Origin of the sequence: Crossiella sp. SN42, assembly GCF_023897065.1 — a bacterium.
Classification (GTDB): domain Bacteria; phylum Actinomycetota; class Actinomycetes; order Mycobacteriales; family Pseudonocardiaceae; genus Crossiella.
In genome coordinates, this window is record NZ_JAMHIV010000040.1 from 1 (window position 1) to 56,426 (window position 56,426).

A 56,426-nucleotide genomic window follows, 5' to 3' on the forward strand; every position below is an offset into this window, starting at 1 on the left:
GCCCCACTCCCAGCCCCGCTCCCGGCCCCGGCCCCGGCCCCGGCCCCGGCAAGGTTCCAGCCCCACCGCCAGTCCCAACTTGAGCCTGCGCTCATCCCAGCTCCGCCAGCGACATCGCTAGCACCGCCCACTGCCACCCGGCCGGCCTCAGGCGCACACGCCAGCCCATGCGCCAGCACCGCCTACGCGCCGCCCGCCCACTCCCACCGCCGGGCCGCCCACGTCGCCGAGCCGCCACGCCGCCGGGCCGTGCGTCTGTCCCAGCCGCAGCCCGGCCTGCGGCGCACCGGCTGGCGGCTGGCGGCTGGCGGCTGGCGGCTGGCGGCTGGCGGCTGGCGGCTGGCGGGGGAGTGTCGCCGCCCCACGCCGCGCGCGCCAGGGGGCGACGCGTCAGTGCGCACGCGCCAGGGGCTGGGTGCAAAGCGAAACGCCCGGCCGGGGGAGTCCCGGCCGGGCGTCTGTGGTTCTTGCTGGGGTCAGCTGGTGGGGAAGACCACCACGCGGCGGTGGGGTTCTTCGCCTTCGCTTTCGCTGTGCACGCCCGCGACGGCGGCGACCGCGTCGTGCACGACCTTGCGCTCAAACGGGGTCATGGTGCGCAGGCGCTTGGGCTTCTCCGTCGCCAGGACTTCCTCGGCGGTGGACTTGCCCAGCTCGCTCAGTTCGGCCCGGCGGTCGGCGCGCCACTGGGCGACGTCGAGCATCAGGCGGCTGCGGCTACCGGTGGACTGCTGGACCGCGAGGCGGGTCAGCTCCTGGAGGGATTCCAGGACCTCACCGCGGCGACCGACGAGCTTCTCCAGGTCTTCGCCACCATCGATGCTCACGATCGCGCGGCCCGCCTCGACGTCCAGGTCGATGTCGCCGTCGTAGTCGAGCAGGTCGAGCAGCTTTTCCAGGTAGTCGCCCGCGATGTCCCCTTCGCGCACCAACAGGCTCTCGTCGTTACCGGCGTCCGGAGTAGCGGCGTCCGTTCCTTGTTCGGTCGCCTGCAAGGTCTCCGACACGGTGTCTCCTTCCATGTAGCAGCCGACTCAGCGGCGCTTGCGGGTCTGCTTCTTGCCCGTCGACCGGCTCTGGATGATCCCGGGGACCTCACCGGGCTTCGCGGCGGCGGAGTCCGTGGACTTGGCCGCGTCCGAACCGTTGCGCGGGGCATTGCTCTTCTCCGACCCGGTCGAGGCGGAGGTGTCCTTGTTCTTGTCGGCCGAGGAGGTGGTGGGGGAGGCGGCCTGCGGAGCGGCGTTGGCCGGGCGCTTGCGCACCGGCTTCTGGCCGGGCGCGGGCTTCTGACCCGGCTGCGGCTTCTGACCGGGCTTGGGGCCGAGGTTCTGCCGCTTCTCGATGGCCGCGGCCTTCTTCTCCTCTTCCTCCCGGTCGATGCGGTGGTACACCACGTACTGCTGACCAAGGGTCCAGGTGTTGTTGCTCAGCCAGTACAGCAGCATCGCCACCGGGAAGAACGGACCACCGACGAGCACCGCGAGCGGGAACAAGTACAGCATCAGCTTGTTCATCATCGCCGACTGCGGGTTGGCCGCCGCGGTCGCGGACTGGCGGGCCACCGAGTGCCGCGCGGTCAGGTGGGTCAGCACCGAGGCCAGCACCATCAGCGGGATGGCCAGCAGCAGCAGGGCGGTGCGGTCGGTGCCGATGACGGCCAGGTCCGCGCCGCTCATCCGGATCGCCGCGGACAGGTTCACGCCGAACAGCTTCGAGGCGAGGAAGGAGCTCACCTCGGGCTGGCCGAAGATGTAGTTGCTCGTGGCGCCCGGCTTGAAGCCCTGCAGCACGTTGAGCAGACCGAGGAACACCGGCATCTGGACCAGCATCGGCAGGCAGCCGCCCAGCGGGTTGAACCCGCCCTCGGCCTGGAGCTTCTGCATCTCCTGGGCCATGCGCTGCTTGTCGTTGCCGTACTTCTCCCGCAGCTTGGCCAGCTGCGGCTGGAACTCCGCCATCTTGCGCATCGAGCGCACCTGCTTGACGAACGGCTTGAACAGCAGCGCGCGCAGGGTGAACACGAGGAGCATCACCGACAGGGCCCAGTTCACCCCGCTGGTCTCCGGGATGACGTAGCTGAGCACCTTGTGCCAGAACCACATGATGGCTGACACGGGGTAGTTGATGAAGTCGAGCACGAACTACTCCTCAGCGGATTTGCATGAAGCCCGCTCCGAAGCACGGTCGCGGGGCGGCGGAACGGGGTCCAGGCCTCCAGGGTGCCAGGGTCCGCAGCGCAACAGCCTGCGCACGGTGAGCCACGACCCGCGGAAGGCGCCATGAGTGGTCAGCGCCTCGACCGCGTAGTGACTGCAGCTCGGGTAGAAGCGGCACGTCGGGGGAAGAGCGGGAGAGATGAACCGGCGGTAGAACCGGATCGGCCACAGCAGCACGGTGGCCAGCGGCCCGGCCCGCCCGGCGCTCACCCCGCACCACCTGGTGCGGGCAGGCCGAGCTTGCGGAGGGCCGAGTCGAGATCGCCGCCCAGCTGGGCGCTGGTGGCCTCCGCCGAGGCGGGCAGGGCGCGCACCACCAGGGCGCTGCCCGGCGGCAACCGGTCGATCCGGTCGCGCACGAGGTGCCGGAGCCGGCGGGAGACCCGGTGCCGGACCACGGAGTTGCCCACTGCCTTACTCACGACGAAACCCACCCTCGGCGAGAAGGACTCGCCAGGGGTGGGCGGGTTCGACAGGTGCGCGTGCACCACCAGCCGGGGTCGCCCAACGCGGCGGCCCCGGCGTACCACCAGGCCGAAGTCCTGGCTACGGGTGAGCCGGGCAGCCGCGGGGAGCACGGCGGCGGGTGTCTCAGGCGGACAGCTCGGCGCGGCCCTTGCGGCGGCGAGCAGCCAGGATCGCGCGGCCGGCACGGGTACGCATCCGCAGCCGGAAGCCGTGGGTCTTCGCGCGACGACGGTTGTTGGGCTGGAAGGTGCGCTTGCTCACGGTCGGTTCTCCCGGTACATGGGTGAAGCAGGTCTAGGGTTGTCTCCGTCGCGATCACCATGATCAGACGACCATGACAGGCACGGCAAACGCACCCGTCGGTACGCGGGAGACCATCCGAGGGTACTTATCACCCGCCGTCATCTCAAATCCGCCCCCCGTTCCGCCACATCGGGCGGGGTGAGTGACCGGGCAGACCTTGTGGGTGCCGTCGACGGTTGCTAGTTTGCCCCTTCCGCGTTTACGGGGGGGTCCGTGTGCGGGCCATCCCGCCTTCGTGCACAGTTGTGGACAACTCTGTGGACATCTCACGTTTGGTGTTCGCGCGGCGCTGACACGAGGGGAGGGAGCGGAGCAAGTGTCCGACACCCACGCCGAGCTGGGACTCGTTTGGGAACGCGTAGTGCAGGAGCTGTCCTCCGGCACCCTTTCCCCCCAACAACGAGCCTGGATGCGGGTGACCCGCCCGATCGGCCTGCTCGACGGCACGGCCCTGCTGGCCGCGCCGAGTGACTTCGCCAAGGACGCCATCGAACGCGCGCTGCGCGAACCGATCACCGCCGCGCTCTCCCGTCACCTCGGCCGGGACGTCTCGCTCGCGGTGAAGGTGGACAGCGCCCCGCTGAGCCCCGCCCCGCCCAAACCGGTCGCGCCGCCCCCGGTGAGCGCGCCCTCGCACGCGGGCCCGTCGCTGGAACAGCCGACGATGCCCGCGATCCCGCTGCCGCTGGCCCCGCTGCCGAACGGGATGGCCACCACGCCGGTCCCGGCCACCGGGTTGCCGCAGGTCGGCCCGCTGCCCACGGTCGCGGTGCAGGCCGAGGGCGGGGACACCGAGGACGAGGTGGACGAGGAGCGCGAGGCGCTCGCCGCGGTGCACGAGATATGGCCCAAGTACTCCGGCAACTCCGCTGGTCAGCCGGCCCGCTCGCCGAGCAACCCGCAGACCAGGCTGAACGAGAAGTACACCTTCGACACCTTCGTCATCGGCGCGTCCAACCGGTTCGCGCACGCCGCGGCGGTGGCCGTGGCCGAGGCGCCGGCCAGGGCGTACAACCCACTGTTCATCTGGGGCGAGTCCGGTCTCGGCAAGACCCACCTGCTGCACGCGGTCGGGCACTACGCACAGCGGCTCTTCCAGGGCATGCGGGTGCGGTACGTCTCGACCGAGGAGTTCACCAACGACTTCATCAACTCACTGCGTGACGACCGCAAGGTCGCCTTCCAGCGCCGCTACCGGGACGTCGACGTGCTCCTGGTCGACGACATCCAGTTCCTGGAGGGCAAGGAAGGCACGCAGGAGGAGTTCTTCCACACCTTCAACACCCTGCACAACGCGAACAAGCAGATCGTGGTGTCCTCGGACCGGCCGCCCAAGCGGCTGGAGACCCTGGAGGACCGGCTGCGCACGCGGTTCGAGTGGGGCCTGATCACCGACATCCAGCCGCCCGAGCTGGAGACCCGGATCGCGATCCTGCGCAAGAAGGCGGCGCAGGACCGGCTGGCCGCGCCCGCCGAGGTGCTGGAGTTCATCGCCGCCCGGATCGAGCGCAACATCCGCGAGCTGGAGGGCGCGCTGATCAGGGTCACCGCGTTCGCCTCGCTGAACCGGCAGCCGGTGGACGTGCCGCTGGCCGAGATCGTGCTGCGCGACCTGATCCCGGACTCGCAGGCGCCGGAGATCACCGCGCCCACGATCATGGCGGTCACCGCGGAGTTCTTCGCGGTGAGCATCGACGACCTGTGCGGGCCCGGCAAGACCAAGGCGCTGGCCCAGGCCAGGCAGATCGCCATGTACCTGTGCCGCGAGCTGACCGACCTGTCCCTGCCGAAGATCGGGCAGACCTTCGGCGGCCGCGACCACACCACCGTCATGTACGCGGACAAGAAGATCCGCAAGGAGATGGCCGAGCGCCGCCGCATCTACGACCAGGTCCAGGAGCTGACCTCCCGGATCAAGCAGCGGGCCCGCGCCTGACCCCCAGCACGCCGTAGACGCCCGTCGGAGAGTCCCTCCGGCGGGCGTCTTCTCTTGGGTGCCCCGCTCCGGCCGCCGATGACTACGGGGATGCCAGGGCATGGCCGCCGCACGCCGAACTTTCTGGTTCGGCGGTGCCCCGCCGCGCACCCCACAAGCTGAGAAAAGTCGGGCCGCCCGTGGCAGGTCCCCGCCGAACCTGGCCACGCCCGCTGGAACTTTTCTGACGGTGTGGAGCGCCCGATCGGACCAACTCTGGAGAAAGTTTCGGCGAGTTGTCCCCCATCCAGGGAGACCCGGACCACCCTCAGCCTGTGGAGGGCCTGGGCATGAACGCACCAACAGCTGGGGACAACCTTGTGGACAGCTCGCAGATCATGTGGATGCTCTTTGCCAACTGCGGAGTTGTCCACCGGTCCTCCCGGTTTCTCACCAGTTGCACACACCCACAGTCCACAGCCCTAGAAACCACCTGAGCTGCGCAGACTCACGCTGTCCACACAACTCACAACCCTTACTACTGCTGCTGTCTTGATCTTTCGAAGAAGTAAAAATCAAAAGATGAACAGGCGGCGTGAAGTTGGGGATGGACGGCTCGCGGTCGGGGACGGGTCGAGGTGACGAGCAGGCCCGGAAGCCTCTACGGTGGAGCCCGCCTCGCTCGGACCTCGATGCGTCGCTGCGCCAACCCTGGGCCGTCGTGGCCCACGACCCGACGGCGAACGACCTGCCCAGCCCGAGCCCGTGACGGTCGCGTCGATTCTCCGAAAGGACCTGCCATGAAGATCCGCGTCGAGCGGGACGGCCTTGCCGACGCCGTCGCCTGGGTCGCCCGCAGCCTGCCCTCCCGGCCTCCGGTGCCGGTGCTCGGTGGAGTGCTGCTGGACGCGGGCGGAGCCGACGGCGACAACGGGGAGACGTTGACCGTCTCCGGTTTCGACTACGAGGTCTCCGCCCAGATCGGCGTGCCGGCCACCATCTCCGCGGCCGGTCGCACCCTGGTCTCCGGCAAGCTGCTGGCCGACATCACCAGGTCGCTGCCCAACCACCCGGTGGAGATCGCGGTCGACGGCGCCAGGGTGACCATCACCTGCGGCAGCGCCAAGTTCAGCCTGCCCACCATGCCGGTGGAGGACTACCCGCAGCTGCCCGCCATGCCGCAGCTGGCCGGTCACCTGCCCTCGGAAAGCTTCGGCCCCGCCGTCGCCCAGGTCGCCATCGCGGCGGGCAAGGACGACACGCTGCCGATGCTGACCGGTGTGCGGATGGAGATCGAGGACGAGAAGGTCACCCTGGTGGCCACCGACCGCTTCCGGCTCGCCCTGCGCGAGTTCACCTGGGAGCCCAGCGGCGAGGTCGGCTCGACCGCGCTGCTGGTCCCGGCCAAGACCCTGGCCGACGCGGCGAAGACCCTCGGCGGCTCCGGCTCCAAGATCGAGCTCTCCCTCGGTGACTCCGACGGCCTGCTCGGCCTCTCCGGCTCCGGCCGCCGCACCACCACCCGGCTGCTGGACGCCGAGTTCCCCAAGTACCGCCAGCTGCTGCCCAGCGAGCACGCCGCGGCCGCGGTGATCGAGGTGGCCCCGCTGGTCGAGGCGATCAAGCGCGTCTCCCTGGTCGCCGAGCGCGGCACCCAGGTCCGGCTGGAGTTCACCGAGGCCTCGCTGCGCCTGTCCGCGGGCGGCGACGACGAGGGCAGCGCGGAGGAGGAGCTCCCGGTCGAGCTCACCGGCGATCCGCTGACCATCGCGTTCAACCCGGGCTACCTGCTCGACGGCCTCGGCGCGATGCACACCGGCAAGGCGCAGCTGACCTTCACCACGCCCAGCCGTCCCGCGCTGATCAAGCCGGTGGACGCCGAGGGCGAGGTCGAGCCCGGCTACATCTACCTGCTGATGCCGGTCCGCCTGCCCGGCTGACCGGTCCGGAACCCGAACACTTCGTAGTCAGGAAAGGTCGTAACTGTGGTGCAGCTCGGACTCGTCGGCCTGGGCAAGATGGGCTTCAACATGCGCGAGCGGTTGCGCCGCGCGGGCCACGAGGTGATCGGGTACGACCGCAACCAGGAGGTCAGCGACAGCGAGTCGCTGGCCGACCTGGTCTCGCGGCTGGCCGCTCCCCGGATCGTCTGGATCATGGTGCCGGCCGGTGCCCCGACCCAGGCGACCGTGGAGGAGCTCAACGACCTGCTGTCCGAGGGTGACCTGATCATCGAGGGCGGCAACTCCCGGTTCACCGACGACCAGAAGCACGCCGCGCTGCTGGAGAAGAACGGCATCGGCTACCTGGACTGCGGTGTCTCCGGCGGGGTCTGGGGCCTGGAGAACGGCTACGGCCTGATGGTCGGCGGCGAGCCGGAGTTCGTCGAGCGGGCGCTGCCGATCTTCGACGCGCTGCGGCCGGAGGGCCCGCGCGAGGAGAGCTTCGCGCACGCGGGCAAGGTCGGCGCCGGGCACTTCGCCAAGATGGTGCACAACGGCATCGAGTACGGCCTGATGCAGGCCTACGCCGAGGGCTTCGAGCTGCTGGACGCCTCCGAGGTGGTCGCGGACACCCCCGCGGTGATCAAGGCATGGCAGCGCGGCACCGTCGTCCGGTCCTGGCTGCTCGACCTGCTGGTCAGGGCGCTGGACTCGGACCCGGAGCTGGACGACCTGCGCGGCTACGTCGAGGACTCCGGCGAGGGCCGGTGGACGGTGGAGGAGGCGATCAACCACGCGGTGCCCGCGCCGGTGATCTCCGCCGCGCTGTTCGCCCGGTTCGCCTCGCGGCAGGAGGACTCGCCCGCGATGCGCGCGGTGGCCGCGCTGCGCAACCAGTTCGGCGGGCACGCGGTGCACCAGGCCGGTCCCAGCTCCGGCGCTGGATCGACCAAGTAAGGCGTTGTACGTCCGAGCGTTGCAGGTCGCCGACTTCCGGTCCTGGGAGTCCGCCGACCTGGTCTTCGAGCCTGGGCCGAGTGTGCTGGTCGGCCAGAACGGCCAGGGCAAGACCAACCTGGTCGAGGCCATCGGCTACGTGGCCACCCTGTCCTCGCACCGGGTGGCCACGGACGCGCCGCTGGTCCGGCAGGGCGCGCCGCGGTCGGTGGTGCGCACCGCGGTGGTGCACCACGGCCGGGAGCTGCTGGTCGAGCTGGAGATCACCCCGGGCAAGGCGAACCGGGCCAGGGTCAACCGGGCTCCGGTGCCCAAGCCGAGGGAGGTGCTCGGCATCCTGCGCACCGTGCTGTTCGCGCCGGAGGACCTGGCGCTGGTCAGGGGCGATCCCGGCGAGCGGCGGCGGTTCCTGGACGACCTGCTGGTGCTGCGCGCGCCGCGCTTCGCCGGTGTGCGCGCGGATTATGAACGAGTGCTCAAGCAGCGCGGCGCCCTGTTGAAAACCGCAGGTTCGGCGCGCCGGGCGGGCAGCAGCGGTGATATTCGCACCCTGGACGTGTGGGACGGGCACCTGGCCAGGCACGGCGCGGTGCTGCTGGCCGCGCGGCTGGACCTGGTGGCCGCGCTGCAGCCGCTGGTCTCCGCCGCCTACGCCGGGGTGGCGCCGGAGTCGCGACCCGCCGAGGTGAAGTACCGCAGTTGCCTGGGTGCGGCCCTGCCGGAGGGTTACGGTGTGGCAGGCGGTCCGCCCGCGGACATCGCGACCTTGGAAGCGGTGCTGCTGGCCGAGGTCGCCAAGGTGCGGACCCAGGAGATCGACCGAGGGGTCAGTCTCATCGGCCCGCACCGGGACGAGCTGGAGCTGATCCTCGGCAGCACGCCCGCCAAGGGATATGCCAGCCACGGCGAGTCCTGGTCCTTCGCGCTCGCGCTGCGACTGGCGGCCTTCGAGCTGCTGCGCGCGGAGGACGTCGAGCCGGTGCTGATCCTCGACGACGTGTTCGCCGAGCTGGACCGGCGGCGACGGCAGCGGCTGGCCGAGGTGGCCACCGCCGCGGAGCAGGTCCTGGTCACCGCCGCGGTGGCCGAGGACGTCCCGGCCGAACTTGCGGGCGCCCGCTACGAGGTGGGTGAAGGGAAGGTCCAGCGTGTCCGGTGACCAGCCGTCAACCGGGTGTGACGCGTCGCACTCCTGGGGACAACCCTGTGGATAATGTGGATAACTCCGTCACGCGTGGGGATGTGCCGCCACCTGACCCGGGCACTGATCGACCCTCTGTCACCTCTCCAGGTGGTTTCGCTGCGGAGGGTGAACACGGTCTGCGAGGGGTCGACTTGGCCAAGATGGCCCTGGCCGAGGCCCGCGCCGCCAACAAGCTGAAGCGGGACGCGGCCAAGGCCGCCCAGGCGCCGCGCGCGGGCGGGGCCAACGCGCAGCGCCGCCGCCGGTGGTCGGGACCGGGGGTGGATCACCGGGACCCGCAGCCGCTGGGCGCGCTGGCCGCGCGGATCGCCAGCGAGCGTGGCTGGACCGACAAGCTCTCCGGTGGCACCGTGTTCGGCAGCTGGGCCAAGCTGGTCGGGGCCGAGGTGGCCGAGCACGCCACCCCGCTCGCGCTCAAGGATGGTGAGCTGACCGTGCAGGCCAGCTCCACCGCATGGGCGACCCAGCTCAAGCTGCTCCAGCGCCAGCTGCTCAGTCAGATCCGCGCCGGCGTGGGCAAAGACGTGGTCAAACGCCTGCGGGTGCAGGGGCCGGCGGCGCCGAGCTGGCGGTACGGACCACGCCACGTGCCCGGCCGCGGCCCGCGAGACACCTATGGGTGACGTGGCGCGGCTGATTTTCTCCCAGGCCTCTTGACACTGATTCTCCGCGCTCCGGACTCGGACAACTTGTTCTTCGGTCTTCTATGACCGTCTCAGGGGTGTCCTAGGGTCATTCCTGTCCGGGTGGACCGGTAGGATTGACAAGGTTGTGCTCCGCACCCAAGCGCACGCCGTCAAGCTGAGGAGACAGTGGCCTGTGGCTGCCAATACGAACAACGAGTACAGCGCGTCCTCCATCACCGTGCTCGAAGGCCTTGAGGCCGTCCGCAAGCGACCCGGCATGTACATCGGCTCCACCGGTGAGCGTGGCCTGCACCACCTCATCTGGGAGGTCGTGGACAACGCGGTCGACGAGGCGATGGCCGGTCACGCCACCAAGGTGGAGGTCACGCTGCTCGCCGACGGCGGCGTGCGGGTCATCGACGACGGCCGTGGCATCCCGGTCGACGAGCACCCGGTGGAGAAGCGCCCCGCGGTCGAGGTCGTGCTGACCACCCTGCACGCCGGCGGCAAGTTCGGCGGTGACTCCTACGCGGTCTCCGGCGGTCTGCACGGTGTCGGCGTGTCCGTGGTGAACGCGCTGGCCACCCGGCTGGACGTGGAGATCCGCCGGGACGGCTTCGTCTGGAACCAGCGGTATGAGAAGTCCGCGCCCGCGCACCCGCTGGTGAAGGGTGAGCCGACCGACGAGACCGGCACGATCATCACCTACTGGGCCGACCCGGACATCTTCGAGACCACCACCTACAGCGCGGAGACGGTCTCCCGCCGGCTCCAGGAGATGGCCTTCCTGAACAAGGGCCTGATCATCACGCTGCGGGACGAGCGGGTCAGCGAGGCCGACGAGGTCGAGGACGCCGAGGGGGTCAAGGCCGCGATCAAGGAGCGGACCTTCTGCTACCCGGGCGGCCTCGAGGACTTCGTCACGCACATCAACGCCACCCGCGAGTCGGTGCACAAGAAGATCATCTCCTTCGGCGCCAAGGCGGAGGGCCTTGAGGTCGAGGTCGCGATGCAGTGGAACACCGGCTACTCCGAGTCGGTCTTCACCTTCGCCAACACGATCAACACGCACGAGGGCGGCAGCCACGAGGAGGGTTTCCGCGCCGCGCTCACCCGCGTGATCAACGAGTACGCGCGGGAGAAGAAGCTGCTCAAGGAGAAGGACGCGAACCTCTCCGGCGAGGACGTGCGCGAGGGTCTGGCCGCGATCGTCTCGATCAAGCTGAAGGAGCCCCAGTTCGAGGGGCAGACCAAGACCAAGCTGGGCAACACCGAGGCCAAGTCGTTCGTGCAGAAGACCTGCAACGAGCACCTGCCCGACTGGTTCGACGCCAACCCGGCCGACGCCAAGACCATCATCAGCAAGGCCATCTCCTCCTCGCAGGCGCGCGCGGCCGCGCGCAAGGCGCGCGAGCTGGTCCGGCGCAAGAGCGCGCTGGAGATCGGCGGCCTGCCCGGCAAGCTCAAGGACTGCCGCTCCAACAACCCGGAGGAGTGCGAGCTCTACATCGTCGAGGGCGACTCCGCCGGTGGCTCGGCCAAGGAAGGCAGGGAGTCGCGCTTCCAGGCGATCCTGCCGATCCGAGGCAAGATCATCAACGTGGAGAAGGCACGCATCGACAAGGTGCTGAAGAACAACGAGGTGCAGAGCCTGATCACTGCGCTCGGCACCGGCATCCACGACGAGTTCGAGCTGGCCAAGCTGCGCTACCACAAGGTCGTGCTGATGGCCGACGCCGACGTGGACGGCCAGCACATCACCACGCTGCTGCTCACCCTGCTGTTCCGCTTCATGCGCCCGCTGATCGAGCACGGGCACGTCTACCTGGCCCAGCCGCCGCTCTACAAGATCAAGTGGCCGCGCCAGGAACCGGAGTTCGCCTACTCCGACCGCGAGCGCGACGGCCTGATCCAGGCCGGCGTGGCCAACGGCCGCAAGCTGCCCAAGGACGACGCGATCCAGCGGTACAAGGGTCTCGGCGAGATGAACGCCGACGAGCTGTGGGAGACCACGATGGACCCGGCCCACCGGGTGCTGCGCCAGGTCACCCTGGACGACGCGGCCACCGCTGACGAGCTGTTCAGCGTGCTGATGGGCGAGGACGTGGAGTCCCGGCGCGCCTTCATCACCCGCAATGCCAAGGACGTTCGCTTCCTCGATGTCTGACCTCGGCGTGCACCACACCACCTGCTCGCCGTTTAGAAGGGACTTCTCGTCGTGACCGACATCCTCCCGCCGACGGGCGACCGCGTCGAACCGGTCGATCTCCAGCAGGAGATGCAGCGCTCCTACGTCGACTACGCGATGAGCGTCATCGTCGGCCGGGCGCTGCCCGACGTGCGCGATGGCCTCAAGCCGGTGCACCGCCGGGTGCTCTACTCGATGTTCGACACCGGCCTGCGCCCCGACCGCAGCTACGTCAAGTGCTCGCGCGTGGTCGGCGACGTCATGGGCAACTACCACCCGCACGGTGACTCCTCGATCTACGACGCGCTGGTCCGCCTGGCGCAGCCGTGGTCGATGCGCAACCCGCTGGTGGACGGTCAGGGCAACTTCGGCTCCTCCGGCAACGACCCGGCCGCGGCCATGCGGTACACCGAGGCCCGGCTGACCCACCTGGCCATGCACATGCTGGCCGACATCGAAGAAGACACCGTCGACTTCGCCGACAACTACGACGGCAAGACCAAGGAACCTCGGGTCCTGCCCGCGCGCATCCCCAACCTGCTGGTCAACGGCAGCCAGGGGATCGCGGTCGGCATGGCCACCAACATCCCCACGCACAACCTGCGTGAGGTGGCCGAGGGCGTGGTCTGGGCGCTGGAGAACTACGAGGCCAGCGACGAAGAGACGCTGGCCGCGATGATGATGCGGATCAAGGGTCCCGACTTCCCGACCAAGGGCCTGATCCTGGGCACCCAGGGCATCGAGGACGCCTACCGCACCGGCCGCGGCTCGGTCCGGATGCGCTCGGTGGTCGAGGTGGAGGAGGACGCCAAGGGGCGCACCATCCTCGTGGTCACCGAGCTGCCGTTCCAGGTCAACCCGGACAACCTGGTGGAGAACATCGCCACCCTGGTCAGGGACGGCAAGCTCACCGGGATCGCGGACATCGCGGATGAGTCCAACAGCCGCAGCGGCATGCGGATCGTGGTCGCGCTCAAGCGGGACGCCGTGGCCAAGGTGGTGCTGAACAACCTCTACAAGCACACCCAGCTGCAGACCTCCTTCGGCGTGAACATGCTGGCCCTGGTCGACGGCGTGCCGCGCACGCTGCGGCTGGACCAGATGATCCGCTACTACGTGAAGCACCAGATCGAGGTCATCGTCCGCCGGACCAAGTACCGGCTGCGCAAGGCCGAGGAACGCGCCCACATCCTGCGCGGCCTGGTCAAGGCGCTGGACCTGCTCGACCAGGTGATCGCGCTGATCCGCTCCTCGGCCACGGTGGACATCGCCCGCACCGGGCTGATCGAGCTGCTCGAAGTGGACGAGATCCAGGCCAACGCGATCCTGGAGATGCAGCTGCGCCGGCTGGCCGCCCTGGAGCGGCAGAAGATCGTCGATGAGCTGGCCGAGATCGAGGTCACCATCGCCGACCTCGAGGACATCCTGGCCAAGCCCGAGCGGCAGCGGCAGATCATCCGCGACGAGCTGATGGCCATCGTGGAGAAGTACGGCGACGACCGGCGCACCCGGATCATCCCGTTCGACGGCGACATGTCCCTGGAGGACCTGATCGCGGTCGAGGACGTGGTGGTCACGATCACCCGCACCGGCTACGCCAAGCGCACCAAGACCGACCTGTACCGGGCGCAGAAGCGCGGTGGCAAGGGCGTGCAGGGCGCGGCGCTCAAGCAGGACGACATCGTGGCGCACTTCTTCGTGTGCTCCACCCACGACTGGATCCTGTTCTTCACCAACCAGGGCCGGGTCTACCGGGCCAAGGCCTTCGAGCTGCCCGAGGCCAACCGCAACGCGCGCGGGCAGCACGTGGCCAACCTGCTGGCCTTCCAGCCGGACGAGCACATCGCCCAGGCCATCCAGATCAAGGACTACCAGGTCGCGCCGTACCTGGTGCTGGCGACCAAGAACGGCCTGGTCAAGAAGAGCCGCCTGGCCGACTTCGACTCCAACCGCAGCGGTGGCCTGATCGGCATCAACCTGCGCGAGGACGACGAGCTGGTCGGCGCGGTGCTGTGCTCGGCCGAGCAGGACCTGCTGCTGGTCTCCGCCGGTGGTCAGTCCATCCGGTTCCACGCCACCGACGAGGCGCTGCGGCCGATGGGCCGGGCCACCTCCGGCGTGCTGGGCATGCGGTTCAACTCCGGTGACGAGCTGCTGGCCATGGCCGTGGTCGAGGAAGACCGGTTCGTGCTGATCGCCACCGACGGCGGCTACGCCAAGCGGACCCCGATCGAGGACTACCCGGTGCAGGGCCGCGGCGGCAAGGGCGTGCTCACCATCCAGCACGACTCCCGGCGCGGGCGACTTGTCGGCGCGTTGGTGGTAGAGCTGGAAGACGAGATCTTCGCCATCACCTCAACGGGTGGTGTGATCCGGACCACTGCGGCTGAGATCCGTAAAGCGGGTAGGCAGACCAAGGGTGTTCGGCTGATGAACCTCGGTGAGGGGACAACGCTGCTGGCGGTGGCCCGGAGTGCCGAGCAGGAGGCTGAGCCGGAGAATGATCTCGAGCCGGTGGATGGCTCGGTGCTGGAGGACGGCGCCGAGGCGGAAAACGGCTCGCCCGAGGAGAACGACACCGAGCAGAGCAACGAATAGTCGCCTGAACGCGTCTCTTCGACGGACACCACCGTCGGTTAGGACTGCTGATGACTTCACCGAACCAACCGGACAACCCCGCACAGCAGGCTGACAAGCCTGCTGACGAGGCCACCGTGATCACCGAGAAACCGGACGGTGCCGTGGCGGCGGGGCAATCCGGCGAGCCCGCGCCCGCGGCGCCGCCGGCCGAGGAGTTCGCGCAGGCATCGGCCGCCCCGCCGCCGTGGCAACGGGTGACCGTCGCCAACCAGCAGAGCGCACCGCCTGTTCCCGAACCGCAGCGGGAGAGCTCGATCGACCAGCCGACGGCCGCGTTCCGGCCTGCGGCTCCGGTCGAGCACTCCCCGCCGCCGCAGCCCGATCTCGACGCCCCCACGGTGTTCGGGACCGCGGCGGCCGCGCCCCAGCCGGACAACGGGCTGGGCGCGCTGGGCCGGGAGACGGTCAACTTCTCCGCAGCGGCGACCACGCCGCGACCCGCGGTGGCCGCACCCAGCGCCCGCCGCACCGGCAGGGGCCCGCGCCGGGCCGCCCTCCAGGTCAAGCGGGTGGATCCGTGGTCGGTGCTCAAGCTCGCGCTGGTGCTGTCGGTCGCGCTGTTCTTCGTGTGGCTGGTCGCGGTCGGTGTGCTGTACGGCGTGCTCCAGGGCATGGGTGTCTGGGACTCGCTGAACAACACCTACAAGGACCTGGTGACCAACGCGGACGGTGGCGCTGAGCCGCTGATCAGCGCGGGCAGGGTGTTCGGCGTCGCCGCTGTGGTGGGCGTGGTCAACATCGTGCTGTTCACCGCGCTGGCCACGGTCAGCGCGTTCGTCTACAACGTCTCGGCCGACCTGGCAGGCGGCGTTGAGGTCACTCTCTCCGAGCGCGAGTAGAACTGCCGGACGGGGTGCCCCCCGATTTGGGCGGAGGGCACCCCGTCCGGTAATGTTCACCTCGGTTCACGGGCCTGTAGCTCAGGTGGTTAGAGCGCTTCACTGATAATGAAGAGGTCGGAGGTTCAAGTCCTCCCAGGCCCACTGCCCGCTGCTCCTTGGGGGGGCACCCGTATCGGGCACCAACCGCGTGCCGCTTTGGGAGGCGAACGTACGTGAAGAAGCTTCTGGCACTTGCCGCAGTTGCCGGCGTCGTGCTCTTCTTTGTCAAGCGCAACCGTTCGGCGAAGGCCGAGGCGGACCTGTGGCGTGAGGCCACCGCTCCGACCGAGGGCTGAGTCGAACCGAAGGGCAAGGCGTGGCCGTCCAGGTACCGGCGGCCTCGCCAGTTGTCCTACGGGGACGTAGCTCAATTGGCAGAGCACTGCCTTTGCAAGGCAGGGGTTAGGGGTTCGATTCCCCTCGTCTCCACTCGACGATGGGGGCTCCCTGCTCGCGGAGAGCGCTCGCCGGGTCGTCTCGTCATCACACTGGGGGTGCAACCCCCAGACCCCGCCCGGGGGCGCTGCCCCCGGACCCCCGCTCGCGTTGTTAGGCGGCACCGAACTCTTGGTGTCGCCTTCTTTGCGTCTTAGGGCTTTGGGTTCGCCTGTGGGGAGTCGCTTGGGTGGTCGCTTGGGTGGTCGCTCCGGTAGTGGCGCTTATTCCTTCGTTGTTTGTGTTCCACCGTTTGCTTGGCAACCTGGTGGGTTGGTTTTGCGTCTGGGAGTCGTCAGGGATCGACGATCTTCGCAGGGGTGTGTTTAGCGATGTCTGTTTTCCGCCGGTTGGCGGTCGTTGTCGTTTCGTTGTTCGCGGTGGTGGGGGTGATGGCTCCGGCGGCTTCGGCCGCGGTGGCGGGGCCGCCGCAGGTGAAGTTCCGGGCGGGTAGCCACGACGGGTATGACCGGGTGGTCTTTGAGTTCGTGGGGGCCAAGGCTCCGGGGTCTGTGCTGTTCCAACAGTTGGATGGGGAGCGGCCTTACTGGGGGCAGAGCGATCTTCGGGTTACCCAGCTGTGGGGGAAGCGGTTTCTCAAGCTGGCCTTGCCTTCGCCTGCTGGGGCTGAGCCCTATGTTGAGGTGATCGGGGAGAGAGTGGTCAACCACTCACTGCCGTTGGTGCGTGGGGCTGTGGTGAACGATCCTGGGCACGGGGGCAGCATGGAGGTTTCGGTGGGGCTGGTTCGGGACGCGGCCTACACGGTTCGGCACCAGGGACACCTGGTGATCATCGACTTCAAGCGCTGACGCGGTGGCGCGGGGGGCTCTAGGGTGGGCCGCGTTATGAGACGACCACTGCTGCTCGTGCTGCCCGCGCTCTTGGCGCTCTCCGCTTGTGGGGGCGCTCCGCAGGATTCGGCTCCGCCCCAGACCTCGGCGCCGCCTGCTCAGGAGACCACCTCGGCCGGGCCCGCCCAGCCACCCGCGGTGCCGGTGCCCGCCACCGACGGTCCCTGTCCCTACCTGGACAAGGAGGAGGTGCGGGCGGCCAACGGGCAAGGGGTCGGCAAGGTCCGGATCTCCGAGGGGAAACCGAACCCGGCCTGCTTCTTCTATCGGGCCGACAACAAGACGGTGCAGGCCATGGTGTGGATCTACAGCGGATCCGCCGAAGGGGCCAAGGCGGTGGTGGACGCCCAGGCGCCGGTCGCCGGGTCCTCGCCTGCCGACCTGCCCGGTGGCTGGAAGGGCGGGTCGAAGAAGACCGACAGCGGCGCGGTGTTCGCGGTGGCCAAGGGCGAGTACGCGCTCGTGGTGACCACGAACCAGGACCGCACCATCGCGGCCAAGCGGATCGCCACCGTGGCGGCGGGCAACCTGAAGCTGTGAACGGCGAGAGGGGCCGGGCGAACCCGGCCCCTCCTCGCGTCCGGCTCACTTCTGGCGCGCGGTCTCCGGGCGGTGCCCGTTGTCCGAGGGGCTGCCCACCGGGCGCTCCTCGCGGTCGCGCTCCTCTTCCTCGACCACCGGCTTGACCTCCTGCGGTCGCCGGGCGAGCACCACCGCGGCCACCGCACCGGCAGCGCCGAGCAACAGCACCGCGAACGGCCACTTGCGGCGCTTCGGCTTCGGGTCCAGCCGGGCGGCCAGGCGCTTCTTGGCCTTGCGGCCACGACGGCCGAGGTCCTTCTGCGCCTGCTTGGTCGCCTTGGCCAGCTCCTTGCGAGCCTTGCGGCCACGCTTGCCGAGCTCCTGGCTGAACTCCTCGGCCGTGCCGGCGACGCTGTGCGCCAGCTGCTGCGGCGTGAGCCCGCGCTTGGCCAGCTTCTTCTCCGCGCGCCGGCTCGCCCGCTTGGTGGCCTTGAGCCCTTCCGCGCCTGCCTGTTCGGCTCGCTTGCGCACCACGTGGATGCCGGTGCCCAACGCGCGCCCGACTTGCTCTCCGGCTCTGGCCAGGGTCCTTACCTCGTCCATGCCTGCCTCCCGAGCGTGACGACGGCCTCGTCAACGCGTTACCCCATCCTGCCCCTTCTCACACGATCCCGCCGTGGATGGCACCATGGGTCGGTGGCTGACAGCACTGAATCGCTCGTTGGGGCGACCGTGACCGCGACCCTGCACACCTCCGAAGGCGAGGTCAGGATCAAGCTGTTCCCGGACTACGCGCCCAAGACGGTGAAGAACTTCGTCGGGCTTGCCGAGGGCAGCAAGCCTTACACCACCGAGAACGCCGCCGGGGAGCGCTCCGGCCCGTTCTACGACGGTTCGGTGTTCCACCGGGTCATCGCCGGGTTCATGATCCAGGGCGGCGACCCGACCGGCACCGGCCGCGGCGGCCCCGGCTACACCTTCGCCGACGAGTTCAACTCCGAGTTGCGCTTCGACCGGCCGTACCTGCTGGCCATGGCCAACGCGGGTCCCGGCACCAACGGCTCCCAGTTCTTCATCACCATGGGCCCGACCCCGCACCTGAACATGAAGCACACCATCTTCGGCGAGGTCGCCGACCAGGCCTCCCGCGCCGTGGTGGACACCATCGGGCAGGCCGAGACCGACCGGATGGACCGGCCGATCAAGGAGGTCGTCATCGAGCGCGTGACGGTCTCGGTCGAGCGCTGAGCCGGCGGCGATGACCCCTCCGCACACGCTGCCCAGATGCACGCGGCACCAGGACGAGGAGACCGGGCTCAGCTGCACCCGCTGCGGCAAGCCCTACTGCTACCGGTGCCTCAGCGACGCGCCGGTCGGCAAGCAGTGCGTGGACTGCGTGGCCGAGGGCAAGCGGACCCAGCGCCGGGGCACCAACCTGGTCGGCAACGAGGACGAGCAGATTCGCCCGATCGTGACCCCGGTGCTGATCGTGCTGAACGTCGCGCTCTTCGTGCTCACCGCGGTGCAGGCCGGCGGGGTGAACGACCTGCGGGAGTCCTGGGTCTACGACAACGGCTCGATGTGGCAGGTCGCGGTCGCCGGGGACCAGTGGTGGCGGCTGCTGACCAGCGAGTTCCTGCACGTGGCGCCGTGGCACCTCGCGGTCAACATGTTCTCGCTGTGGATGCTCGGCCAGGAGTTGGAGCCGCTGTTCGGGCGGATCCGGTTCGCGGTGCTCTACCTGCTGTCCGGGATCGGCGCCTCGGTGGCGATCTTCCTGTTCTCCGACAGCGCGGTCGGCGCCTCCGGCGCGATCTTCGGCCTGCTCGGCGCGGTGGTGATCGTGTTCATCCGGCGGCGGCAGAGCCTGCAGCCGCTGGCCATGGTGTTCGGGCTGAACGTGGTGTTCGGCCTGTTCATCGGCAACGTGTCCTGGGTCGGCCACGGCGGCGGCCTGGTCACCGGCGCGCTGATCGCGGCCGGGCTGATCTACGTGCCGGTGGCCACCAGGAAGCTGTGGCAGACCATCAACGTGGTGGCGATCACGCTGGCCCTGGCCGGGCTGGCGATCTTCCAGTACTACGAGCTGCCCAGGTTCGAGTGCAGCCCGCCCGGCGAGCGCACCACCTGCGTGCTGGCCGAGCGAAACTAGTCAGGCGAGGCCGCGCAGTTCCGTGAGCTGCGCGGCCACCTCCTCGGGGTCCGTGCCCAGGTCGAGCCTGCCGAGCACGAACAGGCGCTCCGCCTCGCCCTGGGTGATCTCGATCTCCAGTACCGCGACCCTGCGGCCCAGCCGCTGGGTGTGCACGAGCCTGGTGCCGACCTCGGCCCACGGCCACTGCTGGGTCCGGAACAGGCCACGCAGGGTCAACCCCATCGGGCCGGCGACCAGCCTCGGCCGGGCGACGGTGCCGAACAGCGCGGCGAAGCCCAGGACCAGGGCGGTGACCGCGGCGATCACCCGGCCTGCCGGATCGGTGGTGACGGTCAGCCAGACCGCGGCGAGCGCGGCGAAGGTCCAGCCGACGGCCACCAGGGCGGGGTTCGCTGACCAGGCAATTTGCCGACTCTGGCCCGTTGACCAGGGCATCTGCTCGTTCACCCGTCCAGCTTGCCCGGTTGAGGGCGTTCCGTCTGCCCCGTTGCGCCCAGCGGTACAACCACATCATGTTGTGTGCCCCCGGCACTGGGGACCGGCTATGGGGTGCCTGTGGAAAAAGTTATCCACAGGAGTTGTCCCCACTGGGGATGACTTACATCCGTGTGGTTCAGTGACCCTCCGCCAAACGGGGGGTGAACACGGCACGGCCCGGACGTGTGGTTCGTCCGGGCCGCGATACGTACCGTGTTTGCGCTGGTCAGCGCCAGCGCATGGTCATCAGCAGACCAGTGATCATCAGCGCGAAGCCGACCGCGAAGTTCCACGAGCCGAGGTCGGCCATGAACTGGATGTCCTGGCCCGCGAGGTAGTACACGACCAGCCAGGCCAGCCCGAGCAGCATCACCAGCAGCATCACCGTGATGTAGATCGGGTGTGAGGGCCCCTTGGCCTTCAGCTTGACCGGCGTGCGCCGATCCGGCGGCGGCGTGTAGACGTCCTTCTTGCGGACCTTGGACTTCGGCATTCTGTCCTCGCCTGACGTTGGATCCGATGGCTGTGTCTGTTCGCGGAGCGCGTTCGGCACAGCGAAAACGAAACTCCGGCCCGACGAACACGTTAACGTAGCCGAAGAGAGCAGAGGAGAGGCAACTTGCCCCTGCTTACCCCACCTTTGGCGTAGGAGAGGATTTCAGGCGTGCGGAGGCTCAACGGCTGGCGGGTGGCCGCGCCGGTGATGTGCCTGGTCGCGGGCCTGATCTTCGCGGTCAGCCACAACGTGGCCGACGGCCACGACCTGCGCGGCGGCCGCAACACCGAGCTGCACGGCCTGGTCCGCGACGCCGAGGGCCGGGTGCACGAGGCTGAAGCGGCTCTCGGCCGCCTGCGCACCGACCTGGAGGCGCTGGAACGCGGCGCGGCAGGCTCCGACCAGCGGGTGGAGAAGGTCCGCGGCACCGCGGCCAGCCTGGCCGGCCCGGCGGGCCTGAACCCGCTGCGCGGCCCCGGCCTGGTGGTGACCATCAGCGACGCGCCGAGGGGCCCGGACGGCCGGTACCCGGCGGATGTCCCGGTGGACGCGCTCGTGGTGCACCAGAAGGACCTGCAGAGCCTGCTGAACGCGTTGTGGGCCGGTGGCGCGGAGGCGGTGGCGGTGGCGGACCAGCGACTGGTCAGCACCTCGGCGGTCCGCTGCATCGGCAACACCCTGTTGCTGCACGGCCGCACCTACTCCCCGCCGTATGTGATCAGCGCCATCGGCGACCCAGACAAGCTGAACTCCGCTTTGGACGCCGCCGACGGCGTGCGAATCTTCCGGCAGTACGCCCAGAGCTACGGACTCGGTTACCGGGTCCAGCGGCCCGACGTGGTGCGCGTGCCGGGCTACGGCGGCGCGTTACGACTGGACAAGGCACAGGAGGTGCCCCGATGACCGACCCCCGCACTCCGCAGCCGGAGGACGGCACCGAGGCCACCCAGGAGATCCACCAGCGGCAGGCCAGGGCGCAGCAGCCCCCGCCGCCGCAGGAGCAGTGGTGGTCCGAGCCCGGCGCCGAGCAGCACCCCGCGCCGCCGAGGCCGGCGCCCCGCCGCCTGGACCCGTCTCAGGTGTGGACCCCGCCGGACGAGGCCCCGCCCCGGCCCGAGCCACGCCCGGAGGCACAGCGCCCGGACTTCCCGCACGACGCGCGCCCGCAGGGGCAGCCGCACCACGACATCCGCCCACCGCACGTGCCGGGCGAGCCGCCGTTCGACCCCCGTCCGCCCCGGGCCCATGGCGAGGCTCCGTACGAGCCAGAGCCGCTCCGCGACCCTCGCGCCCAGGGCGAGCCGCCGTTCGCTCCGCCGCCCGGCGATCCGCGTGCGCTGGCCGAGCCGCCGTTCGAGCCGCAGCCGCCGTTCGAGGCCAGGCCGCCGCGCGATCCGCGCGCGCAGGGCGACCTGCCCCCGCGTCCGCCGGTGGATCCGCGCGGCCCGGTCGAGCCGCCGCGCCGTCCTGAGCCGCCGCGGGAGCAGTGGGCCGCCGGTGACGCCCCGGTGGAGCCGCCCCGGCCGCCGATGCCGCCGCGCGGCCAGCGTCCGGCCGTGCCGCCGGGCCCGCCGCCTGCCGACACCGAGCAGACGCAGCTGATCCCGCCGGTCCGGTCCGACGCGCCGCCCACTCCGCCGAGGGCCGTGCCGCCGCTCGCGCCGGAGGAGCTCACCGTGCCGATTCCGCGCATTCCCGCGCGGCCGCGGCTGGACGAGCAGGAGACCGAGCTCATTCCGCGGATCGACGAGTACGACCAGTACCAGGACCTCGACGAGCCGGAGCCCGAGCCTGAACCGGAGACGCCGGCCGGGGCGGTCGAGGTGCCGGAGCCGCGGCGGGAGACCGGGCGGGTGGTGGTGCGGACCTTCGGTGAGTTGCTGATCACCGCGGGGCTGGTGGTGCTGCTGTTCGTGGTCTACGAGGTCTACGTGACCGACTGGCTCTCCGCGGGCAAGCAGGCCAACGCGACCTCCGCGATGGACGACCGGTGGAAGAACCCCAGCGTGGTCAACAACAACGAGCCGCAGCGGACCAACCAGTTCGAGGTCGGCGACGGCGAAGGCTTCGCCAAGGTCTACATCCCGGCGTTCGGGCCGGACTACGTCTACACCGTGCTGGAAGGCACCACCGACCAGATCCTCGAGGTCGGGCCCGGGCACTACAAGGGCACCGCTTACCCCGGGCAGCCGGGCAACTTCGCGGTCGCCGGGCACCGGGTGGGCAAGGGCGCGCCGTTCAACGACATCGACCTGCTGGAGTCCTGCGACGCGATCCTGGTGGAGACCCAGACCGACTGGTTCGTCTACCGGATGCTGCCCAAGGCCGACGAGGTCAAGGACTGGGCCAAGGGCAAGGGCGCGGACGGCAAGTGCAAGGGGGTCGCGCCGCAGGGCAAGGGCGGCAAGGACGACCCGTACGCCAAGACCGTCGGCCAGGAGATCGTGCGGCCGGAGCAGGGCGAGGTCATCGCGCCGGTGCCGTGGCGGGCGAACAACGCCGTGCCCAAGGACAAGCAGGCCAAGCTGATCACGCTCACCACCTGCCACCCCCGGTTCTCCGCGCGGCAGCGGCTCATCGTGCACGGCGTCCTGGTCCGCACCCAGCCGAAGGACCCGAAGGATCCCAAGGCCGTGCCAGCCGAGTTCCAGACCGGCTGAAAGGTACGGTTGGCTCGTGTACAGCTGGATCTGGCGGCACCTGCCAGGGCCGTTGCCGCTGCGGATGCTGCTGGCGGCGGTCCTGATCCTCGGCGTGGTCGCACTGCTGCTGTTCGTGGTGTTCCCGTGGATCGAGCCGATGCTGCCGTTCAACCAGGTCACCACCGGTCAGTGATTCGTCCTCGACACGCGTCGTAAGCTGGCCGGGTGCGGGTACTCGTGGTCGACAACTACGACAGCTTCGTCTACAACCTGGTCCAGTACCTGGCCCAGCTGGGGGCCGAGTGCGTCGTGCGACGCAACGACTCGGTCGAGCTGGCCGAGGTGGACTCGGTGGACGGCGTGCTGCTCAGTCCAGGACCGGGCACCCCTGAGCGGGCCGGTCGCACCATCGAGGTCATCCGGCGCTGCGCCGAGCTGGCCAAGCCCGCGCTCGGCGTGTGCCTCGGCCACCAGGCCATGGGCGTGGCCTGGGGCGCGACCGTGGACCGGGCGCCGGAGCTGCTGCACGGCAAGACCAGCCAGGTGCACCACAACGGCACCGGCGTGCTCGCCGGGCTGCCCGACCCGTTCACCGCGACCCGCTACCACTCGCTGACCGTGCTGGCCGAGACCGTGCCCGCCGAGTTCGAGGTCACCGGGCGCACCGAGTCCGGCGTGGTGATGGCCATGCGGCACCGCGAGCTGCCCATCCACGGCGTGCAGTTCCACCCCGAGTCGGTGCTCACCGACGGCGGCCACCGGATGCTGGCCAACTGGCTGGCCATCGCCGGGCACCCGGTGCCGGAGCCCACCGTCGCCGCCCTGGAGAAGGGCATGCGCGAGCTGGCCGCCGCGGCCCGCTGAACCCCGGCTGACGCAAAGAAGGCCCGGCTCCCGCGAAGGGGAGCCGGGCCTTCTCGCTGGTACCGCTCAGCCGCCGGTCTTGGGTGTGGTGCTGGTCGGCGGGGTGCCACCGCCGCCGATCCGGGTGACCACCTGGATCTGGATCGTCTGGGTCTTGGTCACCGGGTCGCCTGCCACCGGCTTGGAGTCGGTGATCTTGCCGAACTCGCTCAGGCTGCCGCTCACCTCGGCCTTGCTGAAGGTGCCGGTCCAGCCGAACTCCTGCAGCTTCGAGCGGGCCTCGGTCTCGGTCATGCCCTCGATGTTGGGCATGGTGAACTGGTCGTTCTTGGAGATGGTCAGCGTCACCGTGGTGCCGGGCCGCACCGAGGCGCCGCCGCTGGGGGTCTGCGCGACCACCTCGTCCTTCGGCTTGGCCGAGCTGATCTCCTTGGTCTCCACCTTCAGGCCGAGGCTCTCCAGGTTGTTGCGCGCGGCGTTCACCGACTGGCCGATCACGTTGAGCACGCTGACCTTGTCCTGCGCCCTGCCGACCGTGATGGTGACCAGCGAGTCCTTGGCCACCTTGGTGTTGGCCGAGGGGTTCTGCGACTGGACCTTGCCGACCTGCTTGTTGTCGTCGACCGGTTCCTCGTTCTTGTTCGCGCTGAGCTTGAGCCCGGCCTGGGTGAGCAGCCGTTCGGCCTCGTCGGCGGTCTTGCCCTTGAGGTCGGGGACGGTGACCTCCTCCGGGCCCGAGCCGATGGTCAGCGTGATCTCCGCGTCCTTCGCTGCCTGCTGGCCCTCGCCGGGCGACACCGAGATCACCTTGTCCAGCTGGTCCGGTGTGGAGGTGACCCGCTTGGCACTGGGCACCTTGCTGAACCCGGCGTTGGCGATGTCCTGCCTGGCCACCTCGGCGGTCTTGCCGACCACCCTCGGGATGCTCAGCGTGTCGCCGGTCCCGTTGGAGTTGGTGCCGAAGAGGTTGCCCAGCAGGAAGGCGAGCAGGATCAGCAGCGCCACGCCGAGCGCGACCGCGACCGCGATGAACGCGGTGCGCCGCCGCTTGGCCTTGCGCTCCTCCTCTTCCTCGTCATCGTCGTCGGTCAGCGCCTCGGGCCGGTGCTTGCCCTGCATCACCTGGGTGGCGCCGCCGGAACCGACGATCTGGGTGCGCTCGTCCTCCGACATCACCATCGGCGCCAGCGGCCGCTGCCCGGAGAGCACCCGCACCAGGTCGCCGCGCATCTCGCCGGCGGACTGGTAGCGGTTGGCCGGGTTCTTGCTCATCGCCTTGAGCACGATGGCGTCCAGCACCGCGGGCACCTGCGGGTTGACCTGCGACGGCGGCCTCGGGTCCTCGCGCACGTGCTGGTAGGCCACCGCGACCGGGGAGTCACCGGTGAACGGCGGCTCGCCGGTCATCAGCTCGAAGAGCACGCAGCCGGTGGCGTAGACGTCGCTGCGCGCGTCCACCGCCTCGCCGCGGGCCTGCTCCGGTGAGAGGTACTGGGCGGTTCCTATCACCGCGGCGGTCTGGGTGACCGCGGCCTGGCCGTCGTGCACGGCGCGGGCGATGCCGAAGTCCATCACCTTCACGGCGCCGGACTTGGTGATCATCACGTTGGCCGGCTTGACGTCCCGGTGCACGATGCCGTGCCGGTGGCTGAAGTCCAGCGCCGCGCAGACGTCGGCCATGACCTCCATGGCGCGCCGGGCGGGCAGCGGTCCCTCGGTCTTGACGATGTCGCGCAGGGTCTTGCCGTCGACGAACTCCATCACGATGTACGGCAGCGGGCCGTACTCGGTCTGCGTCTCGCCGGTGTCGTACACGGCGACGATCGCGGGATGGTTCAGGGAGGCGGCGTTCTGCGCTTCCCGGCGGAAGCGCAGCTGGAACTGCGGGTCGCGGGCGAGATCGGCGCGCAGCACCTTGACCGCCACGTCGCGACCCAGACGAACGTCCCGGCCCTTGTGGACCTCGGACATACCGCCATAGCCGAGCGTCTCGCCCAGCTCGTAGCGGTTGGAGAGCAGTCGCGGAGTGCTCATCGGTGCCTTGTCCCGCTCCTCGTCGACGGTGGTCTGTTCTTGTCTCTCAGGTGCCGTGTCCGCACGTCAACCGTCCTCGTGCGGCGCGCAGCGCAGGGTCACGCTCGACCCCGCGGACAGCTCCCCGGCCGGGGTCACCTCGGTGACCTCGCACCGCGCCAGGTCGGCTGGCCGGTGGCCGTCCTGCGTCTGCACATCGGTGTGCAGGCCGGATTTCGTGAGCCGGTCGGCCGCCTCCGAAGCCGCCCGCCCCACGTACTCCATCGGATCCACGCGCACCGTCGACGCCGGGGTGGTCTTCTGCGTGCCACCGGTCCGGTCACCGCCATCGGCGCGCATGAGCACGCTGAGTCCCCATGCTCCCAAAACAAGTGCCGTCACGACGAATATGACGACCACCACCCACAACGCGGTTCGACGCGGTCGCACATTCACCGGGTGGCGCCCCAGCATGGGCGGGGCGAACTGCCCGGTCCCGTGGCCCAGCGCGGGAATCCCCGGCGAGGACATCGGTGTGATGGGCCCGCCAGGACCCATTGGCGGCGGGCCCACCGGCGGCGGTGCCATGGCCAGGCCGGAGGGCATCGGCAGCGGTCGCCCTGACCGCACCGCGGCCACCGCGACCGCGAACTCGCCGCCGCTGCGGTACCGCTGCCTCGGGTCCTTGACCAGGGTCGCCTCGATCAGCGCGCGCGGGCCGGGTGGCACGTCCGGCGGCAGCGGCGGGGGCAGGTCCCTGATGTGCATCATGGCCACGGTGACCGAGTTGTCCGACAGGAACGGCCGGTGCCCGGCCAGGCACTCGTAGCCGACCACGGCCAGCGAGTAGACGTCGCTGGCCGGTTCCGCCTCCGCGCCCAGCGCCTGTTCCGGCGCGATGTAGTGCGCGGTGCCCATCACCATGCCGGAGCGGGTGACCGGTGCGGCGTGCGCGGCCTTGGCGATGCCGAAGTCGGTGAGCTTCACCTTGCCGTGCGGGGTGACCAGGATGTTGCCGGGCTTGACGTCCCGGTGCACCAGCCCGCGCTCGTGCGCGGCCTGCAACGCGTGTCCCGCCTGCTCCAGCACGTCCATGGTGCGCTCGGCGTTGATCCGGCCCTGCCCGGCGATGATCGCGGCCAGCGGCTCGCCCTCGACCAGCTCCATCACCAGGTAAGCGGTGTCCTGCGGGCCATCGGGCACCGCGGCCGTCTCGCCGTAGTCGTGCACCGCGGCGATGTTCGGGTGGTTCAGCGAGGCGGTCATCCTGGCCTCGGTGCGGAACCGGTGCAGGAACTCCGCGTCCCCGGTCAGCTCCGGCTTGAGCACCTTGATCGCCACCCGCCGGTCCAGCCTGGTGTCGGCGGCCTCCCACACCTCGCCCATGCCGCCCACCGCGATCCGCCTGGCCAGGCGGTAGCGGTCGGCGAGCAGCTGGCCGGAGGTGAGCATGCTCAGCCACCCCCCAGGAAGGCGCCGATGACGCCCCGCCCGATCGGCGCGGCCACGGTGCCGCCGGTGGCGTCCAGGCCCCGGTCGCCGCCGCTCTCCACGATCACCGCGACCGCGATCTTCGGGTCCTCGGCCGGCGCGAACGCGGTGTACCAGGCGTGCGGGTTGTTCTCCTTGGGGTTCTTGCCGTGCTCGGCGGTGCCGGTCTTGGAGGCGATGGTGACGCCGGAGATCTTCCCGCCACCGGCGGTGTTCTGCTCCGACTTGATCATCATTTCCTTGAGCGTGGCCGCGGTCGCCGCGGACATCGCGGTGCCCGCGCGCACCGGGTCGTTCTCCTGCAGCACGGTGACATCGCGCAGGATCTGGCTCACCAGCTGCGGTTCCATCCGCACCCCGCCGTTGGCCACGGTCGCGGTGACCACCGCGTCCTGCAACGGGGTCAGCCGGACGTCGCGCTGGCCGATGCCGCTCTGGCCGAGCGCCGCCTTGTCCGGGATGTCGCCGAGGGAGGAGGCGGCCACGTTGATCGGCACCTTCTGCCCCTGCTCGCCGATGCCGAACTTCTCCGCCTGCTGGCGCAGCTTGGTCTCGCCGAGCTGGATCGCCAGGTCCACGAACGCGGTGTTGCAGGAGCGGGCCAGCGCCTCGATCAGCGGCGCGGTCTCCCCGCCGCCGCAGCGGTTGCCGTTGAAGTTCTCCAGCTGGTTCGTGGTGCCGGGCAGGGTGATGGTGGGCGCCGCGGTCAGCGGGCTGTCCTTGGTGAACCCGTTCTCCAGCGCGGCCGCGGTGGTGACCAGCTTGAAGGTCGAGCCGGGCGGGTAGGTCTCGGCCACGGCCCGGTTCAGCGCGGGCTTCTTCGGGTCCTTGTTCAGCTCGCCCCAGGCCTTCTGCTGCGCCTCGGTGTCGTGCGCGGAGAGCTGGTTCGGGTCGAAGGACGGGGTGGAGACCATGGCCAGGATCCGGCCGGTCTTCGGGTCCAGCGCCACCACGGCGCCGGTGAACTTCTTGTCCGTCATCGCCTTGTAGGCGTACTGCTGGACCTTGGGCACGATCGAGGTCTGCACGCTGCCGCCGCGCGGGTCCCGGCCGGTGATCAGGTCGGAGAGCCTGCGGCCGAACAGCAGCGGGTCCTCGCCGTTGAGCACCGTGTCCTGCGCCTTCTCCAGCCCGGTCGCGCCGTAGCTGGAGGAGTAGTAGCCGGTGACCGGCGCGTACAGCGGGCCCTCGGTGTACTTGCGCAGGTACTTCAGCCGCCCGTTGGTGGTCTCCACGGTGGCCATCAGCTGACCGCCGGCCGCGCTGATCTGGCCGCGCTGCCGGGAGTACTCCTCCAGCAGCACCCTGCTGTTGCGCGGGTCCCTGCGGTAGGTGTCGGCCTTGATCACCTGGATGTAGGTGCCGTTGGCCAGCAGCAGCAGGACCATCACCATGACGGCGAGCGCCACCCGGCGCAGTGGTGCGTTCATGAGGGCCGCTCCACGAGCACGGTGTGCGCCTCCGCGATCGGCGCCTGCGGCACCACCGGTTTGCTCTGCACAGCGGGTCTGCGCGCGCCGTCGGAAATCCGCAGCAGCAGCGCGACCAGCGCGTAGTTGGCCACCAGTGACGATCCGCCAAGGGACAGGAAGGGTGCGGTCAGACCGGTCAGCGGGATCAGCTTGGTGACGCCGCCGACCACGATGAACACCTGCAGCCCGACCGCGAAGGACAGGCCGCCGGCCAGCAGCTTGCCGAAGGTGTCGCGCACCGCCAGCGCGCTGCGCATGCCGCGCATCACCAGCAGCGTGTAGAGCATCAGCAGGGCGGCCAGGCCGACGAAGCCGAGCTCCTCGCCGATCGCGGCGACGATGAAGTCGCTCTTGGCCAGCGGCACCAGCTCCGGCCGTCCGGCGCCAAGACCGGTGCCGCCGATACCGCCGGTGCCCAGCCCGAACAGCGCCTGGCCGAGCTGGCGGCCCTTGTTGAAGAAGTCGGCGAACGGGTCCAGCCAGGTGGTCACCCGGACCTGGACGTGGTCGAAGATCTGGTAGGCGATCAGGCAGCCGCCGATGAAGAAGGTCATGCCCAGCACCAGCCAGGCGACCCGCTCGGTGGCCACGTAGAGCATCACCAGCACGATGCCGAAGAACAGCAGCGAGGTGCCGAGGTCCTTCTCCAGCACCAGCACGCCGAGCGAGGCGAACCAGGCGAACAGCATCGGCATCAGGTCGCGGGCGCGGGGCAGCTCCATGCCGAGCACCTTGCGGCCGGCCGCCATGAACAGGTCCCGCTTGGAGACCAGGAACGCGGCGAAGAACACCATCAGCAGGATCTTGGCGAACTCACCGGGCTGGATGGAGAACACACCGGGGATGCGCAGCCAGATCTTCGCGCCGTTGATCTCCGGCGCGATGATGTTCGGCAGGATGCCCGGCAGCGCCAGCGCGACCAGGCCGACCAGGCCCGCGGTGTAGCCGTACTTGGACAGCGTGCGGTGGTCCTTGATCAGCACCAGCACCGCGACGAAGAGCGCCAGCGCGATCGTGGTCCACATGATCTGCTTGGGCACGTCCGCGGTGAACACCTTGCCCAGCAGCTCGGCCCGCTCGGCTTCGGCCAGGTCGATCCGGTGGATCATGACCAGGCCCAGGCCGTTGAGCAGCGCCACGCACGGCAGGATCAGCGGATCGGCGTAGGGCGCCCAGATCCGCACCGCCACGTGCGCCACTCCGAACAGGCCGAGGTAGGCCGCGCCGTAGTAGAACAGGGCGTTGGTCAGCTCCTGCTCCTGGTTGATCTCCACCAGCACCAGCGCGCCGGTGACCAGCAGCGCGGCGAAGGCGAGCAGCATCAACTCGGTGCCGCGCCTGGTCGGCGTCGGTGGCGGCTGAGCTGGCGGCCCCCCGGGCAGCGGTCCGGTGGTCGTCGCGGCCGACTCAGCCATCAACGCACCGTCCGGCAGTCCACCCCGGGCTTGGGCGTCGGCGAGTTCAGCGACGTCGCATCCGTGGTCGAGGGCACGTTCGGGTCGGTGGTCGCCGGTGCGCTGCTGGTGGTGGTCGGCTGACCGCCCGCGCCGGGCGTGCCCGGTGGCGGCGACGGGCAGGGCGGCAGCACCTGGGCGGTGCGCAGCCTGCGGATCGCGTTGCGCGCGCCCTCAAGCCCGTCCAGCCCGGTGATCCCGTTGGTGACCAGGTCCTTGCCCGACTGGCTCAGGTCCGAGACCAGGATCGGGTCCAGGTCGCAGCTGACGTTCGGGGGACAGGAGCCCTCGACCTTCCGCTGGAGCTTGATGCCGAGCACGCTGCCCTGCACCCCTTGGAAGATCACCACCTGGCGGTCGTCGTCCAGGCCCACGTAGTACTGCTGGAGCACCCAGTACCTGGTGAAGAAACCGGCCGCGCCGAGCACCACCAGCACCAGCAACACCAGCAACATGCTGCGCAGCCAGCGCCTGCCCCGTGGCGGGTCCGGCGGTGGCGTGGTCGGGTCGGGTCGCTGCGGCTGCTGTTGCTGCCAGCCGGGGTTCAGCGCGCCCGCGCGGGAAGCAGGGGAGTCCGGCGGTGGCGGATCGGCGCTGCCATCGCCCGCGGCGCCGCCAACGATCGGGGCGTTCTCCCCGAAGTCGACGTCCACCACATCGGCGACGATCACCGTCACGTTGTCCGGGCCGCCGCCCTTGAGCGCCAGCTCGATCAGCCGGTCGGCGCAGGTGCGTGGATCGGGGATGGCCAGGGCCTCGGCCAGCGTCTCCGCCGACACCACCCCGGAGAGCCCGTCCGAGCACAGCATGTACCGGTCGCCGTTGCGGGCTTCCCTGATCGCCAGGCTCGGCTCCACCTCGTGCCCGGTCAGCGCCTTGAGCAGCAGCGACCGTTGCGGGTGGGTGAGCGCCTCGTCCGGAGTGATCCGGCCCTCGTCGATCAGGGACTGCACGAACGTGTCGTCATGGGTGATCTGGGACAGGTTGCCGTCCCGCACCAGGTAGGCGCGCGAGTCGCCGATGTGCACCAGGCCCAGCCGGTGGCCGGCGAAGAGCACCGCGGTCAGCGTGGTGCCCATGCCTTCCAGGTCGGGGTCGCTGGCGACCAGTTCCGCGATCGCCGAGTTGCCCGAGAGCATGGACTCGCGCAGGTCGCTGAGCAGGTCCTCCCCGGGCTCGTCGTCGTCGAGGGGGGCTAGTGCGGCGATGACGACCTTGCTGGCGACCTCACCGGCGGCATGGCCGCCCATGCCGTCGGCGAGTGCGAGCAGGCGTGGGCCGGCGTACACGGAGTCCTGGTTGTTGGAACGCACCAGGCCCCGGTCGCTGCGGGCCGCATAACGAAGGACGAGGGTCATGAGCGCAGCTCGATCACCGTCTTACCGATACGGATCGGAACGCCGAGCGGGACCCGGGTGGGTGCCGTGACCTTCGCCCGGTCTAGATAACTGCCGTTGGTGGAGCCTAGGTCCTCCACGTACCAGTCCGTTCCTCGAAGCGAGAGTCTGGCGTGCCTCGTCGACGCGTAGTCGTCGTCGAGCACGAGGGTGGAGTCGTCGGCACGGCCGATGAGAATAGGGCGGCCGTCCAGCGCGATGCGGGTACCCGCAAGCGCGCCGTGGGTCACCACGAGTTGCCGGGCGGCCTTGTTGCCCCGCAACTGCCGCCCGCTGGTCCGTCGGGAACCTGGTAGGGCGACCCGCAGCCCGGAGGCCGCGTAGAGATCAGAGCGAACGACACGGAGCGCAGCCAGCACGAACAACCAGAGCAGGGCGAGAAACCCTGCTCTGGTCAGCTGCATCACAAGTTCTGGCACCTGCTGTGACCGCTCCCGCCTTGCGATGTCGTCCTGGTCAGCCCTGGGACCGGAACACCAACGTCGAGTGCCCGATCCTGATCGCGTCGCCGTCGGCGAGCTGCCAGGCCTGGGCCGGGTTGGAGTTGACCGTAGTGCCGTTGGTCGAGCCCAGGTCGGCCAGCATCGCGTTCTGGCCGTCCCAGGTGATCTCCAGGTGCCGGCGGGAAACCCCGGTGTCCGGCAGACGGAAATCGGCGTCCTGGCCACGGCCTATGACGTTGCTGCCCTGCTTGAGGCTATAGGTCCGGTTGGAGCCGTCGTCCAGCTGTAGCGTCGCGGTCAGCGTGCGCGGGCCGGTCTGCACAGCGGGCGGAGCGTATCCCTGCTGATTGGGGTCGGCGTAGCCGCCCTGCTGCGGGTAGCCCTGCTGGGCGTAACCCTGGTCGTAGCCCTGCTGGCCATAACCCGGCTGCTGCTGGGCGTAACCCTGGTCGTAACCGGGCTGCTGGGCATAGCCCTGGTCGTAACCCGGCTGCTGGGCATAGCCCGGTTGCTGCTGGCCGTAGCCCTGTTCGTAACCGGGCTGCTGGGCGTAACCCTGGTCATAGCCCTGCTGACCGTAGCCCTGCTGCTGGCCGTAACCCTGCTCGTAACCGGGCTGCGGCTGCTGGCCGTAGGCCTGGTCATAGCCCTGCTGCTGCCCGTACCCGCCCTGCTGCTGACCGTAGTTCGGGTCGTAGCCCTGCTGGCCGTAGCCGCCTTGCTGCTGCTGGTCGTAGCCGTACTGCCCCTGCTGCTGCTGGGCGTAGCGGTCTCCCTCGGGGTACTGGCCGGGTGGCTGGCTCATGGGTCGGTCTCCTGCGGTGCGAGGTGGTGCCGGCCGTCGGCGCGGCGATGCGTCTGGGTCGACTGACGAGCTCGTGTGGAACTGTCCGGTGTGCAGCGTCTCAGAGCGCTCCAAGGAGACTACGACGTCACCGTATGTGTCCCACCCGTGCTCGGTCAGATGCTCTCCGACACAGTCGGCGAGCAGATCGGTGATCCGCTGCTCGTCGCCGGCTAGCCGGTCGTGGTCGGCTGGGCCGAGTGTCACGGTGTAGTGGTTGGGTGCCAGAAGGCGGCCGCCGGCAAGCTCCTTGACCTTGCGTTCGGCCTCCCTTTGCAGGGCCTGAGCCACCTCCTGGGGTACTACGTTGCCGCCGAAAACACGCGCGAAAGTGTTGCCGACAAGGCCTTCGAGCTTGCGCTCGAAGCGCTGCACGAGGCTCATGTCCCACCTTCCCGCATCCGGTTCCAGTCCAGCGAGCGCCGGGCACCGAACGTGGTCGTGCGGTGCTGCGGTGTCGGCTCCGTGTCCGGTCGCTCACCCCGATCGTATCCGGGTCTGGGGGTGAGGGAGGGGGCGAGTTGTAATGCAGTCCCCTGACCGTGCTAGGCTCTCGCCGCACCCCAAAAGGGAGCCCCCGAAAGGGGCGAGTGGCGGAATGGCAGACGCGCACGGTTCAGGTCCGTGTGTCCGAAAGGACGTGAGGGTTCAACTCCCTCCTCGCCCACCCGACGAAGGCCCAGGCATGCTACGCCTGGGCCTTCGTCATTGTATTTTCACCGGGGGATCGAATCCCCCGGACCCCCTACGGTGCGGGCGGTTCTGAACCAGCGTGGTTGGGAAGGCTTTTCGTGCCTCTTCCTCTCGCTCTTCGCCTCTCCGCCCTCCCTCTTCGCCTTCGCCTCCCCCTGGCCTCCCCTCCTTCTCTCCTGTTCTCCCTGTCTGCCCTTGCTGGGCCTTCGCCGCGCGTCTGCCTGGTGTTCTCTTGGCGGGCTTCGGCTCCTTCCCTCCTTCCTTCTCTTCTCTCTCGTCCCTCTTTGGGGGCGGTTGGCGGGGTTTGGGGTGCGGTGAGCGGTGAGCGTGTGGGTCTCACACGAACGGCCGCACTGCCGGGCTGAAGTGCTTGACCGTGCATCGACCGGTTACCGACTGGGTTCGGCCGCCGGTCGCAATCGGTGGTTTGCCTTCCCTGCGGTAGGGCGCTGACCTGGTAAATCAGTTAAGGCGTCAGCGAACGAACCAGCTTCGGAACGCCTAGAACGCCGGTGTGGGTGACCGCACTGGTGAAGCCGCAGGGAGGCGAAGATCGTGAGCCGCACCACGGGCCAGCCGACAGTTCAGGGTGGACTGCCTGTCATTCCGGCCCGATCAGTCGCCCCGGTTGAGTTACCAGCGCCGCCGGAGCACCTGGCCGCCAAGGTCGCCGAACTGCTGGGCTGGGGTGGCGTGATGTTGCCGCCGATGACGTTGCTCGGGCGGCGGGTGGTGATGGTCGCCGAGCTGATCACCGACGCGCACGCCGAGCGGTTGGCGCTGGGGTGTCCGCCGGTCACCGACCGGACCACGGTGTCCACCTGGGTGTGGCCTGAGCTGGCCGGCATGGTGCCCGCTCCCGCGGTGCGGCTGATCGGCGCGATCGCGCTCTCCCGGCACTGGCGGACCGCGCTGACCTCGGTCGTCCCGTTCTCCCGGTTCACCAACACGGCCGTAGTGGTGCCGGCGGCGGTGGCCGAGGGCGATGACTTCCTGGCCAACTGCCTGATGCGGGCCGGGCACTACGGTGTGTCGGTCGCCACAGCGCAGGACGCGGGTCCGGTGGAGCTGACCCTGCGCGGGCGGCCGCCGCAGGACTTCCCGGTTGAGCAGGAAGTCACCGTGCGGTGGCTGCGTGAGGTGGTTTACGACCGGATTCTGGCCACCACGGTCAGCTAGTTCCCGAGTACCCGGTCCAGATAGCTGTTGCGGAAGCGGCCGTGCGGGTCAAGGGCAGCGCGCACGGCCTTGAAGTCGGCGAAATGCGGATAGCGGTCGCGGAGGGTCTCCGCTGACTGGTTGTGCATCTTTCCCCAGTGCGGGCGGCCACCCGCCGCATAGGCGATTTGCTCGAAAGTGGCGAACCAGTGCCGGTAGGGCATGCCGATGAACTGGTGGATGGCTAGGTAAGCGGTCGGCCGGCCGGTCGCGGTGGACAGCCAGATGTCGTCAGGGGCGGCCACCCGCACCTCGACCGGGATGTTCACCGGGTGCTCGAGGCGCTCGGAGGCGGCCCGCAGTTCGGCCAGGACCTCGCGCAGGTGCTCGCGCGGGATGGCGTACTCGGTCTCGGTGAAGCGGACCCGGCGCGGGGTGGTGAACACCCGGTGCGAGGCGTCGCTGTAGGTGCGCTCGCCGAGGACCTTCGCGCACAGCCGGTTCAGCGGGCGGACCAGGCCCGGGATGGCGCGGCCGGTGTGGCAGACCGCGGCCAGCGCGGCGTTCTCCAGCACCTCGTACTCGAAGAAGCGGCGCAGCGGGTGCTGCGGCTGCCGGGGCGCGTCCTGGGGCAGGCGGTTGTTCCGCTTCACCATGACCCGGTCGGTGTGCACGAACCAGTGGAACTCGGCGTGGTCGTTGGTCTCGGTGAGCTCGTCGAAGCACTCCATGGTCTCGTCGAGACCCGCTGGGTACTCGGCGGCCTGGAGGGCGTAGGCGGGCTCGCACTGGAGGGTGATGGTGCTGAGCACGCCCAGCGCGCCGAGGCCGACCCGCGCGGCGTTGAACTCGGCCGGGTTCTCCGTCGCGGAGCAGCGCAGGAGGGAGCCGTCGGCCAGCACCAGTTCCAGCGCCTTGACCTGGGTGGCCAGGCCGCCGAAGGCCGCGCCGGTGCCGTGGGTGCCGGTGGAGATCGCGCCTGCCAGGGTCTGGCGGTCGATGTCGCCGAGGTTGGTCATGGCCAGGCCGAGCTGGTCCAGCTCGTGGTTGAGCTGGTGCAGCGGGGTGCCGGAGCGGACCGTGACCAGGCCGGTCTGGTGGTCGGCCGCGATCACCCCGCGCCAGTCGGACAGGTCGAGGGCCAGGCCACCTTCGGGCGAACCGACCGCGCTGAACGAGTGGCCGCTGCCCAGTGCGCGCACCGTGAGCTCGTCCCTGGCCGCGGCCTTCACCGCGGTGGCGATCTCCTCGACGTCCCGGGGGCGGATGGTGCGGGCCGGCCGCGCGGTGGCGGTGCGGGCCCAGTTGGTCCAGGCGCCGGTGGCACTCTGTCGCGACAAGGCAACCCTCCGCAATCATCGGGGCGGATGTTGGTGAACGTACGTGAAGAGGTTTCACCTTTCAAGGTTTTCGGCTTACCGTTGCGGTGTGCTAGCCACGCAGACCAGGTCCCGCTTCGACGCCGCGACCGCGCATCTCGACCCGCCACTGGCCGCGGTCGACCTCGCGGCGTTCCACAGCAACGCCCTTGAGCTGGTCCGCCGTGCGCACGGCAGGCCGATCCGGCTGGCCAGCAAGTCGGTCCGGGTACGTGAGCTGCTCAAGCTCGCGCTGGACCATCCGGGTTTCGCCGGTCTCATGTGCTACTCCCTCAACGAGGCACTGTGGCTACACGGTGCGGGGGTCAGTGACGACCTGCTGATCGGCTACCCAACCGTGGACCGGGCCGCGCTGCAGAAGCTGGCCGCCGACGACGGCGCGCGGGCCGCGATCACGCTGATGATCGACGATGCCGCACACCTGGACCTGATCACCGAGGTGCTCGGGCCTGGCCACCCGGAGATCCGGATCTGCCTGGAGCTGGACGCCTCCTGGCGGCCGCTGTCCGGGCTGGTGCACGTCGGGGTCCGGCGCTCGCCGGTGCACACCCCGGCGCAGGCCCGCTCGCTGGCCGTGGAGGTGGTCCGCCGGCCGGGGTTCACGCTGGTCGGGGTGATGTCCTATGAGGCGCAGGTGGCCGGGCTCGGCGACAAGCCGGCCGGCAAGCCGGTGCGCGGGGCCGCGGTGCGCTGGATGCAGAAGCGTTCGCTGGTGGAACTGGCCGAGCGGCGGGCGGTGGCGGTGGCCGCGGTGCGTTCGGTGGCCGAGCTGGAGTTCGTCAACGGTGGCGGCACCGGCAGCCTGGAGCGGACCGCGGCCGAGGACGCGGTCACCGAGCTGACCGCGGGCTCCGGCCTGCTCGCGCCGACCCTGTTCGACAACTACCAGCACCTGCACCTGCGCCCGGCCGCGCTGTTCGCGCTGCCCGTGGTGCGTAGGCCGGCCAGGGGCACCGCCACCGTCTTCGCCGGCGGCTACCTCGCCTCCGGACCGGTGGGGCCGGACCGGGTGCCGGTGCCGTACCTGCCGAGGGGGCTCAAGCTGGTGCCGACCGAGGGCGCCGGCGAGGTGCAGACGCCGCTGACCGGCAAGGCCGCGGACGGCCTGGCCATCGGCGACCGGGTCTGGTTCCGGCACGCCAAGGCCGGTGAGCTGGCCGAGCGCTTCACCGAGTTCCACTTCATCGACGGCGACCAGGTCAGCCTGAGCGCGCCGACCTACCGCGGCGAGGGCCGGGTCTTCGGCTAGCGGATCCGGCTGCCCAGGTAGTCCCTGACCAGGGCCTTGGCCTCGGCGACCACCTTCGGGTCGCCGTCGGGGTCGTGCCGGAAGGCCAGGTGCAGCACCGCGTCGGCGGCCTCGATGGCCACCGCCATGGGCAGCTGGACCTCGGTCAGCGGCAGCCCGAACCGCTCGGCGATCAGCTGCGCCAGGCGGTCGGCGATCACCGTGTTGTTGTCCTTGCCGTCGTCGAGCAGCCGCACGTCCACCGCGTCGCCGAAGTGCACCTTGCGGAAGCCGGGCACCTCGCGGTGCATGGCGATGTAGACGTCGAAGGCCCGGTCCACCACGTCCCACCAGTGCGCCAGCTCCACCTCGGCCAGCCGCTCCAGCACCTGGCTGAGGAAGCGGTCCAGGTTGCGCATGGTCAGCGCCTGCACCACCGCGCGCTTGTCCGGGAAGAACTGGTAGAGCGAGCCGACCGCGACACCGGCCCGTTCCGCGATGAGCGTGGTGGTGACGCCGTCGTAGCCCAGCTCGGCGACCAGTTCGGCACACGCGTCCAGCATCCGTTCGACCCGCTGCGCGCTGCGCTGCTGGACCGGTCGGCGCCGGAGGGGGGTGAGATCAGCTGACACGGGCGGCTCCCTGGAGCTTGCGGCGGCGGACAGGCGTCCATTCTGGCGTGATCGACTAAGAAGCTCTTTCGTGTGAACCACGACACGCCTAAGATGCGAATCAGTTTCACATTACTGGGCGGAGGCAACGGTGACCGACTTCGTGTGGGGGGTGGCCACCTCCGCGTACCAGATCGAGGGTGCCGTAACCGCGGGCGGCCGGGGGAGGTCCACGTGGGACACCTTCAGCGCCACGCCGGGAAAGACCCGTTCAGGTGAGACCGGCGCGCAGGCCTGCGACCACTACCACCGCTATCCGGAGGACGTCGAGCTCATGCGCGAGCTCGGCGTGGACAGCTACCGGTTCTCCGTGGCCTGGCCGCGGATCCAGCCGGACGGCCGCACGCTCAACCGGGCGGGCCTCGGCTTCTACGACCGGCTGATCGACACCCTGTGCGCGGCCGGCATCGCGCCGATGGTCACGCTCTACCACTGGGACACCCCGCAGGCGGTGGAGGACGAGGGCGGCTGGCTCAACCGGGACACCGCGGCCTGCTTCGCCGACTACGCCGCCGTGCTGGCCGAGGCCTTCGCCGACCGGGTGGCGATGTGGGTGCCGCTCAACGAGCCCGCGATGATCACCCTGCTCGGCTACGGCCTCGGCCAGCACGCGCCGGGCCAGGCCCTGCTCTTCGACGCGCTGCCCACCGCGCACCACCAGCTGCTCGCGCACGGCCTCGCGGTCCGGGCGCTGCGGGCAGGCGGCGCTGGGCTCATCGGCACCGCCAACAACCACACCCCGGTCTGGGCCGCCGACGACCGGCCGGAGACGCTGGCCGCGGCCGCCGCCTACGACGCGCTGCACAACCGGCTCTTCGCCGACCCGATCCTGCTCGGCAAGTCGCCGGAACACCTGCCCGGCTTCGAGATCCCGGCCGAGGACCTGCGGATCATCAGCGAGCCGATCGACTTCTACGGGGTCAACTACTACAACCCGACCCGGATCGGCGCGCCCGCCGAGGGCAGCCCGCTGCCGTTCGAGCTCGGTGAGATCGCCGAGCACCCGGCCACGCTGATGAACTCGCCGATCGTGCCGGACGGGCTGCGCGAGCTGCTCGTGCAGCTGCGGGAGAACTACGGCGCGACCCTGCCACCGGTGTACATCACCGAGAACGGGGCCAGCTTCGCCGAGGACCTCATCGACGGCAGGGTCCATGACCAGCCGCGGATCGACTTCCTCTCCGCGCACCTGGACGCGCTGCGGTCGGCGATCGGGGCCGGGGTGGACGTGCGCGGTTATTACGTGTGGAGCCTGCTGGACAACTTCGAGTGGGCCGAGGGCTACGGCCAGCCGTTCGGGCTGGTGCACGTGGACTTCGCCACCCAGCGGCGCACGCCGAAGGACTCCTTCCACTGGCTGCGGGAGCACATCGCGAAGCAGCGCGGATGACCGCGGTGACGCCCCGGCAGCGGGTCGGCGGCGGCTGGATTGGCCTGCTCACGCTGGCCAACCTCGGGGTGTGGGCGGCCTTCTTCGGACCGCTCAACCTGCTGCTCGGCCAGCAGGCGGCGGCCTTCGCGCCCGGTCAGAAGGAAGCCGTGCTCGCGCTGGTCACCGGCCTCGGCGCGGCGGTGTCGGTGGTGGCCAACCCACTGGCCGGGGCCCTGTCCGACCGCACCAGGGGGCGGTTCGGGCGGCGGCACCCGTGGACCGTGGGCGGCGCGCTGCTCGGCGCCGCCGCGCTGCTCCTGCTCGCCGCCGCGCCGAACGTGCTGGTCATGGCGATCGGCTGGTGCCTGGTGCAGGCCGCGGTGAACGCGGCGCTGGCCGCGCTGACCGCCGAGGTGCCCGACCACGTGCCGGTGCGCCAGCGCGGGGTGGTCGGCGGCTGGGTCGGGCTGGCCCAGATGGTCGGCGTGCTCGGTGGCACCGCGCTGGCCACCGCGCTGGGCGGAATCCAGTGGGGTTACCTCGGATGTGCGACGTTGCTCGTCGCCGGTGTGCTGCCGTTCGTCGTACGCAGCCGGGACGAGGTGCTGCTCGCCAAGCCGCCAGTTCAGCCGGGCCGAACTCTGGCCAGGTTCTGGATCTCGCCCCGGCGGCACCCGGACTTCGGCTGGGCCTGGCTGACCCGGTTCCTGCTCAACCTCGGCAACGCCTTCGGCACCCTCTACCTGCTGTTCTTCCTCACCGACGGAGTTCGGCACGCCGATCCCGGCACCGGCGTGCTGGTCCTGACCTCGGTCTACGCGGTGAGCATGCTGGCCACCACGGTGCTGGCCGGCCGGTGGTCGGACCGGGTGGGGCGACGAAAGGTCTTCGTCACCTGGGCCTCGGTGGTGATGGCGGCCGCGCTGGCGGTGCTGGCGCTCTGGCCGGTGTGGCCCGCGGTGCTGGCGGCCACCGTGGTGCTCGGGCTCGGCTTCGGCGTCTACACCTCGGTGGACTTCGCGCTGCTCACCGAGGTGCTGCCGACCGAACAGGACCGGGCGAAGGATCTGGGCGTGATCAACATCGCCTCGGCGCTGCCCCAGGTGCTGGCCCCCGCGGTGGCCGCGCCGGTGCTGGCCTACCTCGGCGGCTACCCCGCCCTCTACGCGCTGGCCGCCGGGGTCACCCTGCTCGGCGGCGTGCTGGTCAGCCGGATCCGCGGAGTCGCGTGACAGCCAGGTAACCGTTCTGCCAATCGCACTACAGATTCCTTGTTCTGCCTGTTCACAGGCCCCTCGTCTTCCTAGTGTGCAGCGGTCGGCGCAGTTGCAACTGGGGGGCCACCCATGACAACGATCGCACCGGAGTCCTTGGTCGAACCCGAGCGCAAGGTCGGACCGGCCTGGATCGGCGCGCTCACCGCGGCCACGCTCGGGGTCTGGATCGTCTACTTCGGACCGACCGTGCTGTTGCTGCCGATGCAGGCCGCGCACGCCGCGCCGGAGGACAAGGAGAACAGCCTCGGGCTGATCACCGGCGTCGGCTCGCTGGTGCTGATGGCCGCGCACATCTGCTTCGGGCTGCTCTCCGACCGGACCACCTCCAGGTTCGGCCCGCGCAAGCCGTGGATCGTGACCGGGGTGGCCATCTCGGCGGCCAGCATGCTGCTGCTCAGCCAGCAGGACACGGTCACCGGCCTGCTGCTGGGCTGGTGCCTGGTGCAGCTGGGCTCGGCCGCGGCCTTCGCCGGACTGCTCGCCGCGCTGCCCGACCACGTGCCCACCACCCAGCGCGGCATGATGAGCGGGCTGATCGGCCTGGCCCAGGCGGGCGGCTCGCTGGTGGGCAACCTGGTGATCGTCTCCACCCCGGACCCGCTCAGCGGCTACGGCCTGTGCGCGCTGCTGCTGATCCTGCTGGTGCTGCCGTTCCTGCTGATCAACCGGGATCCGGTGCTGCCGCCGGGACGCCGCCCGGTGCTGCGCTCGCTGTGGATCTCCCCGCGCAGGCACAGCGACTTCCTGTGGGCGATCGCCAGCCAGTCCCTGATCACCATCAGCTACGTGCTGGGCAGCCTGTACACGCTGTTCTTCCTGGCCGACGTGCTCAAGCACGAGGACCCGGAGGGCGGCACCGCGCTGGCCTCGACCATCACCACGGTGGGCGTGGTGCTCGCCGCGGCGTTCTTCGGCCACCTCTCCGACCGGCTGGGCAGGCGCAAGCTGTTCGCGGTGCTGGCAGGCGTGCTGATGGCGGCGTCCTCGGCGATCCTGGTGGTCAACCCGACCTGGGAGCTGTTCGTGCTCAGCTCGGTGCTGCTGGGCGCCGGTCTCGGCGTGGCCAACTCGGTGGACCTGGCCATCACCAGCGAGGTGCTGCCCAGCCCGAACGACCGGGCCAAGGACCTGGGCGTGAACAACATCAGCAAGTCGTTGCCGCAGTTCATCGCGCCCGTGCTGGCCGCTCCGCTGCTCTCCGGCGCGGACGGCTCCGGCTACTCGATGATCTTCCTGCTGTCCGCGGTCACCGCGCTGGCCGGTGGTCTGCTCGCGCTCAAGATCCGCGGGGTCCGGTGACCTCGACGATCCCGGACGCGCTCGCCGAGCCGGTCCAGCGGGTCCGCGCGGGCTGGATCACCGCGCTCGCCGTGGGCATGGCCGGGGTGTGGGCGGTGCACTCCGGGCCGGTGCAGGTGCTGCTGCTGGTCCAGGCCGAGCAGTTCGCGCCCGCGCACAAGGAGGGCCTGTTCGGGCTGACCACCGCGGTCGGCGGCCTGTTCGGCATGGTCGCCACCATCCTGGTCGGCTTCGCCTCCGACCGGACCACCTCCCGGTTCGGCAGGCGGCGGCCGTGGGTGCTGGCCTCGGCGGTGCTCGGCGCGCTCAGCCTGCTGGCGCTGGCCGGTGCGGGCAGCGCGGCGGTGATGATCCTGGCCTGGTGCGGGGTGCAGACCGCCTTCGGCGGCATGCTGGCCGCGCTGCTGGCCGCGATCCCGGACCGGGTGCCGGTGGCCCAGCGCGGGCTGGTCGGCGGCTGGGTCGGGCTCGGCCAGACCGTCGGCGCGCTGGTCGGCGCGCTGGTGGCCACCACGGTCAAGCCCGCCTTCAGCGGCTACCTCGTGCTCGCCGTGCTGCTGCTGGCCTGCGCGCTGCCGTTCACCCTGCGCACCGCCGAGCCGGTGCTGCGGCCGGACCAGCGGCCGCCCGGCGGGCTGGCCGAGGTGCTGCGCGGGTTCGCCATCTCGCCGCGGCGGCACCCGGACTTCGCCTGGGCGCTGCTGAACCGGCTGCTGGTCACCCTCGGCTTCGTGCTGGGCACCCTCTACACGCTCTTCCTGCTACAGGACGTGCTGCACCGGGTGGACCCGCACGCCGACCTGCTGCTGCTCAACCTGCTCAACGCGGCGATCATGGTGCCGGCCTCGGTGCTCGCGGGCGGCCTGTCCGACCGGGCGGGCAAGCGGCGGGTCTTCATCTTCGTGGCCGCGCTGATGGTCACGCTGTCCTCGGCCATGCTGGTGGTGACCATCAGCTGGCCGGTGCTGGTGATCAGCGCGGCGGTGCTGGCCGCTTCCTACGGCGCGTTCGTCGCGGTGGACACCGCCCTGCTCACCGAAGTGCTGCCCGCTGCCGAGCACCGGGCGAAGGACCTGGGCATCGTCAACCTGGCGCACGGCCTGCCACAGGTGATCGCCCCGCTGCTGGCCACGCCGATCCTGGCCGGTTTCGGCGGTTACCCAGGTTTGTTCGCGGTGTCCGCGGCACTGTCACTCATCGGCGCATTCGTGATCTTCAAAATCCGCCGGGTGCCCTGAGGAATTTCACTCTGACGAGTGGCGGACCGGAAATTCGAAACCCCTCGAGTGGTCTGCGCGGGAGGGGCAGACCACCCGAGGGGTGGCTTGGGAATCCGCGGACCGGTGCCGGTCGGGGGGAGGGGAGTGCATCAGCACCGGCCCGCGGAAGTCGCTATTTTGTTTTGCTTTTCAACCAGAACTGGCACGGCGGTCCGGCCCGGAGCGGTCGGGGGTTCGCCCGGCCCGGACCACCGGCCACATGACGGCTGCCGCGGCTGACCCGGTTCGGGGAAGAGCCCGAGGGCCGCGAGAGACGTCAGTCCCTGGTCAGGACACCTTCGCTGAGCGGAGGTGCCGGGCAGGACGTGGGGCGAGGCCGCCGGCCACGAGGTGCTCGTACGCCGCGCGCCACACCGAACACGGTGCCTTCTGCTGGCGCCAGCGGGTCGAGCACTCGGGGCAGTTGCCGCGGTCATCGGGTTCGTGAGCAGCGAGCATCGCGCGCCAGCCCTCAGTGAGCCTGGGCAGCTCGGAACGCGCGACGGACAGCAGGGACGGGGCGTCAGCGCGGTTGGCCAGCTCGGTAAGCATGTCGAGCCGTTCCCAGACCGCGTTGCGCAGCACCTGACCCAGAATCTCGTCCACCTGACGTCACCGTCACCTTCCCGCCTGGTCGGCGGCCTCGCGCAGAGCTGTCTTGAGCTGGCCAACCTGTCCAGCCGACAGCACTGCGGTCTCGCCGGGAGGCCCGACGAGGAGAACCCTGTCTCGGTCAACGAGCACGGTCAGGAATCGACGCCGGTTGACCGAGTCGCGGCAACTCACCCGCCACCAGCGCCGCCGGCCGCCCGCGCTCTGCCACAGCGCCGGGAGCTGACCCAGGGGGCCCGCTCCGTCGCCTGAGGCAACGCTTGGTGACTCGGTCAACGCCACGGTTCCGACTTCCCTCCGTGCTCGATCCCTTACCGAAACTAAGATTGGGCCGAGTCGAACCAGAACGGGGAGTTTCAGCGCCGATCGGTGTGAGTGACACGGTGAGCGGTAGGCCAAGTTCAGTCGGGCCGATCAGCCTCACCGATCGGGACTTCACCACCGCCGCGAACTGCCCTTACTCTGCGCTTGACGCCCAGCGGACCGTAAGGGGGCGCAATGGACACCATCGGATCCCAGCCACCGCTCGTTACCCCAGACACCTGGGAGCAACGGGAGATGCGGGACGCCTTGGCCGCCCGGGACATCAGCACGGTGTACCGGCTACTTCGGCGTGTGGGGGTGTCACAGCGCCAGATCGCGGCCAGCACCGGGCAGTCACAGTCCGAGGTGTCGGAGATCCTCAAGGGTCGCCAGGTCATGGCGTATGACGTGCTGGCCCGGATCGCCGACGGGCTCCAGGTACCGCGCGGCTACATGGGTCTCGCCTACGACGGAGCCACCCAAGTCCGGGTGGTCGGCGTCGCCGATGACCCCCTGTCCGAGGAGGATGAGTCGGTGAAGCGGAGGAGGTTCCTTCAGCACGCCGCTTCCGTGACCATGGGTGTGGTGACCATGCCGGGCGACCCCGGCCAGTGGATCACTTCCGTGGCCCAGACCCCGGCCAGGGAGAAGATCGGCAAGACCGACGTCATGCAGGTCGAGGCCGCGACCAAGGCCCTGCGCGCGCTGGACTACCAGTACGGCGGCGGCACCTGCCGGGACGCGGTGATCGCCCAGCTGTCCTGGGCCGAGCAGCTGCTGCGGGCCGACGCGATCGACCCGGTGCGCAGGCGACTGCGGCTGGCCCTGGCCGACCTGCACAGCCTGGCCGGCTGGACCTCGTTCGACACCGGCATGCTGGACCCGGCGCGCAACCACTTCGGCAAGGCGCTGGAGTACGCCAAGCAGTGCGAGAAGAACGACCTGGTGGCCAACATCCTGTACCGGATGGGCCGGGTCTACCTGCACTACGACGAGCCCAACGACGCGCTGAAGCTGTTCCAGCTGGGCCAGCTGGCCGCGCAGGACTCCGGTTCCGCGCTGACCGTGGCCGTGCTGTGCGCGAACGAGGCCTGGGCCTACGCGATGATGGGCATGCGCGAGCAGGCGATGAAGATGGTCGGCCGGACCAAGGACGAGTTCGCCCGCGCCGACTTCGAGCACGCGCCGGAGTGGGTGCGCTTCTTCACCGTCAACGACCTGCACGGGATGATCGGCTCGGTGCACCACTCGCTGGCCGCCAACGACGACTTCCGCGCCAAGCACGCGCCGCTGGCCGTGGCCGAGCTGGTCAAGTGCACCCAGGGCTACGAGTCGGACATGAAGCGCACGCACGTGTTCGGGCTGAGCATGCTGGCGGCCAACCACATCCGCTCCGGCGACGTGAGCGAGGGGCTGCGGGTCGGCCGGGTCGCCTACTCCATGGGCGAGGGCGTCAACTCGGTCCGGGTGGCCGACCGCATGATCGACATCCAGGAGGAGTCGGAGCGGTACAAGCACATCGCCGAGGCCAAGGACCTCGCCGAGGAGGTCCGCCAGTTTCGGATTCGCACCGGATCCCCGCAGAAACGACCATGACGTGAACGTTCGGGTTCGCCCCGACGCGGACGGGCGGTACAGCCGTGCCAAGCTCCGGACCGCCCTCGGGGAGATCTGTGACGCCGCCGGGCTGGACCCGGGCGGCGCGCGGCTGATCCGTTTTGTCAACAACGCGGTGTTCCAGCTGCTGGCGCATCCGGTGGTGGTGCGCATCGTGCTCTCGCCCTCGCTGCGCTACCGGGCGGACAACGTGGTGCGGGCGGCGAACTGGCTGGCCGAGCACGAGGTGCCGGCGGTCCGGTTACTGCCGGGCCTGCCGCAGCCGCTGCACGTCAACGGGCACGTGGCCACGCTCTGGCAGGCGGTGCCCGAGGTGGGACAGGCCACCGGCTTGGAGCTTGCTCAGCTGCTCAAACGATTGCACGCGCTGCCCGCGCCGCCGGGGGAGCTGCCGCGCTGGGACCCGCTGGCCGACGTGCGGCGCAGGCTGGCCGACGCCGAGGAGCTGGACGCAGGCGACCGGGAGTTCCTGGAGACCCGGTGCGCGGAGCTCGAGGCCGAACTGGCCGCGATGGAGTACCACCTGCCGCAGGGCGTGATCCACGGCGACGCGCACGTGGGCAACGTGATCAGCACGCCGATCGGCCCGCTGCTGTGCGACCTGGACTCGGTCTGCCTCGGCCCGCGCGAGTGGGACCTGACCCCGCTGGCCGTCGGCAAACTGCGCTTCCGGCACACCGGTGACCGGTATCGGCAACTCTCCAGGGCCTACGGCTTCGATGTCACGAAGTGGCCAGGTTTCCCGGTGCTGCGCCAGGTGCGCGAGCTGAAGCTGACCACCGGCGTGCTGTCGATCTTGCGCAGTAACCCGGATGTACGAACCGAGTTGGCCAAACGGATGCAGTCCTTCCGTTCGGGTGACACCCGGGCCCGCTGGACTCCGCACCGTTAACCCGTACGGCGGCCGAACCTGGCCCCCGCTGGCGTATACAGCAGACCCGTATCCTCCTTCAGAATGAGTTGATCGGTAACGCAATCCTTCTCTAGGACGACAAAGAGACGTCAACGGAACGTCAAGACTCTCAGTGTGGTCACTCTGGGTGGCAGCGATGTTCGTGTAGCGAACTTCTTGCTGGGTGCGAGCGCGAAGGGCGGAGAAACGTGTTGAGCTTCTCCACAAAGGGCAAGGCACGGCTGCGCGGGCGTAAGGCGCTGCGAGCCGCGGAGATGTTGGACGAGGTCGTCGACAACCAGCTTCCGTTGGTGACCGAGCTTTCCGAGACCAGCCGTCGGCGCTCGGCCGACTACCTGTCCGAGCTGGTGATGCTCGCGCAGGACTACCGCCACTACGCGGCGGGCTGGATCGACCACGAGGAGCTCCAGCGCCGGGGCAACGCCGCGGTGGCCAGGCTGGAGCAGCTGAGCCAGGAGCGCAGGGCCGCCGCGCTCACCGAGCTGGAATGACTTCTTAGCTGAGCGAGGCCCTGGCCAAGGCCGCGGCCAGGCCGATCGCCAGCGCCATCACCAGCAGTTCCAACGAGATCCACAGGGTCACCGGAGTCGTTCGGTGCCGAACGATCGCGGGCATCAACCGGAACCGCAGCCAGCCGCCGAGGCCGGCCAGCACCAGCAGCGCGGCCGTCTTGGTCAGCACCACCCAGCCGTAACCGGTGCCGAACAAGGCGGCCGCCCAGCTCAGCCCGGGGCGGCCGGTCAGCTGCACCACGGCGTTGACCACGCCGCTGACCGCCACCGCGGCCAGGCACACCGTGCCCACCGCGGCGAACCGGGGCAGCGCCTCGGCCAGCAGGCCGCGGTGCGGGGTGATGAGGAACAGCATCGCGCCGAGGCCGCCGACCCAGCCCGCGGCGGCCATCACGTGCACGCTCATCGACAGCAGAGCCAGCTCGTGGTTGGCCGCGGCCGCGGAGTGCCCGGTGAGTGCGAGCGGGATCTGGCCGAGCATGGCCACCAGCACCGGCAACTCGGCCGGTGGGCGGGCGCCGGCGCGCAGGCCGAGGCCGTGCAGCACCGCGTAGCCCAGCGCGCAGGCCGCCGCGACCAGCAGCGCCCGGCCCGCGCCGACGGTGGCCGCGTAGTCAGCCAGCGTGCCCATGTCCAGGCCGAGTCCGGCCGGGGCCAGCTCGGCGGCCTGCCACCACAGCAGCAGCACCGCGGCCAGCGCCCAGCCCGCGCCGAGCACCAGGCCGATCCGGTGCGCGGTGACCAGCAGCGGCCTGGTCCTGGCCGGGCGGCTGGTGCGCAGCAGCAGCGGCAGCATGGCCAGGCCGACCGCGGCCACCGCGCCGATGTCCACGGCCAGCCGCAACGCGGGCACGCCCAGCCGGACCACCACTCCCGGTTCCGGCAGCCCCGGCGCGGGGGCGGCCGCGGTGAGCACGGAACCGAGAGTGGTTCCGGCCGCCGCGGTCGCCACCAGCCCGAGCAGCAGGGGGAAGGTGGTCCGGCTTGTGGTCATGCCTTCTTCGACGGTTTTGCCAGCACCAGGGCCACCGCGACCCCGGCGATGAGCAGCACGGCCGCGCCGATGATCCACAGCCATACCGGCGTGCCCGAGGAGCCCTCGGACTGCGCGCTGGTGGTGCCCTCGGCCGAGGGGCTGAGGGTGTTCGTGGTCGGGGTGCCGGTGCCTGCCTTGGTCAGGGTGAACGGGACCGCGCCGGTCACCGGGTGCCCGTCCGCGGACAGGATCCGGTAGCCGATCGTGTACTCCCCGGCCGGGCCCAGCGGCAGCAGCGGCGCGGTGACCACGGCTCCGTCGACCTTGGGCGTGCCGCCCTCCCAGCGGGTGCCGTTCGGCCCGGTCACGGTGACGGTGTTGAAGCCGTCCTGGACCTCCTGGTCGAACTTCAGCATCACCTCCGCCGGACCGGCCTCCACCTCGGACTTGGCCTTGGGGTTGCTGTCGGAGAGCACGTTGTGCGCGAACGCGGGCGCGGCGGAGCCGAGCAGGGCGGCCCCGGCGATGACCAGGGTGGCGAGCAGTCGCCTCATGCCGCCGACCGCCTGCCCCGCAGGATCGCGCCGACCCCGAAGCCGAGGCCGAGCGCGCCCACGGCCAGGCCCGCGCCGCCGAGCCAGCGGGCCGAGGTGTCGGTGCCGGCGGCGGCCGCGTCCTTGTGCCCGTCGGTCTTGGCCGCGGCGTTGGCCGTGGTGGCCGCGCCGTGCCCGTGGCCGTCACCGGCCGCCGCGGTCAGCTTCAGCACCGGGGCCGGGTGCTCCGGCTCCTCGCCGTTGGCCGCGGGCGGGGCGTCCCACTTGACGACCTTGCCGTCGTCGTAGGTCTGGGTCGCGGGCAGCACCAACTGGTCGGTGGTCGTGGGCAGCTTGCCGAGGGAGACCTCGAACTCGGCGAACTCGTCCGGGTTGATCCGCACGCCGGGGTCGGCCTGCCAGGTGATCGCGCTGACCACCTCCTTCTCGGCGCTCTTGACCTTGGTCACCGAGGCTTTCCAGCCGGGGACGGCCTTGGTCCGCACCGAGGTCAGCGGGTAGTCCTTGGGCAGGGTGACCTCGACCTTCACCGTGCCCGCGGTGGAGGACTCGTTGGGCACCCGGAAGGCGACCTTGGTGTAGCTGCCCTTGGCCGCCTCGCCGGGCTGGACGGTGACGTGCGCGGAAGCCAGGCCCGCGGTGAACAGGGCCGCGGCGGAGGTCATGGTCACGATGGCGCCTGCGCGCAGCAGAGCGCGGTGTCGAGAAGTCGACATATCTCCTGATTTCTTTCCTGCTGTGGGGAGGGTGGGCTGCCTTAACTGGAGAACGCGGGCGGTCCACGCCGGGTTCGGAGGCGGCTCAGCAGCAGGTCGAGCAGGAGGGGGGCCGGTCCGACCAGCACGGCGAGCCGGGGCGTGACCGGAACCGGCCGCGAGACCGGGCGGCGGCGCGGGCGCAGGCCGAGCGCGGCGAACAGGGCGAACAGTGCGGACTCGGCGTTGACCAGCAAGAACGCCGTGCCGATGGCGGCAAGGGTGTGCGCCAGGACCATCAGCGCCGGGTCGATCAAGCCGCCCGCGAGGTGTCCGTGGTCGGCCAGGTCGAAGAGCAGGTGCTGCACGCACTGGGCCAGGCCGAGCACGAGCAGGATGCCGGTCAGCCCACGGCGGCGACCGGCCAGCGCGGTGCCCGCGGCGGCGATGAGCAGGGTGAGCAGCACGGTCAGCACGCCGTCGTCCACCTGGCCACCGGCCAGGGCGTGCGCGGCTCCGCTGAGCGCCGAACTGCAGAGTGCGAGCACACTACCTCGGAGAACGCGGAGTGTTCCGCGTGCTGGGTCCAGGGTTGTGCGCACGGGGAGAGCGTACGGCGCAGCGCAATGTCACTAGTTCGCTACAGAACGCAGGCCAGGTTTACCGCGTTACTCCGAACGGGTAACGGTGAAAAGCAAGAATCGGTAGCCGAGCCCGTTCGTGAAGGAGGAGGCGCCCCAGGGCGCCGAACACCGTGACGACTGACGACCACCTCACCTCGGGTCCCGCTACTGGTGGTACCCCAGCTCACCCGGATCAACCCACCCAACTTCCCGGCGAACCACTCGCCGAGCGCCCGGCCCGGCTGGACCCGGTGGTCTTCGGCGTCGCCGCGGTCATCGCACTGGCCTTCATCGGCTGGGGTGTGGTGGACAGCGCCGGGCTCGGCGCGGCCGCCAAGTCGGCGCTGACCTGGCTGATCGCCAACGCGGGCTGGGCGTTCGTGCTGGCCGCCTCCGGTTTTGTGGTGTTCGCGCTGTGGCTGGCGGCCAGCCGCTACGGCAAGATCCCGCTCGGCCAGGACGGCGAGGAACCGGAGTTCCGGACCTCCTCCTGGGTGGCCATGATGTTCTCCGCGGGCATGGGCATCGGCCTGATGTTCTACGGGGTCAGCGAGCCGCTGGCGCACTTCGTCAAACCGCCGCCCGGCACGGTCGCCGCGGGCAGCGAGGAGGCGCTGGAGACGGCGATGGCCACCACGCTGTTCCACTGGACCGTGCACCCGTGGGCGATCTACGCGGTGGTCGGCCTGGCCATCGCCTACGGCAGCTTCCGCCGCGGCCGCCGCCAGCTGATCAGCGCGGTGTTCGCGCCGCTGTTCGGCCGCCGCCGGGCCGAGGGGCCGCTGGGCAAGACCATCGACATCCTGGCCATCTTCGCCACCCTGTTCGGCTCGGCCACCTCGCTCGGCCTCGGCGCGCTGCAGATCGGCCGAGGGCTGCACGAGGTGGGCTGGCTGGACAAGGCCACCACCACCCTGCTGGTGGTGATCATCGTGGTGCTGACCATCGCGTTCATCGGCTCGGCCGTCTCCGGCGTGGCCAAGGGCATCCAGTGGCTGTCCAACATCAACATGGTGCTGGCGGGCGTGCTCGCGCTGTTCCTGTTCGTGGTCGGCCCGACCGTGCTGATCCTGAACCTGGTGCCCACCTCGATCGGCCACTACTTCTCCGACCTCGCCGAGATGTCCGCGCGCACCGCCGCGACCGGCGGCGACGCGATGAACACCTGGCTGACCGGGTGGACCATCTTCTACTGGGCCTGGTGGATCTCCTGGACGCCGTTCGTCGGCATGTTCGTGGCCAGGATCAGCCGGGGCCGCACCATCCGGCAGTTCATCTCCGGGGTGATCCTGGTGCCCAGCCTGGTGAGCCTGCTCTGGTTCGCCGTGCTCGGCGGCACCGCGCTCAGCCTGCAACGCAGCGGGGTCGACCTGGCGGGCGCGGCCGGTCAGGAAGCCCAGCTGTTCGGCATGCTCAAACAGTTCCCGCTGGCCGAGGTGGCCAGTGTGATCGTGATGCTGCTGGTGGCGATCTTCTTCGTCTCCGGCGCGGACGCGGCCTCCATCGTGATGGGCACGCTGTCCCAGCGCGGCTCGATCGCGCCGAAGAAGGGCGTGGTCATCTTCTGGGGCGCGCTGACCGGCGCGGTGGCCGCGGTGATGCTCACCGTGGGCGGGGAGAACGCGCTCAGCGGGCTGCAACGGCTGACCATCATCGCGGCGGTGCCGTTCACCGCGGTGATGGTGCTGATGTGCGTCTCGCTGGCCAAGGACCTGCGGCAGGACCCGCTGATCCGGCGGGAGAACAAGGGCGCCGAGGTGGTCGAGGCCGCGGTGATCAGCGGCACCGAGCAGTACGGGCCCGACTTCCAGCTGGAGGTCAGCGCGGGCAACGGCAACGGCAACGGCAACGGCAACGGCCACGATGAAACCCAGGCGAGCGCCAAGCCGTGAACCTGTGGGAGTTCATCGGATCGCGCTGGCAGCAGCTGCTGCTGGACTCCTCGCTGCACGCGAGCGCGGTGGTGCAGTGCACGCTGATCGCCACCGCGCTCGGCGTGCTGCTCGGCGTGGCGGTGTACCGCAGCTCGCTGGGCTCGGCCATCGCCACCGCGCTGACCAGCGCGATCCTCACCATCCCGTCCTTCGCGCTGCTGGGCCTGCTGATCCCGGTGCTCGGTCTCGGGGTGGCGCCGACGGTGACCGCGCTGGTGCTGTACGCGCTGCTGCCGATCGTGCGCAACACCATCGTCGGCCTCTCCGGCGTGGACCCGGCGGTGGTGGACGCGGCCCGCGGCATCGGCATGGCCAGGTGGCGGGTGCTCACCTCGGTGGAGCTGCGGCTGGCCTGGCCGACCATCCTCACCGGCATGCGGGTCAGCGCCCAGCTGCTGATGGGCATCGCCGCGATCGCCGCCTACGCCAAGGGCCCTGGCCTGGGCAACCTCATCTTCAGCGGGCTGTCCAGGGTGGGCAGCGCGAACGCGGTCAACTCGGCGCTGGCCGGCACGCTCGGCGTCATCGTGCTGGCGCTGCTGCTGGACGCCGTGTTCCTGATCATCGGCAGGATGACCACTTCCAGGGGGATCCGTGTCTGAGCACAGCCAGGTCAGCGGTGTGCAGATCGAGCTGACCGAAGTGACCAAGCGCTACCCCGGGCAGAAGACAGCCGCGGTGGAGTCGGTCTCGATGACCATCCCGGCAGGGGAGACGGTGGTCTTCGTCGGGCCCTCCGGCTGCGGCAAGACCACCACCATGAAGATGATCAACCGGCTGATCGAGCCGACCAGCGGGCGGATCACCATCGGCGGTCAGGACGCGCTCGGGCTGGACCCGGACGAGCTGCGGCGGGGGATCGGCTACGCCATCCAGCAGGCCGGGCTGTTCCCGCACCTGACCGTGGCGCAGAACGTCGGCATGGTGCCCGGCCTGCTGAAGTGGGACAAGAAGCGGGTCGCGGACCGGGTCGAGGAGATGCTGGACCTGGTCGGGCTGGACCCCGGTGAGTTCGCCGGGCGCTACCCGCGCCAGCTCTCCGGCGGGCAGCAGCAGCGGGTCGGGGTGGCCAGGGCGCTGGCCGCGGACCCGCCGGTGCTGCTGATGGACGAGCCCTTCGGCGCGGTGGACCCGATCACCAGGGGCAACCTGCAGGACGAGCTGCTGCGGCTACAGGCGGAGCTGGGCAAGACGATCGTGTTCGTCACGCACGACTTCGACGAGGCGGTCAAGCTCGGCGACCGGATCGCGGTGCTCGGCGAGCAGTCCCGGATCCTGCAGTACGACACCCCGGAGGCGATCCTGGCCAACCCGGCCGACGACACGGTGGCCGGGTTCGTCGGCGCGGGAGCCTCGCTCAAGCAGCTGACCCTGCGCCGGGTGCGCGAGGTCGAGCTGTCCGAGGTGCCCACGGCCGGCGTCGGCGACTCCGTGGCCGAGCTGGCCGAACGGCTCGGGCGGCGGCGCGGGGCGGTCGGCCTGGTGCTGGACACCCGGCGGCGGCCGCTGCGCTGGGTGACCCCGCCGGACCTGACCACCGGGGTCAGCCTGGACCGGGCCGGGCGGGCGGTGGAGGACACGGTGGCGATGGCCTCCACCCTGCACGACGCGCTGGAGGCGGTGCTCACCGACGACGACGGCCTGGCCGTGGTCACCGGCGGGCGCGGCGAGTACGTCGGCGTGGTCAGCATGGACACGCTGATGGCCGCGGTGCGGGCCATGCGCGAAGAGCTGGAGACGGCGTGAGCGCCTCGCGGGCGGACCGCCTGCGGCTGTTCGCCGAGCCGGTCGTGGTGCTGCTCATCGTGGGCGCGGTGCTGGTCTGGGCGTTCACCGGCGAGCTCGACTCGATCGAGCAGCGCAACATCACCTTCGCCAACATCCTCAGCCTGACCTGGGAACACCTCCAGCTGACCGTGGCCATCTCGGCCATCGTGCTGGCCGCGGGGGTGCCGCTGGGCGTGCTGGTCAGCCGCCGCTGGGCCCGGCCGATCGCGCCGGTGGTGCTCGGCCTGGCCACCATCGGCCAGGCTGCCCCGGCGGTCGGCGTGCTGGTGCTGTTCTTCCTGCTCACCGGCCAGACCGGGTTCTGGATCGCGGTGCTGCCGATGGCGATCTACGCCCTGCTGCCGGTGCTGCGCAACACCCTGGTCGGCCTGCAACAGGTGGACCGGACCCTGGTGGAGGCCGGCCGGGGCATCGGCATGTCCTCCTTCACGGTGCTGCGCCGGATCGAGTTCCCGCTGGCCATCCCGCACGTGCTGGCCGGCATGCGGACCGCGCTGGTGCTCGCGGTGGGCGTGGCCACGCTGGCCACCTTCGTCAACGGCGGCGGCCTCGGCTCGATGATCGACACCGGCTACAAGCTGCGCCGCACCTCGATCCTGGTGGTCGGCGCGGTGCTCTCCGCCGCGCTGGCGCTGCTGGTGGACTGGCTCGGCGGCATCGCCGAACGCAAGCTCGGCCCGAAGGGACTCCGGTGAACAAGCGTCCACTGTGGACAGTCGCATTGTTACTGACTGGTAGCTTGCTGGCGGGGTGCGGGCTTTCCGCCGGGGGTTCGACGCCGCTTCACGTGAAACCAGGATCGATTCAGCCGGTGCCGGAGCTGGTCGATGTCGAGCTGACCGTCGGGTCCAAGGACTTCAGCGAGCAGCTGGTGCTGGCCTACCTGGCCGAGTTCGCGCTGAGCGCGGCCGGGGCCAAGGTGCGGGACCTGTCCAACATCGCCGGGTCCAACAGCGGCCGGGACGCGCTGCTCACCGGCCAGATCGACCTGATGTGGGAGTACACCGGCACCGGGTGGATCAGCTACCTCGGGCACGAGGACCCGATCCCGGACGACGCCGGGCAGTTCGAGGCGGTGCGCAAGGAGGACCTGGCGCGCAACCGGGTGGTGTGGAGCCTGATGGCGCCGCTGAACAACACCTACGCGTTCGCGATGAACCGGAAGAACGCCGAGCGGCTCGGCGTGCGCACCATGTCCGACATGGCGAAGGTGACCAGGGAGCGGCCGCAGGAGGGCACCTTCTGCATCGAGAACGAGTTCGCCAGCCGCAACGACGGCATGCCGGGGGTGCAGAAGACCTACGGGTTCGAGCCCGCGCCCGGCAACACCAAGCTGCTGGCCAACGGGCCGATCTACCAGGCCGTGGCCAACGGCGGCACCTGCAACTTCGGCGAGATCTTCACCACCGACGGCCGGGTGCTGGCGCTGGACCTGGTGCTGCTGACCGACGACCGGAACTTCTTCCCGCGCTACAACGCCTCGGTGACCATGCGCGAGGAGACCGCCTCCACGCACCCGCAGATCACCGAGGTGCTCCGGCCGGTGGCGGCGAAGCTGACCAACGAGGTCATGCTCAAGCTCAACGCCGAGGTCGACGTGGAAGGCAAGGACCCGGCCGAGGTGGCGCGGAACTGGCTGGTCCGCGAGGGTTTTGTGCGGATGCCCTGAGTAGTTCTACGGCAGCTGACTTCAGGGTCGACTCGGGGGTTTGCCCCATGGCCGCGGTCGGTGCGGCCAGCCAGGATGGGTCGTGACGATCTTTCCGGGAGGGGATGTCATGCGCGGCTTGGACTCGGTTCGGTATGTGTTGCTCGGTCACACCGTGGTGGCCTGGCTGACCGCCGGTGTGCTGTGGGCGCGTAGCGCCTTCGAGTTCCCGTTCGCCATGGCCACGATCATGACCGGCGCGATCGGGCTGGTGCTGGCCCTGCTGCTGCCCGCCTACTCCCAGCAGCTGCGCACCAGCGCGCTTTGGTTCACCGGGATCCTGATCCCGCTGAACCTGGCGCTGGCCGCGCTGTCCGCGTCCTCGATCGCCGGGGCGGTGCTGGCCGCGGTCGCCTTCGCGCTGCTGCTGCGCCCGCTGCCGCTGCCCTTTCGCGGCTACCCGCGATCAGACGCCCAAGTGATGCAGCAGGTGTGACTCGATCCGGTCCAGCTCGGTGGCGACCGAGCGGTGCGCCGTCTTGCGCCGCGGCGCGGGCATCCGCTCCGCGGCCCGCACCACCGCGGCCAGCTCGACCAGCCTGGCCTCACTGTCCTTGGCGAAGGCCGTGACCTCGTCATTGGCGTTGACCCGCAGCTCGGCCACCGCGTTGGCGAGCCCGGCGATCCGCGCGTGCAGCGCGCCGCCACGACCGCTGTAGGTGGCCAGGTGCTCGACCGGCACGCCCAGCTTGCGGGCGCGCATCCGGTCGTAGCCGTCCCTGGCCGCGGCGGCGGCCTTGATCGCGAACGGGGCGAGCAGGGGGAGCACCACCTTGCCGATGCCGAGCAGGTGCTTGGCACGGGCCGGGGTCAGCTTGGGCACTCCTCGCCGGATGCGGGCCATGCCCTCAGAGTAGGCCGCTCGGGGGTTTTCTGGCCCTTCCGGCGCGCTAGAAGCCGAGATCAACCGGGTTGCCGACACGGAGCCCGGTCCGGCCACCTACCCTGCATG

General features: G+C 70.2%; 55 protein-coding genes and 3 tRNA genes. 35 read left to right on the forward strand and 23 right to left on the reverse strand.

What is annotated here, in order from left to right; genetic code table 11:
• Nucleotides 1-476 precede the first annotated feature (476 nt).
• The 5 genes from M8C13_RS36965 to rpmH are packed head-to-tail and all read right to left on the reverse strand — an operon-like array spanning nucleotide 477 to nucleotide 2,948.
• Complete coding sequence (locus tag M8C13_RS36965; RefSeq protein WP_252485455.1) at nucleotides 477-1,007, reverse strand: R3H domain-containing nucleic acid-binding protein; 531 nt, start codon at nucleotides 1,005-1,007, stop codon at nucleotides 477-479.
• A gap of 27 nt (nucleotides 1,008-1,034) precedes the next feature.
• On the reverse strand, nucleotides 1,035-2,141 hold the full coding sequence (yidC, locus tag M8C13_RS36970; protein ID WP_252485456.1) for a membrane protein insertase YidC: 1,107 nt from the start codon (nucleotides 2,139-2,141) through the stop codon (nucleotides 1,035-1,037).
• Nucleotides 2,142-2,144: 3 nt separating this feature from the next.
• Nucleotides 2,145-2,429 carry a membrane protein insertion efficiency factor YidD gene (gene yidD, locus M8C13_RS36975; protein WP_252485457.1) on the reverse strand — a complete coding sequence of 95 codons (285 nt, stop codon included), beginning with the start codon at nucleotides 2,427-2,429 and terminating at the stop codon, nucleotides 2,145-2,147.
• Complete coding sequence (gene rnpA, locus M8C13_RS36980; protein ID WP_252485458.1) at nucleotides 2,426-2,797, reverse strand: ribonuclease P protein component; 372 nt, start codon at nucleotides 2,795-2,797, stop codon at nucleotides 2,426-2,428. The genes yidD and rnpA overlap by 4 nt, the downstream gene beginning before the upstream one ends.
• Nucleotides 2,798-2,810: 13 nt before the next feature.
• Entirely contained in the window at nucleotides 2,811-2,948 is a 138-nt protein-coding gene (rpmH, locus tag M8C13_RS36985; protein ID WP_010849920.1) for a 50S ribosomal protein L34, read from the reverse strand.
• 358 nt (nucleotides 2,949-3,306) lie between these two features.
• On the opposite strand from rpmH, the gene dnaA reads away from it, so the two are divergent.
• From dnaA to M8C13_RS37050, 13 genes are all read left to right on the forward strand, one after another.
• Nucleotides 3,307-4,926, forward strand: coding sequence for a chromosomal replication initiator protein DnaA (gene dnaA, locus M8C13_RS36990; protein WP_252485459.1), 1,620 nt, complete (start codon nucleotides 3,307-3,309; stop codon nucleotides 4,924-4,926).
• Between the two features lie 779 nt (nucleotides 4,927-5,705).
• The gene (gene dnaN / locus M8C13_RS36995) at nucleotides 5,706-6,845 is read left to right on the forward strand and encodes a DNA polymerase III subunit beta (protein WP_252485460.1); all 1,140 of its coding nucleotides are present in this window, start codon (nucleotides 5,706-5,708) and stop codon (nucleotides 6,843-6,845) included.
• 45 nt (nucleotides 6,846-6,890) lie between these two features.
• Nucleotides 6,891-7,805 carry a phosphogluconate dehydrogenase (NAD(+)-dependent, decarboxylating) gene (gene gnd / locus M8C13_RS37000; RefSeq protein WP_252485461.1) on the forward strand — a complete coding sequence of 305 codons (915 nt, stop codon included), beginning with the start codon at nucleotides 6,891-6,893 and terminating at the stop codon, nucleotides 7,803-7,805.
• A 4-nt stretch (nucleotides 7,806-7,809) separates the two neighbouring features.
• Entirely contained in the window at nucleotides 7,810-8,964 is a 1,155-nt protein-coding gene (gene recF, locus M8C13_RS37005; RefSeq protein WP_252485462.1) for a DNA replication/repair protein RecF, read from the forward strand.
• A 185-nt stretch (nucleotides 8,965-9,149) separates the two neighbouring features.
• Entirely contained in the window at nucleotides 9,150-9,632 is a 483-nt protein-coding gene (locus tag M8C13_RS37010; protein WP_252485531.1) for a DciA family protein, read from the forward strand.
• Nucleotides 9,633-9,828: 196 nt separating this feature from the next.
• A complete protein-coding gene (gyrB, locus tag M8C13_RS37015) occupies nucleotides 9,829-11,802 on the forward strand; it encodes a DNA topoisomerase (ATP-hydrolyzing) subunit B (RefSeq protein WP_252485463.1) in 1,974 nt (657 codons plus the stop codon).
• A gap of 51 nt (nucleotides 11,803-11,853) precedes the next feature.
• Complete coding sequence (gene gyrA / locus M8C13_RS37020) at nucleotides 11,854-14,421, forward strand: DNA gyrase subunit A (protein WP_252485464.1); 2,568 nt, start codon at nucleotides 11,854-11,856, stop codon at nucleotides 14,419-14,421.
• 50 nt (nucleotides 14,422-14,471) lie between these two features.
• Nucleotides 14,472-15,302 carry a DUF3566 domain-containing protein gene (locus M8C13_RS37025; RefSeq protein ID WP_252485465.1) on the forward strand — a complete coding sequence of 277 codons (831 nt, stop codon included), beginning with the start codon at nucleotides 14,472-14,474 and terminating at the stop codon, nucleotides 15,300-15,302.
• 70 nt (nucleotides 15,303-15,372) lie between these two features.
• A tRNA-Ile gene (locus tag M8C13_RS37030) sits at nucleotides 15,373-15,446 on the forward strand.
• A gap of 71 nt (nucleotides 15,447-15,517) precedes the next feature.
• The gene (locus tag M8C13_RS37035) at nucleotides 15,518-15,640 is read left to right on the forward strand and encodes a DLW-39 family protein (protein WP_209707217.1); all 123 of its coding nucleotides are present in this window, start codon (nucleotides 15,518-15,520) and stop codon (nucleotides 15,638-15,640) included.
• Between the two features lie 60 nt (nucleotides 15,641-15,700).
• A tRNA-Ala gene (locus M8C13_RS37040) sits at nucleotides 15,701-15,773 on the forward strand.
• Between the two features lie 338 nt (nucleotides 15,774-16,111).
• The gene (locus M8C13_RS37045; RefSeq protein ID WP_252485466.1) at nucleotides 16,112-16,591 is read left to right on the forward strand and encodes a hypothetical protein; all 480 of its coding nucleotides are present in this window, start codon (nucleotides 16,112-16,114) and stop codon (nucleotides 16,589-16,591) included.
• A gap of 36 nt (nucleotides 16,592-16,627) precedes the next feature.
• Nucleotides 16,628-17,173 carry a DUF2020 domain-containing protein gene (locus M8C13_RS37050; RefSeq protein WP_252485467.1) on the forward strand — a complete coding sequence of 182 codons (546 nt, stop codon included), beginning with the start codon at nucleotides 16,628-16,630 and terminating at the stop codon, nucleotides 17,171-17,173.
• A gap of 45 nt (nucleotides 17,174-17,218) precedes the next feature.
• Here M8C13_RS37050 and M8C13_RS37055 read toward each other — a convergent pair whose 3' ends face one another.
• The gene (locus M8C13_RS37055) at nucleotides 17,219-17,758 is read right to left on the reverse strand and encodes a hypothetical protein (protein WP_252485468.1); all 540 of its coding nucleotides are present in this window, start codon (nucleotides 17,756-17,758) and stop codon (nucleotides 17,219-17,221) included.
• A 93-nt stretch (nucleotides 17,759-17,851) separates the two neighbouring features.
• Between M8C13_RS37055 and M8C13_RS37060 the strand changes: the two genes are divergently transcribed.
• Both M8C13_RS37060 and M8C13_RS37065 read left to right on the forward strand, forming a co-directional pair.
• Entirely contained in the window at nucleotides 17,852-18,403 is a 552-nt protein-coding gene (locus M8C13_RS37060) for a peptidylprolyl isomerase (protein WP_252485469.1), read from the forward strand.
• Nucleotides 18,404-18,413: 10 nt separating this feature from the next.
• Nucleotides 18,414-19,307: a rhomboid family intramembrane serine protease gene (locus tag M8C13_RS37065; RefSeq protein ID WP_252485470.1), complete on the forward strand. Its 894-nt coding sequence runs from the start codon at nucleotides 18,414-18,416 to the stop codon at nucleotides 19,305-19,307.
• Here the strand turns inward: M8C13_RS37065 and M8C13_RS37070 are convergent, their stop codons facing one another.
• Both M8C13_RS37070 and crgA read right to left on the reverse strand, forming a co-directional pair.
• Nucleotides 19,308-19,757 (reverse strand): PH domain-containing protein, encoded by a 450-nt coding sequence (locus tag M8C13_RS37070; RefSeq protein ID WP_252485471.1) that lies wholly within the window; start codon nucleotides 19,755-19,757, stop codon nucleotides 19,308-19,310.
• A gap of 256 nt (nucleotides 19,758-20,013) precedes the next feature.
• Nucleotides 20,014-20,280 (reverse strand): cell division protein CrgA, encoded by a 267-nt coding sequence (gene crgA / locus M8C13_RS37075; protein WP_252485472.1) that lies wholly within the window; start codon nucleotides 20,278-20,280, stop codon nucleotides 20,014-20,016.
• A 171-nt stretch (nucleotides 20,281-20,451) separates the two neighbouring features.
• Here crgA and M8C13_RS37080 point away from each other — a divergent pair, with 171 nt between their 5' ends.
• From M8C13_RS37080 to M8C13_RS37095, 4 genes are read left to right on the forward strand one after another with little or no spacing between them, the layout of a single operon-like run.
• Nucleotides 20,452-21,186 carry a DUF881 domain-containing protein gene (locus M8C13_RS37080; RefSeq protein ID WP_252485473.1) on the forward strand — a complete coding sequence of 245 codons (735 nt, stop codon included), beginning with the start codon at nucleotides 20,452-20,454 and terminating at the stop codon, nucleotides 21,184-21,186.
• The gene (locus M8C13_RS37085) at nucleotides 21,183-22,943 is read left to right on the forward strand and encodes a class E sortase (RefSeq protein ID WP_252485474.1); all 1,761 of its coding nucleotides are present in this window, start codon (nucleotides 21,183-21,185) and stop codon (nucleotides 22,941-22,943) included. Before M8C13_RS37080 ends, M8C13_RS37085 begins: the two co-directional genes overlap by 4 nt.
• A gap of 16 nt (nucleotides 22,944-22,959) precedes the next feature.
• Nucleotides 22,960-23,118: a hypothetical protein gene (locus tag M8C13_RS37090; protein WP_252485475.1), complete on the forward strand. Its 159-nt coding sequence runs from the start codon at nucleotides 22,960-22,962 to the stop codon at nucleotides 23,116-23,118.
• A gap of 32 nt (nucleotides 23,119-23,150) precedes the next feature.
• The gene (locus M8C13_RS37095; protein WP_252485476.1) at nucleotides 23,151-23,789 is read left to right on the forward strand and encodes an aminodeoxychorismate/anthranilate synthase component II; all 639 of its coding nucleotides are present in this window, start codon (nucleotides 23,151-23,153) and stop codon (nucleotides 23,787-23,789) included.
• A gap of 66 nt (nucleotides 23,790-23,855) precedes the next feature.
• Here the strand turns inward: M8C13_RS37095 and pknB are convergent, their stop codons facing one another.
• The 7 genes from pknB to M8C13_RS37130 all read right to left on the reverse strand — a co-directional run bounded on the left by pknB (nucleotide 23,856) and on the right by M8C13_RS37130 (nucleotide 33,287).
• Complete coding sequence (gene pknB, locus M8C13_RS37100) at nucleotides 23,856-25,823, reverse strand: Stk1 family PASTA domain-containing Ser/Thr kinase (protein WP_252485477.1); 1,968 nt, start codon at nucleotides 25,821-25,823, stop codon at nucleotides 23,856-23,858.
• A gap of 66 nt (nucleotides 25,824-25,889) precedes the next feature.
• Nucleotides 25,890-27,254, reverse strand: a complete 1,365-nt coding sequence (locus M8C13_RS37105; RefSeq protein ID WP_252485478.1) for a serine/threonine-protein kinase — start codon at nucleotides 27,252-27,254, stop codon at nucleotides 25,890-25,892.
• Between the two features lie 2 nt (nucleotides 27,255-27,256).
• Nucleotides 27,257-28,723 (reverse strand): penicillin-binding protein 2, encoded by a 1,467-nt coding sequence (locus M8C13_RS37110; protein ID WP_252485479.1) that lies wholly within the window; start codon nucleotides 28,721-28,723, stop codon nucleotides 27,257-27,259.
• Nucleotides 28,720-30,180, reverse strand: coding sequence for an FtsW/RodA/SpoVE family cell cycle protein (locus M8C13_RS37115; protein WP_252485480.1), 1,461 nt, complete (start codon nucleotides 30,178-30,180; stop codon nucleotides 28,720-28,722). The genes M8C13_RS37110 and M8C13_RS37115 overlap by 4 nt, the downstream gene beginning before the upstream one ends.
• Entirely contained in the window at nucleotides 30,180-31,577 is a 1,398-nt protein-coding gene (locus M8C13_RS37120) for a PP2C family serine/threonine-protein phosphatase (protein ID WP_252485481.1), read from the reverse strand. The genes M8C13_RS37115 and M8C13_RS37120 overlap by 1 nt, the downstream gene beginning before the upstream one ends.
• Nucleotides 31,574-32,035 carry an FHA domain-containing protein gene (locus M8C13_RS37125; RefSeq protein WP_185001042.1) on the reverse strand — a complete coding sequence of 154 codons (462 nt, stop codon included), beginning with the start codon at nucleotides 32,033-32,035 and terminating at the stop codon, nucleotides 31,574-31,576. The genes M8C13_RS37120 and M8C13_RS37125 overlap by 4 nt, the downstream gene beginning before the upstream one ends.
• Nucleotides 32,036-32,072: 37 nt before the next feature.
• On the reverse strand, nucleotides 32,073-33,287 hold the full coding sequence (locus M8C13_RS37130; RefSeq protein ID WP_252485482.1) for a DUF3662 and FHA domain-containing protein: 1,215 nt from the start codon (nucleotides 33,285-33,287) through the stop codon (nucleotides 32,073-32,075).
• A 200-nt stretch (nucleotides 33,288-33,487) separates the two neighbouring features.
• On the opposite strand from M8C13_RS37130, the gene M8C13_RS37135 reads away from it, so the two are divergent.
• Nucleotides 33,488-33,570 (forward strand) — tRNA-Leu (locus M8C13_RS37135).
• 581 nt (nucleotides 33,571-34,151) lie between these two features.
• On the forward strand, nucleotides 34,152-34,775 hold the full coding sequence (locus M8C13_RS37140; protein WP_252485483.1) for a hypothetical protein: 624 nt from the start codon (nucleotides 34,152-34,154) through the stop codon (nucleotides 34,773-34,775).
• Here M8C13_RS37140 and M8C13_RS37145 read toward each other — a convergent pair.
• The gene (locus M8C13_RS37145) at nucleotides 34,772-36,094 is read right to left on the reverse strand and encodes a D-arabinono-1,4-lactone oxidase (RefSeq protein WP_252485484.1); all 1,323 of its coding nucleotides are present in this window, start codon (nucleotides 36,092-36,094) and stop codon (nucleotides 34,772-34,774) included. The genes M8C13_RS37140 and M8C13_RS37145 overlap by 4 nt on opposite strands.
• Nucleotides 36,095-36,182: 88 nt before the next feature.
• Between M8C13_RS37145 and M8C13_RS37150 the strand changes: the two genes are divergently transcribed.
• On the forward strand, nucleotides 36,183-37,382 hold the full coding sequence (locus M8C13_RS37150) for an amino acid deaminase/aldolase (protein ID WP_252485485.1): 1,200 nt from the start codon (nucleotides 36,183-36,185) through the stop codon (nucleotides 37,380-37,382).
• On the opposite strand, the gene M8C13_RS37155 is transcribed toward M8C13_RS37150, so the two are convergent.
• On the reverse strand, nucleotides 37,379-37,993 hold the full coding sequence (locus tag M8C13_RS37155; RefSeq protein WP_252485486.1) for a TetR family transcriptional regulator: 615 nt from the start codon (nucleotides 37,991-37,993) through the stop codon (nucleotides 37,379-37,381). The genes M8C13_RS37150 and M8C13_RS37155 overlap by 4 nt on opposite strands.
• 130 nt (nucleotides 37,994-38,123) lie before the next feature.
• Here M8C13_RS37155 and M8C13_RS37160 point away from each other — a divergent pair, with 130 nt between their 5' ends.
• The 4 genes from M8C13_RS37160 (at nucleotide 38,124) to M8C13_RS37175 (ending at nucleotide 43,218) form a co-directional block, all read left to right on the forward strand.
• On the forward strand, nucleotides 38,124-39,422 hold the full coding sequence (locus tag M8C13_RS37160) for a GH1 family beta-glucosidase (protein ID WP_252485487.1): 1,299 nt from the start codon (nucleotides 38,124-38,126) through the stop codon (nucleotides 39,420-39,422).
• The gene (locus M8C13_RS37165; RefSeq protein ID WP_252485488.1) at nucleotides 39,419-40,636 is read left to right on the forward strand and encodes an MFS transporter; all 1,218 of its coding nucleotides are present in this window, start codon (nucleotides 39,419-39,421) and stop codon (nucleotides 40,634-40,636) included. Before M8C13_RS37160 ends, M8C13_RS37165 begins: the two co-directional genes overlap by 4 nt.
• A gap of 114 nt (nucleotides 40,637-40,750) precedes the next feature.
• Nucleotides 40,751-41,980 (forward strand): MFS transporter, encoded by a 1,230-nt coding sequence (locus tag M8C13_RS37170; RefSeq protein WP_252485489.1) that lies wholly within the window; start codon nucleotides 40,751-40,753, stop codon nucleotides 41,978-41,980.
• Complete coding sequence (locus M8C13_RS37175) at nucleotides 41,977-43,218, forward strand: MFS transporter (RefSeq protein ID WP_252485490.1); 1,242 nt, start codon at nucleotides 41,977-41,979, stop codon at nucleotides 43,216-43,218. Before M8C13_RS37170 ends, M8C13_RS37175 begins: the two co-directional genes overlap by 4 nt.
• 309 nt (nucleotides 43,219-43,527) lie before the next feature.
• Here M8C13_RS37175 and M8C13_RS37180 read toward each other — a convergent pair whose 3' ends face one another.
• Nucleotides 43,528-43,845 (reverse strand): hypothetical protein, encoded by a 318-nt coding sequence (locus M8C13_RS37180; protein WP_185001051.1) that lies wholly within the window; start codon nucleotides 43,843-43,845, stop codon nucleotides 43,528-43,530.
• A 504-nt stretch (nucleotides 43,846-44,349) separates the two neighbouring features.
• Between M8C13_RS37180 and M8C13_RS37185 the strand changes: the two genes are divergently transcribed.
• From M8C13_RS37185 to M8C13_RS37195, 3 genes are all read left to right on the forward strand, one after another.
• Nucleotides 44,350-45,750, forward strand: coding sequence for a helix-turn-helix transcriptional regulator (locus tag M8C13_RS37185; RefSeq protein ID WP_252485491.1), 1,401 nt, complete (start codon nucleotides 44,350-44,352; stop codon nucleotides 45,748-45,750).
• A 1-nt stretch (nucleotide 45,751) separates the two neighbouring features.
• Nucleotides 45,752-46,663 carry a phosphotransferase gene (locus tag M8C13_RS37190; protein ID WP_252485492.1) on the forward strand — a complete coding sequence of 304 codons (912 nt, stop codon included), beginning with the start codon at nucleotides 45,752-45,754 and terminating at the stop codon, nucleotides 46,661-46,663.
• Between the two features lie 212 nt (nucleotides 46,664-46,875).
• Nucleotides 46,876-47,175 (forward strand): hypothetical protein, encoded by a 300-nt coding sequence (locus M8C13_RS37195; protein WP_252485493.1) that lies wholly within the window; start codon nucleotides 46,876-46,878, stop codon nucleotides 47,173-47,175.
• 4 nt (nucleotides 47,176-47,179) lie between these two features.
• Here M8C13_RS37195 and M8C13_RS37200 read toward each other — a convergent pair whose 3' ends face one another.
• Genes M8C13_RS37200 through M8C13_RS37215 form a run of 4 tightly spaced genes read right to left on the reverse strand, consistent with a single transcriptional unit; the run spans nucleotide 47,180 to nucleotide 49,969 of the window.
• A complete protein-coding gene (locus tag M8C13_RS37200; protein WP_252485494.1) occupies nucleotides 47,180-48,190 on the reverse strand; it encodes a copper resistance D family protein in 1,011 nt (336 codons plus the stop codon).
• Complete coding sequence (locus tag M8C13_RS37205) at nucleotides 48,187-48,726, reverse strand: copper resistance CopC family protein (protein ID WP_252485495.1); 540 nt, start codon at nucleotides 48,724-48,726, stop codon at nucleotides 48,187-48,189. Before M8C13_RS37205 ends, M8C13_RS37200 begins: the two co-directional genes overlap by 4 nt.
• On the reverse strand, nucleotides 48,723-49,442 hold the full coding sequence (locus M8C13_RS37210; protein WP_252485496.1) for a YcnI family protein: 720 nt from the start codon (nucleotides 49,440-49,442) through the stop codon (nucleotides 48,723-48,725). Before M8C13_RS37210 ends, M8C13_RS37205 begins: the two co-directional genes overlap by 4 nt.
• Nucleotides 49,443-49,483: 41 nt before the next feature.
• Nucleotides 49,484-49,969 (reverse strand): hypothetical protein, encoded by a 486-nt coding sequence (locus tag M8C13_RS37215; RefSeq protein ID WP_252485497.1) that lies wholly within the window; start codon nucleotides 49,967-49,969, stop codon nucleotides 49,484-49,486.
• Nucleotides 49,970-50,175: 206 nt separating this feature from the next.
• Between M8C13_RS37215 and M8C13_RS37220 the strand changes: the two genes are divergently transcribed.
• From M8C13_RS37220 to M8C13_RS37245, 6 genes are all read left to right on the forward strand, one after another.
• Nucleotides 50,176-51,936: a BCCT family transporter gene (locus tag M8C13_RS37220; protein WP_374213284.1), complete on the forward strand. Its 1,761-nt coding sequence runs from the start codon at nucleotides 50,176-50,178 to the stop codon at nucleotides 51,934-51,936.
• Nucleotides 51,933-52,580 (forward strand): ABC transporter permease, encoded by a 648-nt coding sequence (locus M8C13_RS37225; protein WP_252485498.1) that lies wholly within the window; start codon nucleotides 51,933-51,935, stop codon nucleotides 52,578-52,580. Before M8C13_RS37220 ends, M8C13_RS37225 begins: the two co-directional genes overlap by 4 nt.
• Nucleotides 52,573-53,724: an ABC transporter ATP-binding protein gene (locus tag M8C13_RS37230; protein ID WP_252485499.1), complete on the forward strand. Its 1,152-nt coding sequence runs from the start codon at nucleotides 52,573-52,575 to the stop codon at nucleotides 53,722-53,724. Before M8C13_RS37225 ends, M8C13_RS37230 begins: the two co-directional genes overlap by 8 nt.
• Nucleotides 53,721-54,461 (forward strand): ABC transporter permease, encoded by a 741-nt coding sequence (locus M8C13_RS37235; protein WP_252485500.1) that lies wholly within the window; start codon nucleotides 53,721-53,723, stop codon nucleotides 54,459-54,461. The genes M8C13_RS37230 and M8C13_RS37235 overlap by 4 nt, the downstream gene beginning before the upstream one ends.
• A gap of 116 nt (nucleotides 54,462-54,577) precedes the next feature.
• On the forward strand, nucleotides 54,578-55,435 hold the full coding sequence (locus M8C13_RS37240; protein ID WP_308202896.1) for a glycine betaine ABC transporter substrate-binding protein: 858 nt from the start codon (nucleotides 54,578-54,580) through the stop codon (nucleotides 55,433-55,435).
• A gap of 109 nt (nucleotides 55,436-55,544) precedes the next feature.
• Entirely contained in the window at nucleotides 55,545-55,910 is a 366-nt protein-coding gene (locus tag M8C13_RS37245; RefSeq protein ID WP_252485502.1) for a hypothetical protein, read from the forward strand.
• Here the strand turns inward: M8C13_RS37245 and M8C13_RS37250 are convergent.
• Complete coding sequence (locus M8C13_RS37250) at nucleotides 55,881-56,318, reverse strand: DUF6474 family protein (RefSeq protein WP_252485503.1); 438 nt, start codon at nucleotides 56,316-56,318, stop codon at nucleotides 55,881-55,883. The two genes, M8C13_RS37245 and M8C13_RS37250, sit on opposite strands and share 30 nt — an antisense overlap.
• Nucleotides 56,319-56,426: the final 108 nt, after the last annotated feature.

Excerpts from the sequence above, each read along its gene's own strand:
- dnaN (WP_252485460.1), top strand. The coding sequence starts at position 5,706 with ATGAAGATCCGCGTCGAGCGGGACGGCCTTGCCGACGCCGTCGCCTGG.
- M8C13_RS37010 (WP_252485531.1), top strand. The coding sequence starts at position 9,150 with ATGGCCCTGGCCGAGGCCCGCGCCGCCAACAAGCTGAAGCGGGACGCG.
- M8C13_RS37025 (WP_252485465.1), top strand. The coding sequence starts at position 14,472 with ATGACTTCACCGAACCAACCGGACAACCCCGCACAGCAGGCTGACAAG.
- M8C13_RS37045 (WP_252485466.1), top strand. The coding sequence starts at position 16,112 with ATGTCTGTTTTCCGCCGGTTGGCGGTCGTTGTCGTTTCGTTGTTCGCG.
- M8C13_RS37050 (WP_252485467.1), top strand. The coding sequence starts at position 16,628 with ATGAGACGACCACTGCTGCTCGTGCTGCCCGCGCTCTTGGCGCTCTCC.
- M8C13_RS37055 (WP_252485468.1), bottom strand. The coding sequence starts at position 17,758 with ATGGACGAGGTAAGGACCCTGGCCAGAGCCGGAGAGCAAGTCGGGCGC.
- M8C13_RS37065 (WP_252485470.1), top strand. The coding sequence starts at position 18,414 with ATGACCCCTCCGCACACGCTGCCCAGATGCACGCGGCACCAGGACGAG.
- crgA (WP_252485472.1), bottom strand. The coding sequence starts at position 20,280 with ATGCCGAAGTCCAAGGTCCGCAAGAAGGACGTCTACACGCCGCCGCCG.
- M8C13_RS37085 (WP_252485474.1), top strand. The coding sequence starts at position 21,183 with ATGACCGACCCCCGCACTCCGCAGCCGGAGGACGGCACCGAGGCCACC.
- pknB (WP_252485477.1), bottom strand. The coding sequence starts at position 25,823 with ATGAGCACTCCGCGACTGCTCTCCAACCGCTACGAGCTGGGCGAGACG.
- M8C13_RS37105 (WP_252485478.1), bottom strand. The coding sequence starts at position 27,254 with ATGCTCACCTCCGGCCAGCTGCTCGCCGACCGCTACCGCCTGGCCAGG.
- M8C13_RS37110 (WP_252485479.1), bottom strand. The coding sequence starts at position 28,723 with ATGAACGCACCACTGCGCCGGGTGGCGCTCGCCGTCATGGTGATGGTC.
- M8C13_RS37115 (WP_252485480.1), bottom strand. The coding sequence starts at position 30,180 with ATGGCTGAGTCGGCCGCGACGACCACCGGACCGCTGCCCGGGGGGCCG.
- M8C13_RS37120 (WP_252485481.1), bottom strand. The coding sequence starts at position 31,577 with ATGACCCTCGTCCTTCGTTATGCGGCCCGCAGCGACCGGGGCCTGGTG.
- M8C13_RS37130 (WP_252485482.1), bottom strand. The coding sequence starts at position 33,287 with ATGAGCCTCGTGCAGCGCTTCGAGCGCAAGCTCGAAGGCCTTGTCGGC.
- M8C13_RS37165 (WP_252485488.1), top strand. The coding sequence starts at position 39,419 with ATGACCGCGGTGACGCCCCGGCAGCGGGTCGGCGGCGGCTGGATTGGC.
- M8C13_RS37170 (WP_252485489.1), top strand. The coding sequence starts at position 40,751 with ATGACAACGATCGCACCGGAGTCCTTGGTCGAACCCGAGCGCAAGGTC.
- M8C13_RS37185 (WP_252485491.1), top strand. The coding sequence starts at position 44,350 with ATGGACACCATCGGATCCCAGCCACCGCTCGTTACCCCAGACACCTGG.
- M8C13_RS37200 (WP_252485494.1), bottom strand. The coding sequence starts at position 48,190 with ATGACCACAAGCCGGACCACCTTCCCCCTGCTGCTCGGGCTGGTGGCG.
- M8C13_RS37205 (WP_252485495.1), bottom strand. The coding sequence starts at position 48,726 with ATGAGGCGACTGCTCGCCACCCTGGTCATCGCCGGGGCCGCCCTGCTC.
- M8C13_RS37210 (WP_252485496.1), bottom strand. The coding sequence starts at position 49,442 with ATGTCGACTTCTCGACACCGCGCTCTGCTGCGCGCAGGCGCCATCGTG.
- M8C13_RS37245 (WP_252485502.1), top strand. The coding sequence starts at position 55,545 with ATGCGCGGCTTGGACTCGGTTCGGTATGTGTTGCTCGGTCACACCGTG.
- M8C13_RS37250 (WP_252485503.1), bottom strand. The coding sequence starts at position 56,318 with ATGGCCCGCATCCGGCGAGGAGTGCCCAAGCTGACCCCGGCCCGTGCC.